This is a genomic window from Micromonospora sp. NPDC002575 (assembly GCF_042889525.1).
Taxonomy (GTDB): Bacteria; Actinomycetota; Actinomycetes; order Mycobacteriales; family Micromonosporaceae; genus Micromonospora; species Micromonospora carbonacea.
Genome location: NZ_JBIARA010000015.1, coordinates 1 through 57,671 on the forward strand (window position 1 = coordinate 1; position 57,671 = coordinate 57,671).

Sequence of the window (57,671 nt, forward strand, 5' to 3'; positions counted from 1 at the left end):
GCGGCTCGGGGGGCCGCCGCAGTAGCCAGCGCGTCATGGCGCGCGCCTCGGCGTACAGCTCGGACAGGATCGCCATCGGGTCGCCTCCCTCGCTCGCGGAATGGAGGGTGGCGACGGCAGCTCGCACAAATCGCATGGGATACGGATTGACCACCGCCGCCACCCGGCCCGGTCGCCCACCACCATGGGGAAGCGGTGAGTGACTGGAACCTAACCCCAGGTTGCTGCGGTGGGGGTCGATCCTCCAGGGGCTGGCGGGACGACGATCAAGAAACGACCCAGAAACTGGTACAGGGCGTACCAGCAGCTCTACGCACCGCAGCCCATTAGCGACGCCAGCTCGGCCAGCTCCGTCGACATCGCCCGACGCCGCTGCTCCGCGATCGACTGCACGATGTTTCGCGCGTACCGCTGGTGCCGCAGCCACGCCGGTGCCATGCCCCGCAGCTCCAGCAGCACCCCGGTCGCCTCGCTGAACTCGCGGCGTTCCGCGTGCGCCCACGCCACGTCCAGCCGATGCCGCTGCCACGACGAGCCGACCGGCGTCGGCCCCGGCGGCACCAACGCCGACAGCTCCAACACCCGCGACGGGTCACCGGCGACGGCGGCGTTCTCGGCCCGCTGCATCTGCACCTTGCCCGGGGTGAACCCCGAAACCATGATCAGGTGCCCTTCCATCGGCTGGCGTTCCCCGATCCGAACGGCTGCGGACGCCGCTGCCGCAATAAGGTCGGCAGCCTGGTCCGGCTGGTTGTCTCGGGCGTACGCGGCAGCGGCCACGGTGGTCAGCCACCCCCAGGCGGCGAGTTCGTCGGCTGTTGCCCGGGAGAACTTCGGCTCCACCTCGTCGGCCGTGGCCACCGCCAGCTCGGCCGCCTCGGCGATGCGTCCCTGCCGCAGCAGCAGCCAACACGTGCCCTTGATGACGGTCGCGCCGATGACCTGGTCACCGGAGCGGCGGGCAGCGTCGAGCGCGTCGGCGAAGGCAGTCTGCGCCAAGTCGCCGGCGCGAAGCTGGATCAGCAGATTCCCCGTCAGGTGCAGGGTCCGGGCGAGTAGCGCGCAGGCAGCCGGCTCGTCGTCGGCGAGGTCGACGGCGGCCCGCACGTTCAGCAGCAGCCCCGGCATGTCCGCGAGAGCGCGAGCGTAGTCATTGGTCTGGTACGCCCGGTCGACGGCGTGCAGGTGCCCGCGCAGCACGCCCAGGCTCGGCGGCTCGGCGGCCGGCACGGCGAGGGCACCGCCGTTCAACCCTCGCACCGGGGCGACGGCGCGGCGGATCTCCGCCAGCGACAGCGGCCGGTGGTCCGGCTCGGCACGGGCCGCCGCCTCGGACGTGTCACCCAGCAGCGCGCTGGTCGGCACACCCAAGGCGCGAGCAAGAGCGTGCAGAGTGTCCATACGGGCTGACCGGCGAGCACCCTGCTCCAGCTTCCGGATGACCTCCACGCTGATTCCGGAGCGCTCGGCGAGCTGCTCCTGCGTGAGGCTGGACTGGCGGCGTAGGCGACCGAGGTGGTCGCCGGTGGTCGGCTTCTGGCTCATCGGGTCTCCCAGGTAGAGGACCGGGCGGCGTCCCGCCGGCCTCTACCCCGGCGGGCCGCCACGTTCGACGGTACCCGGGACCAGACCTGTTCACTACGCTGCGCGCACGCATGTTGACTATGGACCCGGGGGTTTTTCAGGCCGCACCCCTCCCCCGCCGAGCCCGGCCACGCCCGGGTTGCGGGTCAGGACCTTGTCCAGGGTACGGACACCCCGCTCGACCTTGTCCACCCACGACTTCGACCTGCCCAACCGGTCGGCGAACACCTGCTGCGACATGCTCCGCTGCGACCGCCAGTAGGCGACCCGGCGGCCTATCGGCAGCTCATCCACGGGGCACGCTCACCGGGCCGCTCACCGCTCACCATCTGGGCGACGATCCGCGCCGCGTTGGCGTTCGCCCACGGCCAGCACCGTTTCGGCGTGCGGCAGATCGGGCACCGGCCGTCGCGCTGCCGGTGGGCGTCGAGGTCTTGCTGCCACGCGGGGGTGGTGTCTACGGCCTGGGCCACTGGTCGACCCCGCCGTAGGTGGTCTCGTGCCCGGGGGTCACGGTCGGGAGGATCTGGGTCGGCTGACAGTGCAGCGGGGCAGTCTCGGCCCGGGCATCGGCGAGGAGCTGCCGGCGGGCGGCGGCCTGCTCGGCAAACTGGATGCGCTGGCCGGTGCCAGGCGGCGGGGGCGGCTCGGGGGGCCGCCCGAGGATCCAGCGCGTCATGGCGCGCGCCTCGGCGTACAGCTCGGACAAGATCGCCAACGGGTCGCCTCCCTCGCTCGTCACGCTCATCTACGACAGCGGCCCGAACCTGGACTTCAACGGCGTGCAGGTCAACTGCCGTGAGGACGAGGTCGGACCGGATTCCGACTGCGGTCAGCACCCCGTCGGCGGCCCGGTGATCAGCCCGTCCACCCCACGCTGGGACAGCGGGCTGGTCTACGGCAACAAGCTGGTGGACGCGAACGACTATTTCGCGACCGTGACCGGGACCGTCATCCCGCAGGGCTACCCGACCTACACCGTCCCGGAGCTTCGCTCACTGTCCTTCTACTGCGGCACCAACAACGTGCGCTGCGTGTTCCCGTAACCTCTGACGGCCGACAGGACCACACTGGGGCTGGGGTCGCCACACCGGCGGCTCCAGCCCTCGTATCGAGAGGTAATCATGGACAGCCGCTCGGACGGCCATTGGCACGACGCGCCGCTGTCGCCCGCCCCTCCTGCGGGCGACGATTACATCGAACTGCCCGAGAGCGGCTGGGGTGCCCTGGTGGGATGGTGCGCAGGCCCAGCCCGGCTCATCCGCGTCCCCGATCGGGTTGAAGCGCACACCACGCGCGTGGTCTGCATCAGTCCGGCCGGCAAGGAGCAGTACAGTCGGCCACGCACCCGCGAGGAGCAGGACGAGATCGACGTCGACATCGACGTCTACCTGCGCGAGTGTGGCGTGCCCGGCCGGCCGGCGGGGTACCGGTGGTTCCTACGCCTGCCTAGCGGGTACAAGGGCGACCGCCTGTGGGCCGAGGTGGGCGAGGCTCAGACCTCGTCGGCGATCCACCCGGCCGACGTCGCGCCCCGGATGGCCGAGATCGTGGCTCGGGTGTACGCCGACACTGGCCGGTAGGTGCGGCCGGGTCTGCCAGGACGCGGGCAACCCCGAGCGTGGGCTGCTGCGGTGGGTGCCCCGGTGCACCCGGTCGCCCAGTCACTGGAGCAGGGGGCTCCGTTCGCGCACGCCCTGGAACGGCTGCACGGCCGGCCGTGGGCGGTCGACGCGGACGCCCTGCCGGTGGTGGCGTTCAACCGGACGCTCCGGGAGCGGGCCACCGAGGACCCGTCGCGGCTGCTCGACCCGGACAAGCTGTCCCGCGCCGGCATGACGTGGGAGGACGCGCTGTCGCTGGCCGGGTCCCGCGTCGACAAGGCCCGGCTGTGGGAGGCCCTGATCCCGTCGATGGGCATCATGGCGCTCGCCCGGAACCTGCGGAACTTCGACGAGGCCGGCGTGTCCGACCAGGTCGCCGCCGCGGTTGCGGCCCGGTTCGCCGACCCGGAGCAGGTGGCGAAGTCGCGGATGTTTCCGTTCCGCTGGCTGGCCGCGTACCGGTCCGCTCCGTCGCTGCGCTGGGGTCACGCGCTCGACCAGGCGCTGACGGCGTCGCTGGCGAACGTGCCGGCGCTGCCGGGGCGGACGCTGATCCTGGTCGACGTGTCCGGGTCGATGTCGGACCGCATGTCGGGCCGTTCGGAGCTGAACCGGGCCGACGCCCTCCACGGTGCGACTACCCGGCGTCGACTTCGGCTTCAGCCGGCCGGCGGCGGTCGATGCCGTCCGCGCAGCCCCGGTCCCCCGGGGAACTGCGCGGGGCTGACCGGCACCCACCGGCCAGCCTCACCCCCGCCGTCAGCACCGACCCCTCCCCCGCCGAGTCCGGCCACGCCCGGGGCTCCGAGGTGTTTCCGCCGTGGGGCCGGCAACCCACCCGTCGCCCCGGCCCCGCGCCGCAACGGCGGCACTTTTCGTGGTTCAAGCGAAAGTCCGCTGCGGCTGGGCAGAAGGTATGGACACCGGGATCGAAGCGGCTTAATGTCTTCGTCATCACGAAAGTGTTTCGGCGAGGTGAACCGGCGGCGCGGTGATCCATCGGCCCCCTCCCCCGCTACGGCATCCGGCGCGACGGCGCGCGCCCCGCCCTGGCATTCGAACGTCAGGAAGGGACGGACAGACAATGTCCACACACGACGGCGCTCTCGGCCAGCGAACGGCATCGGTCAGCTCCGCGCTGCTACTGGTCGCCGCTGCCGGGCTGGTTGCCCTCGGCAGCCCGGCCCCCGCCCAGGCCCACACCATCACCCCCACCGACTTCCAGCAGGTCACCCTGGCCAAGGGGGTGGCCGAGGTCGGCGAGCCCATGACCATCGCGGTGCTGCCCGACCGGTCGGTGTTGCACACCGCCCGTAACGGCACGCTGCGTCGCACCGACGCGGCCGGCACCACCACCGTGGTCGGCACGATCCCCGTCTACACCCACGACGAGGAGGGCCTCCAGGGCGTCGGGGTCGACCCGAACTTCACCACCAACCGGCACGTCTACCTGTACTACGCCCCGCCGCTGTCCACCCCCGCCGGGGACGCCCCGGCCACCGGCACGGACTTCTCCGCCTGGCAGGGCGTCAACCGGCTGTCCCGGTTCACCCTCAACGCCAACTGGACGCTGAACACGTCCAGCCAGGTCAACATCCTGGACGTCCCAGCCGACCGGGGCATGTGCTGCCACGTCGGCGGGGACATCGACTTCGACGCGGCCGGCAACCTGTACCTGTCGACCGGCGACGACACCAACCCGTTCGACTCCGCCGGGTACGCGCCGATCGACGAGCGGACCAACCGCAACCCCGCGTACGACGCGCAGCGCAGCGCGGCCAACAGCAACGACCTGCGCGGCAAGATCCTGCGGATCAAGGTGAACGCGGACGGAAGCTACTCCATCCCGGCCGGGAACATGTTCGCCCCGGGCACCGCGCGGACCCGTCCGGAGATCTACGCGATGGGGTTCCGCAACCCGTTCCGGATGAGCGTGGACAAGGCCACCGGGGTCGTCTACGTCGGCGACTACGGCCCGGACGCCGGCACCACCGGCACGCGCGGCCCCAGCGGGCAGGTCGAGTTCAACCGGGTGACCGGGCCGGGCAACTACGGCTGGCCGTACTGCACCGGCGCCAACACCGCCGCCGAGACGTACGCGGAGTGGGACTTCGCCGCCGGCACCGCCGGCGCCAAGTACAACTGCGCCGGCGGGCCGACCAACAACTCGTTCCGCAACACCGGCCTGCCCACCCTGCCCGCGGCGCAGCCGGCCTGGATCCGGTACGCCGGTGACGCCGGCAGCCCGCCGGAGTTCGGTGGCGGCTCCGAGTCGCCGATGGCCGGCCCGGTCTACCGCTACAGCGCGTCGAACCCGTCCACCACGAAGTTCCCGCAGTCCTTCGACGGCCAGTTCTTCGCCGCCGAGCTGGGCCGGGGCTGGATCAAGCCCATCCACGTGAACGCCGACGGCTCCCGGGGCGTCATCGACGCGTCGTTCCCCTGGAACGGCAGGCAGGTCATGGACTCCGCGTTCGGCCCGGACGGCGCGCTGTACGTCCTCGACTACGGCACCGGCTACTTCAACGGTGACGCCAACTCGGCGCTGTACCGGTACGACTACGTCGGCGGTGGCAACCGCGCGCCGACCGCCGTCGCCGCCGCCGACAGGACCTCCGGGGCGGCCCCGCTGACAGTGAACTTCTCGTCGGCCGGGTCGTCGGACCCGGAGGGCGCAGCGCTGACCTACTCGTGGGCGTTCGGTGACGGCACCACCTCCACGGCGGCCAACCCCAGCAAGACGTTCACCGCCAACGGCACCTACAACGTCACCCTGACCGTCCGGGACCCGCAGGGCGCGACCGGCACCGCCAGCGTGCAGGTCGGCGTCGGCAACACCGCCCCGACCGTCACCATCACCGGCCCGGCGAACGGCTCGCTGTTCTCCTACGGCGACACGGTGCCGTTCAGCATCACCGTCACCGACCCCGAGGACGGCGCCATCGACTGCGCCAAGGTCAGAATGACCTACGTGCTGGGCCACGACCAGCACGGCCACCAGATCACCTCGAAGAACGGCTGCTCCGGCACGATCACCATCCCGGTCGACGGCGAGCACGACGACGCGGCGAACATCTTCGCGATCTTCGACGCCGAGTACACCGACGCCGGCGGGCTGACCACCCACAAGCAGCACACCCTCCAGCCGCGCAAGCGCCAGGCCGAGCACCTCAAGACCTCCTCGGGGGTGACCCTCTACGACAAGGCCCCGGCCGAGGGCGGGCGGACCGTCGGCAGCATCGACAACGGCGACTGGATCGCGTTCGAGCCGTACCGGCTCGACAAGGCCACCTCGTTCAGCGCCCGGGTCTCCTCCAACGGCGTCGGCGGCACCCTCCAGGTGCGGATGGGTTCGCCCACCGGCACCGTGCTGGGCCAGGCGACCGTCCCGGTCACCGGCGGCTGGGAGACCTTCACCACCGTCACCGGCACCATCTCCGGCGCGCCGGCCAGCACCGGCACGCTCTACCTCACCTTCGCCGGGGGCACCGGGGCGCTGTTCGACCTCGACACGTTCACGTTCGTCACCGGCGGCACCACCGCCGGCACCGGGCCGATCGTCGGGCTCGGCGGCAAGTGCCTGGACGTGCGCAACGCGGCGACCGACGACGGCACCCAGATCCAGATCTACACCTGCAACGGCACCGCCGCACAGACCTGGACGGTCACCCCCAACAGCACGGTCAAGGCCCTGGGCAAATGCCTGGACGTCTCCGGCGGCGGCACCGCCGACGGCACCAAGATCCAACTCTGGACGTGCAACGGCAGCGGCGCACAGAACTGGTCCGCCCAGACCGACGGCACACTCCGCAACCCCCAGTCCGGCAAGTGCCTCGACGTGTCCGACAACAGCCCCACCGACGGCCAGGCCGTCCACCTCTGGACCTGCCTCTCCGCCGCCAACCAGAAGTGGACCCTGCCGTAACCCGCCTGCCGGGGCATCCGCAGGGTGCCCCGGCACCACCCTCCACCCCGTTCGGGAGAGTGACATGCGCAGACTCCTTCGACCCGTCCTCGGCGCGGTGACCGCCGCCGCCACGGTCCTTGCCTGTACGACGGCGGCGACTCCGGCCAGTGCGGCCGATGCCCCGTACGACGTGCTGGTGTTCTCCAAGACCGCCGGGTTCCGGCACGACTCCATCGCCGTCGGCACCCAGGCGATCCGGGAACTCGGTGCGGCGAACGGTTTCACCGTGACCGCGACCGAGGACGCGTCCCGGTTCACCACCGCGAACCTGGCCCAGTACGAGGCGGTGGTCTTCCTCAACACCACCGGAGACGTCCTGGACGCCGCACAGCAGGCCGCCTTCGAGTCGTACGTCAACGGCGGCGGAGGATACGTCGGCGTCCACTCCGCCGCCGACACCGAGTACGGCTGGTCGTACTACGGCAGCCTGGTGGGTGGCTACTTCGCCTCGCACCCGGCCATCCAGCAGGCGAACATTCGGATCGAGAACCGGGCGCACCCGGCCACCGGGCACCTGCCGCAGACCTGGACCCGCACCGACGAGTGGTACAACTACCAGGTCAACCCGCGCGCCGGCGCCCGGGTCCTCGCCACCCTGGACGAGTCGTCATACTCGGGCGGCTCGATGGGCGGCGACCATCCGATCTCCTGGTGCAAGACGGTCAGCTCCGGTCGGTCGTTCTACACGGGGTTGGGACACACCCAGGGGTCGTACTCGGAGGCGGCGTTCCGCAGCCACCTGCTCGGCGGCATCCGGTACGCGGCCGGTCGGGCGAAGGCCGACTGCCGTCCGGAGACCGGCTACACCAACCTCTACAACGGGTCCACCACCGGCTGGTCGCAGGCCGGTCCGGGCAGCTTCAGCAACTCCGACGCCACCCTCACCTCCGTCGGCGGCATGGGCCTGTACTGGTACAGCGCCAAGCAGTTCACCAACTACTCCCTGAAGCTGGACTGGCGGATGTCCGGCGACGACAACTCGGGCGTCTTCATCGGCTTCCCGCCGTCGACCGACCCCTGGTCGGCGGTGGACAACGGGTACGAGATCCAGATCGACGCCACCGACGCGGCCGACCGCACCACCGGCGCGGTCTACACCTTCAAGTCCGCCGACCTGGCCGCCCGGGACGCCGCCCTGAACCCGCCGGGAGAGTGGAACACCTACGAGCTGCTGGTAGAGGGGGAACGCCTCCAGGTCTTCCTCAACGGGCGGAAGATCAACGACTTCACCAACACCGACCCGGCCCGCTCGCTCGCCGGCCACGTCGGGCTCCAGAACCACGGTACGGGCGACGACGTGTCGTTCCGCAACGTCCGGATCAAGGAGTTGGGCGGCACCCCGCCACCGGGCGGCAACACCACCGTGCAGGCCGAGGCGTTCGGCTCGGCCAACGGGGTCACCGCGTTCGCCAAGGCCGGGGCCAACGGCGGGCAGACCCTCGGCTACGTCGACCCGGGCGACTGGGCCGCGTACCCGGGTCTCGACCTGACCGGGGTCACCTCGTTCCGGGCCCGGGTGGTCTCCGGTGGTCCGGGCGGCACCATCGGCATCCGCACCGGCTCGGCAACCGGCCCGCTGCTCGGCCAGGTGGCGGTGCCCAACACCGGAAGCTGGACCACGTACGCCGACGTCAGCACCACCCTGGCCGGGGTGCCCACCGGCACGCAGACCGTGTACCTGACCTTCACCGGCTCCGGGACCGGCCTGTTCGACGTGGACGACTTCACCCTGGTCCGGGGCGGCGGCACCCCCGGCACCCCGGGCACCGGGCCGATCGTCGGGCTCGGCGGCAAGTGCCTGGACGTGCGCAACGCGGCGACCGACGACGGCACCCAGATCCAGATCTACACCTGCAACGGCACCGCCGCACAGACCTGGACGGTGACGCCGAACAGCACGGTCAAGGCGCTGGGCAAATGCCTGGACGTCTCCGGCGGCGGCACCGCCGACGGCACCAAGATCCAACTCTGGACGTGCAACGGCAGCGCCGCACAGAACTGGTCCGCCCAGACCGACGGCACACTCCGCAACCCCCAGTCCGGCAAATGCCTCGACGTGTCCAACAACAGCCCCACCGACGGCCAGGCCGTCCACCTCTGGACCTGCCTGTCGGCCGCCAACCAGAAGTGGACCCTGCCGTGACCCGGTAGCGGACAGCCCGTGCCCCCGCCGTCGGACCGGCGGCGGGGGTCCCGCCCACCCCTGCCCGGGTCGATTGACGACCAGTTGGGAAGGGGTTGCTATTCCCGCCGGTGTGGACCCTGACCACAATGGACGGAGCACTGGCCACTCCGAAGGGACCCCCGTGAAACGCCGACTTCTGTCCGTACTGACGATCACGGCTGTCAGCCTCACCGGCGCGGCCGTGGTGGCCGCGCCGGCCCAGGCCAGCGACGCGCCCGGCTTCGTCTGCAACCTGACGCAGAACACCTGGCTGCGGGCCGCACCGCACGGCCACGTCCTGCGTACCCTGACCGCCGGTCGCGGCTTCCGCGCGCACGCGGGCTGGGGCGAGGACAACGACAACTGGGTCTACGGCCACGGCGCCGAGGACCCGTCGCTGGACGGCTGGGTCCCGCTGGGCAACACCACCTGCTGAACGGGCACGCCGGCACGGGGGTGGTCGCGGAGCACGTGCGACCACCCCCGTATCCGTCGACGGACGCCCCCGCCACCGGCTGCCGACACCCACGGGCGGACCCCGGCCGATCGCGGCGGACCGACCGAGGCCCGTCGAAGGGGTGCCGGATCAGGCGTGCCGAATCAGGCAGGCCGGATCAGGCGAGGTCGGACCGGTCCGGTTCCACGACCTTGGGGCGGCCGGTCGACGGTGCGCCTGTGACGCGGGGTCACTCGTTCTTCGCGGGGTAGGCGGCGTCCACCTCCACCTCGACCAGCCAGCCGTTGACCGGCAGGTTCTCGATCTCGAGCGCGAACCGCGACGGCCGGGCGGGGTTAACCACCATCGGCGCGGCCGGGGCGGCCGACCCGAGCGGCACGGGCACCGGCTTGCCGGTCGACAGGCTGGTGTTGGCGAAGAACTGGCGGTAGGCCCGGTTCCAGCCGTTGAAGTCCATCCGCTCCTGGCCGGCGGGGTTCTGGAGGAACACCCGCATGCTGATGACGTCCTGGTAGGTCAGGCCCGCGCGGGCGAGATTCTCCCCGATCCGGCGCAGCACGTTGATGCCCTGCGCCTCGGTGATGGTCACGCCGGGCGGCAGCACACCGCCGGGGAACACCTCGGTGTCGATGTAACGCGCCTCCGACCCGGCCGGTGCGGCCGAGTTGAGGGCGGCCGGGCCGAGCCCGCTGGTCTTGTAGAGCGCGGTGCCCTTGCCGATGGCCACGCCGTCGGCGATCGAGGGGTTGTCCTGCCCGGCGGGGAGCACGGTGACGGTGGTGCCGGGCCGGGGCGGGAACAGCCCGCCGGCGACGGCGCCGGTGGGGATGGCGAGGAGGACGACGGCGGCGGGGACGAGGATGGCGCTTCGGCGCACGCTGGGCACCTTTCTGCGGGGCGGCCGGGGGTGGCGGGCGTGCTCATGCGGCCGTGACGCGGGCGTGCAGGGACTCGACGGCGACACGGGCGGAGACCATCGCGCCGTGCTGCCAGGCGATGGCGTGGCTGAGGTGGTCGCCGGCGAAGTAGACGTTGCCGGTCGGCTCCAGGAGACTGCGGTACGCGTCACCGGTCTGCCCACCGACGGCGCTGGGCCAGCCGACCCACGCCCCCTCGGAGAACCGCGTGGAGGCCCAGTCCCGGGAGTAGGAGGCGGTGATCCCCTCGCCGTACACGTCACCGAAGATCTTCTTGCCCTGCCGCACCGCCTCGGCCAGTCGCTCCGCCGGGGTCAGGTTGCCGTAGAAGTTCGCGTTCCCGCCGGTGTTGTAGTAGCCGATCATGGTGCCCCGCTCGCCGTTGTAGCCGTACGACGGGTGCCACATGTTCCCGAGGTTGGTGTTGGCGTTCGTGATGCCGCCGTAGATGCGGAAGTCCTCCTCCCACCACCGGCGGTCGTACTCGATGCCGATCTTGCCGGCGTTGGTGACGCTCACCGACCCGAGGGCGGTGACGACCGCCGTGGGCAGGTTGGAACTGATCTTCGCGGCGATGTGCGGCGGAATGGTGTTGATCGCGAAGTCGGCGACCGCCTTCTTCGGACCGGCCGGGGTGGTGTACACGACCTCGACGCCCGAGGTCGTGTTGCGGTACTCGACGATCTCGGCGTTGTAACGCATCCGGCGGGCACCGATCGCCGCGGCGAAGGCGTAGGCGATCTTGTCCATCCCGCCGACCGGCTGGTACATCATCATCGCCTGGTCGAAGCCCATCTCGAACGAGAAGTAGTTGCCCACGGTCGAGGCGAGAAGGTCGGACATCGCGTACGGCGGGATGGTGGTGCCCGACTCCAGGCCCGCGCCCGGCTGCGTGGCGTAGCCGCGCCGCCCGCCGCCGGTGTACCGGAAGCTGGCCGCCGGGTCGCCGGCGACCCGGGCCCCGATGGCGCCGAAGCTGCGCAGGTAGGCCAGGAGGCGCTCCTTGTCCTCGGCGGTGAGGTACTGGTCGAGCGAGCCCTGGTCGGTCGCCTTCGCGAGCAGCTCGGCCGTGTACCCGTAGGCGTCCGCCTTGGCGGCCCGGTGCCGGACCGGGACGCCGTTGAGGGCGCCCGGCACGTTCTCGCGGTAGAGGAAGGCGTCGGCGTTCTGGTTGGTGAAGACCTCGATCGGGACGCCGAGTTCCCGGCAGTAGTCGAGCGTCACGTGCATCTGCGGGATGCGGCCGGGGCCGGCGTTCATGTACTGACCCTTGGAGAAGGTCGCCCGCTGGGTCTGCCCCTTGAGGTCGGTGCTGGTGTCGCCGCCCCGGACGGTCCGGTTACGGCCGCCGGGCCGGTCGCGCCCCTCCAGGACGGTGACGTCGTACCCGCCCTTGAGTAGTTCGTAGGCCGCGGTGAGGCCGGCGATGCCACCGCCCATCACGATGACCGTCTTGCGGCCGTGCCGGCCGAGGTCGCTCTTCTTCGGTGGTGTGAACGGCGGTGTCTCCGCGGCGTGGGCACTGGTCAAACCGAGCGCGCCCATGCTGTGCAGCATGACGCCGGCGCCACCGGCGATACCGACGCGACGGAGAAAGTCCCTGCGGGTCTGGCTCATCTGGCCTCCGGGTGTGGGGATGATCAACCCGGACGCTAGGAAGCCTTCGTTAAGCCGGCGGATCATCCCGAGGTCGGCCACGTCACGTACCCGCTGGTAGATCGCCTTTCCGGTTACGAAGCCTGGGACCCATCAGGACAAACCGGTTGTCCCGCGTCCGCCGCCGCTCGGCTCGGCACGCGACGGTCGTGACGAGCCCGCACGCAGGGCATCTGCGTGGACACCGGAGCGACGGTAAGGTACCGCGGTCGACGTGGGCGGACACTGTGGACGGAGTTTCGACGGTGAGAGAACAACGGCTTGCGCAGCTACGTGACCGCGTGCAGCGGCACCTCGCCACCCGCGCTCCGGAGCCGGTGCTCGCGCCGGAGGCGACCGGCGAGCTGGTCGACATGACCGTGGCGCTGGAGCTGCTCGCCCCGGTGTACCTGCGGGGGCACGGGGTGCCGGACGTGGTCCACGAGCACTTCGAGCGCCATCCGCCGGCCGAGCCGGACAGCGCCTCGACGCTGGCGTCGCTCGGCCGGCTGCTGTTCGCCCGGACGCTGTCCAGCCCTGACGAGGACACCCTGAACCAGGCCGTCGCCCTGCTGACCCGGTTCGAGCAACTGGCGAGCGAAGCCGACCTGGACGCCGCGATCGAGGCCCATCAGGCGGCGGTGACCGGCTGGCCCGACGATCCCGAGCACGCCGGGATGCGCGCCAACCTCGACCTCGCCCTGCGGACCCGGGCCGGGTTCCGCGACCAGGTCAGCGAGCTGGACCGGATGATCGAGGCGGCGCGGACCGGTGACCTTGTCGTGCAGCGTGACCACGAGGTCGTCCACCTCCGGCCCGGCGGACCGCAGCAGCTCGTCGGCGACGAAGGACTCGAACGCCGCGCCGTCGACGCTGAAGGTGTGCCGACGCGCCACCGGCCGAGCACGGCTCGGCCCACGTTGGGTACGGCTCTACTCACGACTGCCAGCCACGCAGCGGCCCCGGGCCGCCTGAGCGCCCGGCTGGAGGGGTGCTCAGGCGGCCACCCGATCCCGATCAGCCGTGCATCCGGGCCAGGTCGAGGCGGTCGTGCAGCCGGCGGAGCGGATACGGCGTCAGCACGTGCGGAGCATCTCCAGCACCTCGGCCGTGGTGGCGGTCTCACCAAGCCGCGGGAAGACCCGCTCGACGCTGTTGTCGTGCGCGTCCGGGCTGGTGTCGGTCATGGCGTCGGTGACCAACACGACGTGGTAGCCGAGTTCGTGAGCGAACCGGGCGGTCGACTCGACACCGATGCTGGTGGCGACCCCGGTGAGGAACACCTGGGTGACGCCGCGCTCGCGCAGGTGTTCGTCGAGCGACGTCCCGGTGAAGGCGCCCCACCGCTGCTTGGTGATCCGGTGGTCGCCGGCCTGGGCATCGAGTTCGTCGACGATCTCCGCGAAGTCGGCTGGTCGGGTCGTCGGCGGTGGCGTCGAGCGGACCGCCCCGGCCGAGGCGTCGGTACGCCCCGGTGCGCCGCCGGCCACCGTCACCAGGACGACGGGCAGATCATGGCGGCGGAAGGCCGCCGCCAGCGCGCCTGCGTTGTCGATGACGCCCGCGACGGGATGCGCGGTCGGTGCCCGCAGAATGCCCTTCTGCAGGTCGATCGTGAGGAGAGCGGCGGCGGGGTCGATCGTGGTGAGAGGCACCTGTGTTACTCCCTGCGGATGAGACTGCTTCGGGCGGTGCGCGTCAGTGCCCGACCGTCGCGGCGGCCTGGGACGCGGTTGGTGGAATGGTGCGGTCGAACAGGACCAGGTAGACGGATGCGACACCGATGGCGAGGACAGCCCAGGCCAGGCGGTGGAGTCCGGCGTCGCTGGTGTGCACTCCGAAGCTGACGCTGATCAGGCTGGCGGAGAAGATGGCGCCGATGTAGCCGAAGGTGCGGAACAGCCCGGCGGCGATCGCCACGGTGTCGCCCGGGGCCTGGGCGTACAGCGTCGTCTGGTTGGCGAAGTTGCTGAGCCCGTTCGTCACGCCGAACAGGGCCGACATGAGGACCAGCAGGATGACGCCGGATCCGTGGTGGATCTCCAGCATCAGCAGCCCGGCGGCGACGATCGCGAACACCCCGATGATCAGCGGCCGGCGCACCCAGCCCTTGTGGGAGGCCAGACGGGCCAGGGCGATGCTCACCGCGGACATCGGCAGCAGCATGACGCCGACCTGGTAGGCCGAGTAGCCGCCGACGTTCTCCATCCACTGGCTGCTGGCGTACAGCGATGTGTAGATCCCGAGCCCGAGGATGAGCTGGCGCAGGTAGGTGCGCTGCAGCGCGGCATTGCCGGCCAGCATGCGGACGTCGACCAGAGGGGAGCGGCTGCGGCGCTCCCACGACACGAGCGCGGCGGTGAGCGCGAGGGCCGCGCCCAGTTGCCACCAGTTGGGGTGTTCGAGGCCGCCGAGGAACAGCAGCAGGGTGATGACCGTGGCCGCAAACAGCGCGATGCCGGGCAGGTCGACCGCCGACGCGGTGCCAGCCCGGTCCCGGGCAGTGCGGGGCTCGTCCCGGTCGATGCCGAACCAGGCGGCGGCCAGCACGATGACCGCCAACGGCACGTTCACCCAGAACAGGGCGCGCCACCCGAAGGCGCCGGCCAGCACGCCGCCGATCGGCAGCCCGAACACCACCGTGACCTGAGAGGCGATGCTGAAGTCGCCGAGCACGCGGCTGGGTACGCCCACGCCGAACTGGTCGGCGCGGCGGCGGACGAGGGCCATCGCCGTCGGATAGCAGGCCGACGTGCCGACGCCGATGAGCGCGCGGGACAGCAGCAGCATCGCAAAGTCCTGGGCCGCGCCGCCGACGGCCCCGCCGACCAGCAGGATGGCCACCCCGACCAGGAGGATCCGGCGAGGACCGAACAGCGTCGACAGCTTGCCCATCGTTGGCTGCATGACGGCGCTGCACAGGTAGAGGACGGACACGAGGTTCGCCGCCGTGCCGGGACCGACGCGGAAGTCTGCGGCGACGCCCGCCAGCCCGGTGGCGATCATCGAGCTGTTGATGGGGTTGAGCGTGGTGCCGAGCATGAGCGGCACCGTGAACCGTAGCCCGAACGGCCTGGACGGCCTACCCGCTGCGGCGGGGGGCGACTCGTCGGCGGACGTGGAGGAAACCATGACCGCTCCGATCTTTGGTAATACTAACGACTTTCTTTGTGATACTAAGCAGTCATGGAAAGGGATGCAACCGAAGCCGCGACGCCGGGCGGCGAGCCACTACCCGAGCCGATGCCGGTGCCGACCCCGGAGCTGAACGCCGACCTCCGAGCAGCCGTTGCTCGCCTCTACAGCCGGTTCCGGTCGGAGCGTGCCCCCGGCGAGATCGCGGAGGCGGCGGTGTTCGTCCTCACGCTACTGCGCAAGCATGGACCGCTCACCCTGACCGAGCTCAGTGAGCGCGCTCGCGTCACGCCGGGCTCGATGAGCCAGACCGTCAACCGGCTGACCGCCGAGGGCTACGCCGTTCGGCGCCGCGACTCGAGCGACGGGCGGCGGGTGCTGTTCGTCATCACCGACTCCGGCACCGCCATCGCCGACGCCTCGCGCCAGCACCGGGAAAGCTGGCTCAGTGCCCGGCTCGACGCGCTCACCCCGGCCCAGCGGCGCGTCCTCGCCGAGGCCAGCCAGATCCTGCGGGACATCGCCGACTCGTGAACCCGCCCGGGCGTCCTGGGCCGCTGGAGCTCGGCGGCTCCGGGATGCGCTCGCCGCGAAGGTGGCGAACGCGGGCGCCGAGCGCTCCCGGCAATGCGAATGGACAGCAGCGCCAGAGCAAACGTCCGGGTTGAAAGGACCGAGCCCGTCCAGCGTCTGATCGTTGACAGCATCACTCGCGATCCAATACGCTTAACATGCTCATTAAACGAGCGGCACCCGATGACTGCACCGATCAGCCAGCAGGGTGTTCCTGGCCGACCCGTCCCGGCGCGACGGCAGGCTCTACGGCGGCAGCTCTGTCGCCTTCTCCTACCCGCCTACTCGGCTAGCCCTCAGTTACCGACACCGGCCACACCCTCGCCATGGGCACCGGACCGACCGCGACCGTCTCCCTCTGAAGGATCATGCCACCTACCACCAGCCATTTTGGCCGAATGCGTTGCCGCAGAAGGCGGCGGCAGGCCCCTGCCGGGCGTCAACTATGGAGGACCAAACACACATGTTCCACAGCACAGGCACCCTGCTGACGGCCGCGCTGCTCGGCCTGACCGCGACGGTCGGCTGGGCCGGACCGGCTGCCGCCGCACCGATCCGCTCGGCCGGCGCTCCTACTGTCTCGGTAAGCCGGCTGGTGCTCGAGCCGACCGAACGCGGCTACCGCGGCAGCCTTCGCGTGACCGTCACCAACAAGAGCGACAGCATGGATCACTTCACGTTCCGGATCCGTGAGGCGGTCGCGGGCTCCTTCTCCGGCGGGCCCGAGTCACTCTGCGATCCAGACGGCGTATCGGAGGGGTTGCTGGTCCGTTCATGCGCCTTCCCGGGCAACGCTGAGCTGGCCCCGGGTGAGCGCCGTCAGGCCACCGTCGAGTTCCAAGTGCTGACCAATCCCCGCACCTACCCGATGATCGCGGACGGTGGGCTGGTCACCGTGCAGTCGACGAACGTCGGACCGCTGGAGACCATTCCGTTCAGCGCGCGGTTCCGCTCCCTCGACGGCACGCCGACCAGCCCCCAGGCGTACGTGCAGGACACCCGGACAAACGCGTCCGTCGAGCTGGTCGGTCCGGTGACCGACGGCCCCGAGAACACCCGGCGGGTGCCGTTCCGGGTCCGGTACTCGGGTGACGCCCGGCAGCTCGGCAACTCACTCACCGCGACGCAGTTGCCCGCCGGGTCGACGATCCTCTTCACCGAGCCCTTCGACGGCCCGGTGTACGGCTCACAGGCATTCGTGCCGGGCGGGCTGCTGATGCAGGGCGAGGAGCGCGACGTGGCGCTGTACATCACTCGGCCGACCAACCCGGCGGACGAGTCGACCCCGATCACCCTGGAGCTGGCGACCCACTACTGGATGGAGACGGTGCCCGACGTCGACCCGAGCGACAACACCGTCACGTTCACCCTGGCCCTGCCGACCAGCTAACCTGACCTGCCATCGGCCGGCCGCCGCCCGGATTAGTTCCAGGTGGCGGCCCACCGCCGTCAGCCCGCCGCGGTCGGAGTGGTGGACTTGGCGATCATCGCCCAGTCCAGGATGCCTGCGGTGACATCCACCGCTGCCGGCATGCAATGCTTGCGGCCTGCAAGGACCGAGCGGCGCATCACGACGTCGAAGTCCGGGCCAGGCGACAGGGCACCGAGGGCGACAACGCCGCCGGAGGTTAGCACCTGCGCGATTGTCACCACCGTTCCTGCCTCCGCTGCGCGGCGACGCGCGGCACCGCCGAGCCGTCACTGTGCTGCCGGCTCACGCAGCACCTTCCTCAGATAGACCGCCGACTCCTCGTACCCCAAGGCGACGTAGAACGGGGCCGCCCGGCGGGTGGCAAGCGTGACCAGGCGGCAATTGCGGCTCACCGCCCACCGTTCGAACGCACTCATCAAGATGCGGCCGATACCGCGCCCACGGAACTCGGGCTGCACCAGGATTTCCTCCACGACGGCGACCGGCCCGTTCGCGTAGAAGGTGAGGTGGTCCATGCCGATGAGGTAGCCGAGTACGGCATCGCCATCGACGGCAAGCAGCAGACGAGCCTGATCTGTGTTCACCAGGTTGGCATAGCTGGCGTCGAACCGTGTCCGGGAGAACGGAAACGATTGTGCGAGCTGACTTGCGAGATTGGCTACCGCCGCGGCGTCGCTGCTGGTGGCACGCCTCACCGAGACCGACAGATCATCCACCGTCGAATGGCCCGGCGATGGGACTGGGCTCTCGTTCACTGCCCGAGTACCCGGTAACGCAGGTGCACGACGCCGTTTCGAAAGCGGCGCTCCTCGAGAAGCTCAAGATCCGCGCGCGAACCGGTCGGCAGCCCCGGCTTGCCTCCGCCGACGATGATGGGCAGGACGAACATCTGGCACTCATCGACCAGCCCGGCCTGGAATGCCTGCGCCGCGAGGTTGGCGCCTCCCACGGTGAGATCGCTGCTGGCCGTGGCCTTCAATTTCCGTACCGCGGCGGGGTCGAAACGCCGCTCAATTCGGGTGTCGGCAGTTGACGCCGCGGCGAGGGTCGTGGAGTAGACCACCTTGTTCGCCGCCTTCCACGTGTTCGAGAAATCGGCCAGGAGGTCGGACTGCGCGGCCAGAGAGGCATCGGTCTCCCAGACGGCCATCGACTCGTAGAGGCGTCGGCCGTAGAGGAACGTGCCCACGGACCGTAAGAGGTCGGTCTGGACCGCGAATACCTCGTCGTCGATGGGAAACCAGGCGAATGCGCCGCGCTCGTCCTCGATGTAGCCGTCGAGTGACATGTTGTTGACGTAGATCAGCTTCGCCACAGCGCTACCTTTCGAAGATCATTTCACTGGCTGAACATTGCTCAGCATGGTGGCGAGCTTGGCGAACGCTTGGCGCCAACCCTCCTCGGCCGGGTGCGCCAGATGCTCAGGGAGCCACTGGCGGATCTCCAGCCGCGTCCGTGCGTCAGCCTCGTCGTGGAACTCGACCCGCAGTCTCGTCTCGAACGGCCCGAAGCCCTCCGGCAGCCGGCCACTGACGCGCATAACACCTTCGAGCAGTTCGCTGTCGGCGACCTCGGTGAGGTCGATGTGGACGTGCACGCGCAGCCCGGGGTGGGTTGGATTGACCTCCACCCACCGCAGGTAGCCGCCCGGTCGTACGTCGAAGTCGATATCGTCGCGCGGCAGCAAGTTACCGGTCGGACCCCACCACGACGCAAGGTGGTCGGGATCGGTGAATGCCTGATAGACGAGCGTGCGGGGCGCGTTGAACACCCGCGAGATGGCGAGCTGCGGCGCTTGCGTTCTCATTTGACGTCCCCGGGGTTGGCGGTCGTCTGGTCCGTCGCCTGTTCAGCGGCCTGCATTGCGGCGAGGTGAGCATCGAGGCGCGTGAGGGACGACTCCCAGAAGCGTCGGTATCGCTCGATCCAGTCGGCCGCCTCACGCAACGGGGCAGCTTCGAGGCGACTCGCGCGCCACTTGCCCGATTGTGACCGTGAGATGAGCGCGGCGCCCTCGAGCACCTTCAGGTGCCGTGACACCGCGGGCATCGAGATCGACAACGGGGCGGTGAGCTCGGTGACCGTGGCGTCGCCTTCGGCCAACTTAGCGATGATCGCCCGCCGAGTTGGATCGGCCAGCGCCGCGAACACCGTGCTGAGCTGGTCGGTTCCCGCCATCGGAAGCTCCTGTCACTTAACTATGACGTTAAGCGTATAGGCCGCGAGGGACGTCGTCAACGATCAGACGCTGGACCGGAGCGGCCCTGCCAGCCGCCCAAGCGCCTCGGAAGCGGGTCAAGGCCATTCCGCGGCAAGCGATGGGTCCACTCTTGCCGCCGTCCGTGGCGACGCTCGTACCCGAGCCTGATCGCCGATCTGACCGTGGCGCCCGCGCCCTGACCGGCTGACCCGGCACCCGAGGCGGACGGTCGTGCAGTGCCTAGCCGACGCCGACGCGCCCAGCCTCCGGCTGGGCGCGTCAACTGACGATGTCAGACGATGCTGTTGAAGCCGCTCCAGCCGCTGCCGATCTGCTTGCTGGCCGAGTATGGAACGCCGTTGTCGCGGACGATGTTGTTGGCGTACAGCAGCAGGGTGCCGTCGGTGGTGCGGGCGACCAGGTCGGTGAAGCCGTCACCGGTCACGTCGGCGCCGACCAGGGTGTCGAAGCCGCTCCAGCCGCTGCCGATCTGCTTGCTGGCCGAGTAGGGGACGCCGTTGTCGCGGACGATGTTGTTGGCGTACAGCCAGAGGGTGCCGTCGGGCTTGCGGGCGACCAGGTCGGTGAAGCCGTCACCGGTCACGTCGGCGCCGACGAGCGTGTCGAAGCCGCTCCAGCCGCTGCCGATCTGCCGGGCCGAGGCGCTGCTGTACGGCACGCCGTTGTCGCGGACAATGTTGTTCGGGTACAGCCAGAGGGTGCCATCCGTCCTGCGGGCGACCAGGTCGGTGAAGCCGTCACCGGTCACGTCCGCACCGACGATGCGGTCGACGTTGTCCCAGCCGCTGCCGATCTGCCGCGCCGAGGCACTGCTGTACGGCACGCCGTCGTCGCGGACGATGTTGTTCGGGTAGAGGAACATGGTGCCGTCCGGCTTCACGAGGATCAGGTCGGTGAAGCCGTCACCGGTGGCGTCGGCGTTGACGATCCGCTCGGAGGTGCCCCAGCCGCTGCCGATCTGCCGCGCCGAGGCGCTGCTGTACGGCACGCCGTTGTCGCGCTCGATGTTGTTCGCGTACAGCCACAGGGTGCCGTCGGTCTTGCGGGCCACCAGATCGTGGTAACTGTCGCCGGTCACGTCGGCCACTCCGGGGTCCTTCACGGGTGGCTGGTTGGCCGTGGTGATGTTGTTGTACCGCCGTGCGACGTAGTTGCTCGCCGGGTGGGAGTCGATGAGACCGTCCCCACCCCCCGTCAGCGTCTCCGTGGCCATCTTCACCGGCGTGGAGCCGAAGGCGTAGTACTCGAAGGCGCCCGCCGACTGGTCGGTCCAACGCTTGAAGAGGATGACGTGCTCGTTCGCGGAGTTCAGGATGTCACCCGGCTGGAGGTCACTCTTACTGATCTGCGTCGACACCGTGTACATGTTGTAGGTCGTCTTCGACATCGAGAGGTGCCAGGCCATCGAGACGAACCCCGAGCAGTCCCTGCGGTAGTCCTTGCCGTTCTCGTCGGGGTAGTAGCCACTTTGGCTGTAGTTGATACTGCTGCGATTGTCGTACCAGTACTTCGCACGACTGAGCACCTCGGTCGGCGTGATCGCCCCACCCACGCTGGAGGCGGCGAAGGCCGTCTCGGGTGTGCTCGCCAGCACAGTGGCGACGCCCCCAGAGAGGCCGGCCCCGACGGCGAGTGCCACGCCGAGCGCCATCATGGACAGGCGACGAATCGCGTTCTTCCGCATAGTGTCCTTTCGGATCAGTTCCGTTTCCACAGGAGGATCGTCCGGCCGCCAATCCGTGAAGGTGGCGGTCGGCGAGCTGCAGAAAGTCGAGTGGGTGAGGCGCGGGTCAGAGGATCTGCCACGAGCCGAGACGATGGATTCCCGCTACGAGAAGCACCGTCACTTAACCGGTCCGTTAAGTGTATTGGCGTTCAGGCAGTGTTGTCAATGACCAGACGTCGGAACCGGATCACGCCTGCCAGCAGCAGCCAAGCGCTGCCGAACAACCTGCGACAAGACGATGCCCGTCACGCGCGCCGAGGAACGGGCACCGCACGAACACATCTCTCCGTCGCCGCGGTTGCCTCGTGGCACTTCGAGCCGCCACCGTCACCAGCACCGACCTCAGCGCAGTACCGGCGTCCACCTTGATGACGCGGATGAGGTGGCGACCACCGCCACGGCGGAACCGGGCGGCGCGGCCAGAGGCGGGATCGAGGTGGGCATCGTCCTACCCCTCTGGCTGACCGACCAGGAAGGGTAGAAACTGCGGCAGATCGTCCACCGCGGCAGTACGAGTTCGGTGCGCTACCGGCGCGCGATGATGCTGCTGGCCTCGGCCGGCGGGAACCCGGTGCCAGTGATCGCCCAACTGGTGCAGGCCGACGAGGACACCGTCCGCGACGTCATCCACCGGTTCAACGAGATCGGCCTGGCCTGCCTGGACCCTCGGTGGGCGGGAGGCCGTCCCGGCCTGCTCAACCGTGACGACTGTCCGGCCGCATCACTAGGGTTTCGGCCATGAGTGACGACGTTCATATGACCGCTTCGGCATCGGATCCGTCGGGGCGGAAGGGGTGGTGGACGGACCTGCGATGGCTGGTGAACGCTGATCCGGAGCGGGTTCTGGGGTTGCTGGCTTCCGATGCGGATTCCGATGCGGATTCCGATGCGGATTCCGATGCGCGACTGATGGCTGCGGTTTACCGGGCGTCGGTGGACGTACACCGGGACGTGCCACCGTGGGTGCGGAGGCAGCTGCTGGCCCTGGACGCGGCTCGGTACGGGGACCGGGAGTTGTCGGCACAGATTGCCGCCGTGTCGGTGGAGGAGGTCGACGCCGAGCCATGGCGGGTGCTGTGGTCCACCGGCGCGCAGAGTGACAAGCACTTCCAGATGAGCCCGTCCGGTCACACCGGCGGTGTCGACGCGGTGGTGACAACCTTCTCGGACGGCCGCCACGTCGTGGTCACCGGCAGCAAGGACCAGACGGTCCGGGTGCGGGACCTTGAGACCGGCCAACCGGTCGGCGGGCCCATGAGCGACCTCAACGGCAGAGTGTGGGCGGTGGCGACAAAGGTCGTGGACGGTCGGCCGTACGTCGTCACGGCCAGCGACTGGGCGGTACTCGCGTGGGACCTGGCCACCCGACAGCAGACGGGCGAGCTGCCGGGGATCAACGGCGAGGTGTGGTGTCTGGGCACGGCTGTCGTCCAGGGGCGACCGTGTGCGCTCGCCAGCGACGACGACGTGTCCGTGCGGGTCTGGGATCTGGCCAGTGGGGAACAGGTCGGCGAACTCACCGGACACGACGACTTCCTGATGGCCATCGACACGCTGGTGATCGATGACAGGCCCCATGCGGTGGGCTGTATGAGCGGCGGCAAGGTCTGGCAGTGGGACCTGACCACCGGACAACCGGTCGCCGAGCCCCTGCCGGGCCACGACGGCGAGGTGTGGGCAGTCGCGACAGCGGCCGTCGACGGCAGAGCCCACGCGATCACGGCAGGTTACGACGCCACCGTGCGCGTGTGGGACCTGGTCATGGGACGGGAAGTCGGCAGGCTGGTCGGCCACGAAGGCACCGTGTCCGCGGTGGTGACCGCGGTGATCGGTGGAGAACTCCGGGTCGTCACCGGTGGCTCGGATGGAGCGGTGTGGCTGTGGGAGCTGGCCGCCGGGCGGCAGATCGGCCGGGAGCTGGTGTTTCCCGCACCAGTTCATGCGCTGACCGTGACCCCGGAAGGCTCGCTCGTGGTGGGCTTCGGCGGCGACGTCGCGGTCCTGTCCCTGAATGCCGACCCTGACTCTACGGGACCGTGAGCCGTTGGTGCTGTGACCGGATGGTTGCCGGTTCCGCCCCGGCGATGAGGACAGAACGCAGCCAGCGGCTGCGCAACCCGGCGAACCTACGCGGTCAGAGCACTAGCTAGTCAGGCATGCCGTAGTCACGGCTGCCGTCCTCGTTCCGTCGAGAATCGCGCGTCCGACGCCGCACAGCCAGGGCAGCAGCAAGACCGACGCTGGCAGCGATCAGCTGCACCAAGCTGTTGGCCAAGTTGACGAGCTCAGCCAGTGTGTGAGGGATACCCACCGCAGCCTCCGAGGTCGGTTCCTCCCGCGCGCTGTGCGGCGCGCGGACCCCCGCAAGGCCCGATGGAAGTCTCGCTCCACGGGCAACTGTGCCTAGTGTGCCAGACCCTGGCAAGGTTTCGGGCCATCGGGCTCATGGCCAGAGCGCCTGCTCGGTGCGCCGGGCACGCTGGGCGAGGTCGGTGGTGCCGGCGAGGACGTCGTGGTGGTGGACCATGGCGTGCGCCACCGAGCGGCGGTGGCTGAGCGGTCTGCGCCAACGGTGCGCGTGGTCGAACAACGTCCGGTACGGTTCGCGGACGTCACAAGTCGGGCACGGTAGCCAGCAGGCCGGCATTCGATGGGTGGACGGTCCTGGAGAACATCGACGGGCGTCGGCCGGTGGAGTTCACGGCCAGGCGGGGTGATCGTCGTCGCCGAAGCCACGCCGGTAACGGTCCGGGCTGGTATGCAGGGCGCGTTGGAAGTGGGCGCGCAGGGCGGTCGCCGAGCCGTGACCGCTGCGCTCGGCGACGGCCGGCACGGGCAGATCGGTGGTTTCCAGGAGCCGGCGGGCCAGGTGCAGGCGGCGGCTCTGGAGCCAGGCCAGGGGCGTGGTGCCGGTCTGTTCACGGAAGCGGCGGGTGAGCGTGCGTGTGCCCAGCCGGGCGTGGCGGGCGATGTCGGCGACCGTCAGCGGTTCGGCGGCGTGCTCGTCCAGCCAGGCCAACGTAGGTGCCAGTGTCCCGGTGGTGCCTGCCGGGACATGGTCGACGAACTGGGCCTGGTCGCCGTCGCGGCTCGGCGCCATGACAACGAAACCGGCTGTACGGGCGGCGACGGCTGCGCCATGGTCGCGGCGTACCAGGTGCAGGCACAGGTCCAGGCCAGCCGCGACCCCGGCCGAGGTGAAGACCCGGCCGTCACCGGTGAACAGCGACGCCGCGTCCACCTCGACCGTCGGGTGCCGGCGGCGCAGATCGGCCGCGGCCCACCAGTGGGTGGTGGCGCGGCGTCCGTCGAGGAGCCCGGCTTGGGCGAGGACGAACGCCCCGGTGCAAATCGAGACGGTACGCGCGCCACGTGCGGCCGCTGCCCGCAGCACGTCGAGCACCGCCTTCGGCGCCTGCCAGGGCATGGCCACGCCGGGCACGACGATGGTGTCGGCGTCGCGGGCCGCGTCCAGGTCGTACGGTGCCTCGATCCGGTAGTGGCTGATCCCGGACACGCTGGTCCGCACGGCCCGGCGCTGGCCGCAGACCCGGATCTCATACGGGTAGCCGCCGTCGGCCAGCCGCGTGCTGCCGAAGACCTGGCACGGGACGGCGAGATCGAACCCGACCACGCCGTCGAGCGCCAGCACCGCGACGACGTGAGAATCAGCGGCCACGGACCGTCCATACGGTGCCCCGCGGCTCGAACTCGAGGACACCGGCGATCATCACGGCGAAGTCCGGCCCGAACTCGCGGGCCAGCACGTGCAACGCAAGGTCGATGCCGGAGGTGCTGCCGGCCGAGGTGATCAGGTCGCCGTCGTCGACTACCCGGGCGTCCTTGAGCACCGCGCCGCTGTCGGCGAGCTGGTCGCGCACCGTGTGGTGGGTGTTGCACGGCCGTCCGCGGGTGAGGCCGGCGGCGGCCAGCAGCAGTGCTCCTGTGCAGACTGAGCTGATCACCAGGCCGCGGCGGGCGGCCGCCGCGATGCTGCGCGGCAGCTGGCCCTTCTTGATCTCGTGGGCCACGCCGGGCTCGTCGGGGCCGGTGGGTCCGCCGCCGGGTACGAGCAGCAGATCGGTGTCGTTGGTCGACCATCCCTGGCTGACGACAACCTTGGTGCCGCCGAGGGCGTTGACCGTCCGGGGAACCGTGCCGGTGACGTAGTCGACGGTGACGGCTCCGCCGCTGGCGAAACCGGCGATCGTGAATGCCTCGTTCGGCCCGATGAAGTCCTGCTCGGCCACACCATCGAAGAGCACCATCCGCACCCGGAAGGGCCGGCTCGGCGACCACCGGCCCTTCGCGGTCGCCGCTGCAGCAAGGACAGTCGTGGTGAGGGTGCCAGCGGCGGCGGCACTGAGAATGGTTCTGCGTTGCATGCGAGAACTCCTGAGGTCGGTGGTGTGACCAGTTCACCCGCCGGACCGCCGCCGGGAAAGTGGCCTGAGCTCACGCCGGCTACGAAGTTCCCCACCCGGACCGTCCGATCAAACGACGCTGACAACCGAGGGTCGATCAAGCTTCCCGCCGGTCTTGCCGGGCGCCAGCCGTGCCCGTCGATCGCTGGCCGATCTACCAGTGGTGACGCAATTCACTCATGTGACACCATCCGTCGCATGACGAGGCCCTTGACGCCGTCGCACCGCTCCCGAGGCCAGGTCTGGGCAAGTATGCTCGCCTTCCTGAGCGCGGCCATGGGCATCGCTGCGGCGGTAGTCGCCGCCATTGTGATCGGATCAATCAACGAGCGGTTCGATCGCATCACCGGCAGTCCTCCCACGGGGCCGATGACGTTCGCTGCGGTCATCACCGTCATCGTGAGTCTGCTCATGATCACCTTTGGGATGTGGTGCTACCTCGCAGGCTCGCGCACCGAGTCAACGGTCGTGACCGCCGGCTGGGCGCTGTTCTCGATCGTGCTGTGCACCGCCTGCATCACGCCGGGGTGGTTCACCGGCGCCTTCCTCTACGCGGATCCTGGCGGCTCCGGCCGCTACAGATACATGGCCTTCGTCGAGCTAATCCCGAGCTGGCTTTCCACCACCTCACTCGCGTTGGCCATCGGCAAGGTGGTGACGTTCTTCGCCGCGGCGATACTGCTGTCGGCGACGCACTCACGAGCCGGCCGGCCGCCCCGGCTGCACCGCCCGCTCCGGCTGTCCCGCCGCCCGCTCGGGGGTAAAGCTACGGACCTTTGACAGCAGCCATCAAGAGGACGTCATCCCGTGTCGCGCTGACACAGCACACGGCCGGGCGTAAGGATGTGGGCATGAGTCCGTCGCAGCCCGTCGTTGATCCCGTGCCCGAGCCGGACACGACCGTGGGCGGGCCGGTGAATACCGCTGGCGCTCGGTCCAGGCCCCCATCGCCGGACGCCCCCGCGTCCTCCCCGGATCACCGCTACCTGCTCGACAACGCCCGGGTGGAGGCGGGCGAGCGGTTCACCTGGCTGGCCGAACTGTTCGACGGCGCCACGCGTGGACACTTCGACCGGCTCGGAATCAGGGCGGGCTGGCGCTGCTGGGAAGTCGGTGCCGGAGGCCCCAGCATTCCCGAGGCACTCGCCACGGCCGTCGGACCAACCGGTTACGTGCTGGCCACGGACATCAATCCGGCCTGGTTGGACCCGCGCGGCGGGTACGAGGTGCTCCGGCACGACGTCGTCGGGGACCCGCCGCCGCAGCCAGGCACGTTCGACCTGGTACACGCGCGGCTCGTGCTCGTTCACGTGCCCGACCGCGCCCGGGCGTTGGCGACGATGGTGGCGGCGCTGCGGCCCGGCGGTTGGCTGTTGGTGGAGGATGCCGACACCGAGCTGCAGCCGCTGGCCTGCCTCGATGAGGTCGGCCCGGCGCAGCGGCGCGCCAACCGGCTGCGGCGCGCCGTCCGGGAGTTGATGACCCGCCGCGGCGCCGATCTACGCTACGGCCGTACGCTCCCACGGGCGTTGCGCGCGGCGGGCCTGGTCGATGTCACGGCGGCCGGCTGCTTCCCGGTCGGCGGGGTAGCCTGCGACCGGCTGGAGTCCGCGACGGTGCGCATGGTCCGCGCCGAGTTGCTCGCCGCAGGGCTGGCCAACGACGTCGAGATCGACACGCACTTGGCCGCCGTCGACGCCGGCGAGCTCGACCTCACCCTCGCGCCGCTGATCTCGGCATGGGGACGCCGCCCGGGCTAAGCAGGCTGCCTGAAGTCCCGCAGGTAACTGGGTGGCAGCACGGAGCGGCCGACCTGCCGGCCACCACACCGCCGCGTTCGCCCAGCGAGACGGACGCCACCGCGGCACGAGTACCCGCTGGACTGGAAGGAACCGGATCGTCACCGGGCCCTTCCAGTCCAGAAGCTCACGTAGTCGCGTGACGGCGCGGCCATCCAGGTCGCGAACTGTGGCGGCGGCTGACGCACCGGGCCTTCGTCCACCGCGCCGATCAGTAGCTGACCGCGACCTTCATCTGCCGCCAGGTCTGCGGGCCGACCACCCCGTCGACCGTGATCCCGCGCATGCCCTGGTACCACCGCACGCCGCTCTCCGTCCGCGCGTCGAAGTCGCCGGTCGCGCGGCCACACCGGTGCTCCCCCACGAACCGCTGGACGAAGGCCACGTCGTCGCCGCTCATCCCCCGGCGCAGGGTACGCGAGCCCGGCTTCCGGCTCGGCGGCGTCGGCGCGGGTGGTGTGGTCGCCGCGCGCAGGGCGGCCACCGTGAGCAACCCCACGACGCCGTCCACCGCCAGCTTCCGAGCCTGCTGGAAGGTGCGCACCCACGACTCGGTGGCGGCCCCGAAGTCACCGTCGACCGCCAGCCTGGCGCCCAGCCGGTTGGCGGTGGCCTGCAGCTCCCGAACGTCGCCGCCCCGGTCACCGCGCCGCAGCACCCGATCACCGAGCTTCGGCACCGGTGCCGCCACGATCCCCCAGCTCCGGTCACTTCGCTCCAGGGCCGGCTGGTGGCTGACGCTGACGTGCAGGTGCTTGTCGTGCGGGTTGCTGCCGGTGTATCGCGCCGGGGCGAACCCCCGGCTCCGGCTCCAGATCGTCCGATCGAAGATCACGTACTGGGTGGACGGGTGGGCGATGCACTTGCGGATCACCAGCGCCGGGTCGATGCCGTCGCGGTCGATGTCGAGCGCGTTGACCGAGCGGTTGTCCGTGTCCGGGTTGTGGTCGGAGGTGCCGGCCCGGTGGGCGGCATCACCGATCCAGCCGTCCGAGGCACGGTCCCGGTGCGGCCAGCGCCGGTCGACCTCGTCGCGCAGCAGCCGCAGCGTCGGCGCCAGGTGGTACGCCGCGAGCGCGGGCGGTTCCGGTGGCGGCTCCTCCTCGGCGGCGAAGAGGTCGTACTCGACCGCCTCCCCGATTCGGCTCTCCGGATCGTCGTCCTCCGGGATCGGGCCCCCGTCGACCTGATCGATCACCGTGTCCATCTCGTACTCCTCTCGTGCTGGCCGCCGGTGCGGCGTCATGCGGCGGTGGGGGTGCCCGGCGCGGCGGCGGGCGTCGGGTCGGTGTCGGTTGGGGCTGCCGGGCGGGCGTGCTGCGTCGCGGGCACCTCGACCGCCAACGGTTCGAGGTCGGCGCGGATCGCCGAGACCTGCCAGTAGAAGGCGTGCGACGCCTTCGAACCGTCGACGGTGCGGACCCGGAACTCGCCAGCGACGACCCGCGACGCCGCCAGCGGCGACACCGGCTCGTCGTCCTCGAAGACCGGGGTGAGCTGGACGGTCCGGCCCTCCAGCCGGGTCAGCGCCTCGAAGTACCGGGGCAGGTCGACGGTGGCGACGCCATCGACGAGCCGCCCCTCGCCCCGGTAGTAGACGCCGTTCTCGGGGCCCTCCAGCGCGGCGTGCACCAGCAGCCGGCGGTCCGGATCGGCCGGGTCGTCGAGCGGGTGGTCGATGACGAACTGCTTCGTCCGGCCCACGATCTTGCCGGTGCCGGCCTCCAGCGAGATCGGGTACGGGCCGCCGGCCGGCCCGGCGTAGATCGCCCCGGAGACGAACAGGTCGAAGGTGCTGATGCCCCCGCCGCTCCAGTCGGGAATCGAGTTCGGGCTCGACTTCACCCCGAGCCGGCCGTTGACCTGGAGGTCACCACCGACATGGCCCCGCTTCTCCACCCACAGGCAGCCCGTATCCGGCGCGGAGCCGCCGCCGTACCCGATGTACACGCCCGCGTTGTTGAGCAGGTACAGCCGCTCGGGGCCGCTCAGGTGCAGCCGTCCGGCACCGGCGAGATAGCCCTTGTCGGGAAGGTTGACGGTCCCGGCCACCCCGAGCGTGCCCTGCACGGTCAGGTCCCCGCTGGCACCGGACTCCTTGACCACGACCAGTCCGGCACCGGCCCTGAGCGCCACCTGGCCGTCGCTGACCAGGCTCAGCCCGCCGCGCCCGCGGACCCGGGCGGCGCGCAGCTCCTGCAGCTCCAGGTCCGCGTACGGCTGGCTGTGCAGCGGGTAGCCCAACCCGGGGGCGGTGCTGCTGCGGTCGACCAGCTCGAAGCCCCGGCCGGCCCGGAAGGAGAGCTGCGCGTGCTGGACGTTCGGCCCCCAGAAACCGAGGCCGGTGACCACCTGGTCGGCCTTGACGTAGGTGCCGTCCAGGCTGCCCAGGTGCAGCATGCCCTGGCTGATCCGCAGCCGGTCCGCGCCGGCCTGGTGAAAGGCGATCGCGTCGTCGGGATCGTTGTTGTTGCCGATCTGCAGGATGGTGTTCTCGCCTGCCGCCGCCCAGTAGCGGATGAACGCCTCGTCGCCCACCCCGCCGCCCGGGTTCGCCGGGAACTGGATGCCGGCCGACGGCGAGTTGCCGAGGGCCGGCACGATCGCCCCGACCGGCATCCGCAGCCCGGCGACCAGCCGGCCGGTGCTCTGCACGGTCACCACGCCCTGGTTGCTGACCACCTGGCCGAGCACGATGGTGCGCCCCGGGTCGGCCGGCGGGGTGCTGGCCAGCTCCACCCGGCCCTCCTCGGTCCACCGGGTCTCGCCGGCCACCCCGCCCTCGTTGCGCCGGTCGGTCAGCGTCTCCAGGTAGCGCAGGGTGACCTGAAAGGTGCCGTCGCCGGGCGGGCTCACCCGCCGGCTGGCGGGCACCACGATGAGCAGCCCGTCGGCGTCGACGGCCACGCCCTCGGCGACCGTGACGTCGCTGCCGGTCGCGCTCAGCTCCAGGCCGCTGACCACACCTACCGGTTGCCGCAGCCGGGCGGTGAGGTGCTGCCGGGACAGCAGGTAGTCCACCGCCTGAGCCAGGTCGGCGGCCCGCAGGTACTGGTGGTCGTAGTAGCGGGGCCGGGCCATCGGCAGCGGCAGGTTGTTCTTCCAGTTGATCGTCATCGGTTTCTCCGCGGGAGTTCGAGGTCGGTTGATACGGTCGGGGCTTCCGCCGCGACGGCGAGGCTCATCGGGGCTCCACGGCGTCGTAGCGCAGGCCGCTGGAGACGGCGCCGCCGGTGGCGTGCCGGGAGCGACCGAGCCACAGGTGCACCGAGCCGTCCACGCCCCGGGCCAACTGCCAACGGCGAAGCACCCGGATCCCGGACCGGCCGATCTCCTCCTCGGGGACGGCCAGTTCGACCACCCCGGTGCCGCCCGGATCGGGCCGCCAGTCGAGCACCTTGCTGTGCCCGAGCACCGGCACCGGCGGCCCGTCGCGGGTCGGCTGCTGGATCGGCACCCGCCGCAGACGCACCGCGGTCGGGTCCCCGGGCATCGGGGTGGGTACGAGCGGTACCCAGTTCTCCGGCACCGTGGTGGCGAATGCGTAGGACAGCTCGGGCACGGTCACCGGGCGTCCGGTCACCGGGTCGACCGGCGGCGGATCGGGCACCGGCGGTCGGGGCGGGACGGCCGACCGGGCGACCTGCGCGCTGCGGTCGATCGCCCGGCCGGTCGCGCCGGTCACCGTACGCTCGATCGCCCAGGCCAGGTTCGCCATCTCGTCCCGGCCGAACCGGACCTCCTCGACGGGCTCGGAATCCACCGTGGTGGCTGCCGTCGCGGGCAGGACCAGCACGTCGGCGGGCCCGTCGGTGACCGCGCCGGACGGCCGGAACAACGCCCAGCCGCGCCCACCGGGGGCGGCCGGCACCAGCGTCCGGGTGCCGAACGTGTCGGTGACGATCAGCGACCGGATTCGGGTGGCCGAGCCGACCGGCAGTTCCAGCGGAACGATGAAGTGGTCGTTGGCGTAGACCAGGCCGTACTCGAGCAGGAACATCCGGGCCAGGTCGGCGGCGCCCGCCCCGATCTGGGCCAGGTTGATCCGGGAGTCCTCCATCTCCCAGAACCGGGTGGCCGGCATCCCGGCATAACCGACCGGAGTGGGCAGGGTGATCCGGACCAGTTCCTGGCTGTCCGGCTGCGCCTGCAACGTGTCACCGGGCGCGTGGTCGAAGTGGTACCAGTCCAGCCGGTCACCGTCGTACTCCCGGGCGGCGAGCACCAGCTCACCGGCCGACCCGGCGGCGGCGACGGCGAACTCGTACTCCATCCGCTCCCGCTGCCAGGCGGTGTCCTCCTGCCCGGCGGTGCTGATCAGCGGGTGGAAGTCGGCCGGCGGCCACGGTGGGCTCGCCGGGCGGGGGTCGACCCCGGGCGAGATGACCGCCGGTAGCTGCAGCAGGTATCCCCCGGGTGGGCCGGGCGGGCGGGGCGGGACCCCCAGCCAGGTCAGCCAGTTGGCGATCGCGGTGTGCACCGCGTCCGCCAGGGCCGGCGGCACCGGCACGTCGGTGTCGACGGTCCCGGCCGCGCAGGCCCGCAGCAGCAGGTCGCCGTGCGGCACCCGACCGGCGACCACCCGCAGGTAGCCGACGGTGGCCGGGTCGGCCGCCGACGGGGCGTCCGGCGGCACCGCGGGGATCCGGTAGCGGCCGGCGACCACCGACGCCAGCTCGCCGGCGCCGGCCTCGGCCAGCAGCCGCAGGAACTGCTGGCCGGTCTCCGCCGCCAGGCGCAGGTCGCCGGCGGTGGCCGCGCCCTCCCGCTCGGCCAGCGCTTCAAGCGGGATGTGGGCCGGCAGCCCGATGGTGCTGCCCGAGGCGGCACCCGGGCGATACCGGGTGAACGGGGTCACCTCGGCGTGCACCCGGGCGGCAACCGGCGAACCGGCGTCCTCTCCGGTGAACTCGCCGAGCTGCCACTGCCGGGCGAGCAGCCACAGCGGGTCGGCGGTACGCGCCTCCAGAGCCGGGCTCAGGTCGCCCCGTCGGGTACGCGGTTCCAGCCGGGTCCAGGTCGTCACCGAGGCCGACGCATCCGGCGTGACGTCCCGGGGCGCGGCCGACGCCGACTGGTGGTCCTGCCCGAGGTGGCTCATCGGTCCTCCTGCTCACCCGGAGCCGCGGGGGCCGCGTCCGGCACGAAGTCGGTGGTGGTCGCCGCCTCGGCGACGTTGGTCGGCAGGTAGAACGCGGGCAGGAACTGCCCGCCGGCACCAAGCGAGTCGAGGTCGGTGACCCGGGCGATGGCCAGGTCGAGGGCCTCCTCGACGGCCTGGGCGAGGCCCGCCGGCTGCCAGCTCGGGGTCCCGTCTGCGCTGACCGCCAGCAGCACCGCCTGGGGAGCGGCGGCGGCCGGCGCGTCGTACTCGAAGGTCAGGCCGGTCCGCGTCTGGGCGGCCGGCACCACCTCGGTCCACTCGTCGACGAGCAGACCGTGCACCGGCTGGGTGAGGTCGAGGTCGCCGAGGCTGACCAGGACCAGCGACGTCGGCTGGCTGTCGGGCTGCGGCGGGGCCTCACCCACCCACCGGTCGTCGGCCCGGTAGGGCAGTTGGGCGACCCGGACCCGCGCCGGCACCCGTACCGCCCCGCCCGCGTCGAGGGCATCGGCGTAGGTCAGCGCCTCCTGCAACCGGCCCACGCCCGGGCGGACCCGACCGTAACGGGCCAGCCAGCGTCGTACCGGGTGGGGCGAGCCGCCCTGGAGGGCGTCGCTGGCGGCCAGTGCGGTGGCCAGCGCGGCCGGGTCGGGGGCCCGGCTGGCCGACAGCACCGGCATGTCGGCGCCGAGCAGGGCCTGTACCCGCGCGACGTGCAGCTCGCGGCGGGCCTGCGGTGGCGCGCTCGGGTCGTCGAAGTCGGTCTCCGGGTCGCAGTCGCAGCCGTCCAACGGGCACGCGACGGTGCCGCGGGCCTCGGCGATCAGCCGGCAGTGCGCGGCGATCCGCCGGGCCAGCTCGTCGCCCGCGGACCGGCCGGCCTCCGCCACGGCGGCACCGCTGTCCGGTGGCGGGAACACCCCGACGACGCCGAAACCGGCGGCCGTACGCAGCGCGCTGCGGACGGCGGCCCCGCCCCCGGCCGGGTCTGCCGGGCCGCCGGTGCGACGCAGGTCGTCGGCGGTGGCGCGGGCGAGCTGCCACAGCTCGGTGGCCTCGTGCCGGGTGGTGTGGTCGACCTGCACCGGCGCGTCGGGCTCGGTGCCCAGGTCGGCGTCGAGCAGTTGCCGGCTCCGCCCGAAAAGGTCACGCAGCGCAGCGACCGCGGACAGGAACTCGGCCAGGCTGACCCGGGAGGCCGGCCAGTCGGGGTCCCGGTCGTAGTCCAGCTCCAACCGCCAGGCGGGGGTCACCCGGGACGGTGCGAAGCTGCTCCAGGCGACCAGTTCGATCCGCCGGTCCAGGTCGGTGCCGGAGGGCACGCCCGGATGCGGCGGTGCGGCGAGGTGGTCCACCGCCGCCGCCCCGAGAAAGTCCAGGGTGCCCTCGACCGGGTCGGTGACGTCGCCGCCGTCCGGTGCGTACCAGCGCATCCGCCAACACACCCGGTTGGCGGGCGGCAGCAGCGCGGCGGTCAACGCGTCGACCGCCGCGCCGATGATCCGGGGCTGCGCGGACCGGCCGGCCGGCCAGTCCACCCGCCGTTCGGCGAACCGGGCGTCGAGGTTGAACAGCAGCGCGACCCGGTGGGTGACGGTCACCCCGCTGGCCGGCGTCCGGGTGAAGTGCAGTTCCGGCGGGCTGCCGGCCGCGCCGGAGGCGACGTCCACCGCCGCGGCGGCGCGGTCCATGTCGCCCACGGCGAGCTGGTGCACGCCTTCGGCGAGCAGGGCGTCGGCGACCGCGTCGGCGTGGTCGGCCAACTCGTCCAGCACCTCGCGGACGGCGATCCGGGCGGGACCGGGCAGCTTCGCCAGCTCGCTGGCGAGCGCGCCGGCCCGGTGCAGCCGGTGCAGCTCCAGCCCGTCCGCGACGGCGGCGGACGCGACGGTGTCCACGATGTTCGGCGGTCCGCCGTCCTCGGCCGGGTCGACCCGGTGAGCGCGTACCGGGGCCAGCCGCCGGAACAGCGGGAGGTACTGGTCGAGCGGGCCGTCCGGATGGTCGTGCAGGCCGCGCTCGAATCGGTAGCCGAGCAGCTCGCCCAGGGCCTGCCCGTCGCGCATGCCGGCGAGGAGCTGCCCGGCCAGCCGGACCCGGCGCGAGGAGAGGTCGACCGCGACCGGATTGTCGTCGCCGCCGCCGTGCGAGCGCCACGCGCTGCGCAGCACGGCGGCGGTGGCCGCCTGCGCCGGGGACGGGGCGTGCACGTGACCCGCGCCGGCCGGGGCCGCCACCAGTTTCGCCGGCACCGTGGCGTCCAGCACGTGCCCGGGCCGGTCGACCAGGGTGGGCGGCGGCGCCGGGTGCAGGTCGGTGAGCCAGCCGTACGCGCCGATGTGCAGCCCGTCGGGCGTCCCGGCCGGACGGGTGGCGGGCAGCCGGTCCAGCCGGGTGGTGGCCAGGGAGGTCACCCAGGCGTCCAGCCGGTGAGCGGCGAGCCCGAGCGTGCCGGCGACGTACCGGTCCAGGTCGTCCGGCGCGAGGGTGGCCGCGTTCAGCCCGGTCGCCAGCCCCTCCAGTGCGCCGCGCAGCTCGCGTAGGTCGGCGGTGGCCGCCCGGTGCCGGTCGTCGTTGTTCCCGGCCGCGGCGGCCAGGTACTCGCCCACGCTCCGGCCGCCGGTGCCGGGCACGGTGACCGCCAGCCGCCGGCGCAGCGTCGGCGTGACCTCGCCCGGTCGGACGTCGACCAGTTCCGGTTCGGGGATCTCGGCGGCGGCCGGCAGCCCGGCGTCCTGCGCGAGCAGGTCGGCGGCGGCCGAATGTTCGGCGATCAGCGCTGCCCGCAGCAGCCGGTAGAACAGCGGCACCGGCCCGTCGGTGGCGGGCGCGACGGGAATCTGGTCGCCGCGCAGGCCCACTGCGGTGAGCGCGTCGAGGTAGGCCCTGATCCGGTCGGCCCGGGCCGGGCCGGGTGCGGCCACCAGCGGGGTGCCCAGCGCGAAGGCCCCCTCGGCGAAAACCGCCAGCGACAGCCGGGGATCGACCGGGCCACCCAGGCCGAGCGCGGCCAGCAGCGCCCGGCCGGGTTCGACGACCTGCTGCCGCCAGTGCGGGCCGAGTTCGAGCCGGGCGAACCGCCACAGCCAGCTCACGTAGTCGTTGCCGAGCATGCTGCGGGCCCGGACCTCCAGCACCCGGGCGTCGGTGGCCAGGATCTCCACCATGGTCTGCTCGGGATCGGGCAGCCCGGGCCGGATCCGGGGGGCCGGGGCGGCCAGCCAGACCCGCTGCCAGAGCTCGCGCAGCACGGGGACCGCCCGCGCTTCGGCGGGCCCGGCCGGCTGCCAGCGGCGCAGCGCCGCGACTGGCAGCAGCCCGTAGGGCTGCGCGCCGATGCGCAGGGTGGGCAGCGGCCCCTCCGGGTGCAGGTGCTCGACGAAGTGGTCGCGTAGCCGCCGCTGCTCGTCCGGGGTGGCCACCGGCAGCAGGTGCCGCAGCATGCTGCCGGGTCCGGCCGGCCAGAGGGCCCGCCGGACCAGGCGGGCCATCCGCCGTTCGTCCCGGTCGGCCGCGGCGGCACGGGCCAGCGCGGTCGGCGCGTCGGCCCGCACCGGCCGACGGCGGACGGCCGTCAGATCGTCGGCCGGCGGCGCGGTCGAGGACGACCCGGCCGGTGCGGCGCGCAGCGGTACGGCCAGGGCCCGGCTGGCCAGGGCGGCGGCGTTCTCGTCCGGCGCGCCGGTGCCGGGTGCCGCGTCGGTGCCGGTGACCCGGGCGACCGGGGCACGCTCGGTCACGGTGACCGTCTCGGTGTTGTTGGTCGGGGTGCCCGGCGGCAGGAAGGCCAGCCCGTCGGTGGCGGCGTGGGCCTCCAGCAGCCGGCCGAGCTGCGCGGCGGAGACGTCCGGCGCGGTGTCGGTGTCGACGCCGAAGACCAGCAGGCGGTCCACCGGTTGGGGCCGGCCGGCGCTGTCGGTGGGCACGTCGACGGCGAAGGCCATTCCGGCGGCCACCGCGGCCGGGTAGTCGACCATCCAGCGCATGCCCTCGTCGACCGGGGGCGCCCCGGGGCTACCCGCCCCGACCGGGCTCACCGGGTCGGCGGGCAGCACCGGGGTCGGTCCGGCGGCCAGGTCGCGGGTCACCGGTGAGGAGATGCCGGTGAACAGCGTGTTGCTGGTGGTCCGGCCCACCGCGTACCAGCGGGTGGGCAGCAGTCGGACCCGGGCCGGTTCGCACCACGGCGCCGGGCGACGCAGCGGGTCGGGCAGGTCGCCGGTCGCCGGGTCGGGCTCCATCACCCGGGCGATCCAGCCGGCCCGCGTCTCCCCGAACCGCCGGACCAGCTCGGTCCATGCCTCCGTACCCGGTCCGGCCGGCAGCGGGTCGCCGGCCGGTGCGGCGCCGTCGGCCAGGGTGGTGCCGTCGGCGGTCGGGCCCTGCCAGTACGCCTCGCCGGCCGCCACCTCGTCGTCGGTGAGCCGGGGCTCGTGGCTGTCGATGTGGATCTGGTCGGGATAGACCCGGATCCGCAGGGAGGCACCGTCGAACCGGGTCTCCAGCCGGACCGGCAGCAGCGCCAGCGGGTACCCGGTGGACAGCGTCCACGGGGTGCCGCTGAGCGCGTCGGACAGCGGCGTCGGGGTGGCCGGCGGCGTCGCCGGCGACGGCCGGGTGGCCCGCGGGACGGAGGTGGCACCGGCGGGGCGGGGGGTGACGGTCATGGTTGGGTCTCCGGCGTGAGCAGCAGGTCGCTGGCGTGGCGGGCGAGCATGACGGGCCGTTGCAGCGCCACCCGGGCCATGTCGGCGGCGTTGCGGCCGAACACCGCGCCGTCCACCGGCGTGGCCGGGAAGCCCGGCGCGTACGGGGAGAGGAATCGGGCCCCGGCGGGCAGGTCTCCCCAGTGCAGGTCGTCCCAGTGCTGGCCAGCCCAGACCGGGGTGTCCTGCGGTGCCGACGCCGGCCGGGCGTCCGGCTCGGTGTCCAGACCGAACCGGGGCGCGGTGGGCTGCTCCCGCAGGACGAAGAAGTAGCCGGGATCGCCGTGCGCCTGGTCGGTCGCGCCACGGGCCTGTTCGGCGGTGAACGGGAAACCGAACAGCAGCAGGTCCGGGGAGAGCCAGGCGTTGAAGATCGGTGGCAGGTCCACCCCGGTCGGCTCCCGCCGCTGCGGCCCGGTCCAGCGGGCCCGCCGCATGGTGACCACGGTGGACGGGAACCGGCGCAGCACCTCACCCCGGATGACCAGGACCAGGGACTGCTCCTCGGCGGCGCCGACCGCGGTCAGGTGGCTGCCGAGCGGGCCGGTGCGCCAGGCATCGTCGGTCAGCGGTGGAATGTCGGTCAGCGGCCCGCCGGCCGACACCGCGCCGCGGACGTCCCAGAACTGCCGGAACCAGGTCTGCCGGGGATCGGCGGGGAAACCCCGCCACAGCATCTCCCGGCTCATCTCGTGATTGAGCCCGACCAGGAACGCCTCGATGAACCGGGGATTGGCGGCCAGCGCGGTCATCGTCTCCGGGGCCACCGCCGGCAGGTTCGGCACCACGTACTCCTGGGACAGCCCGCGCAGCAGCTCGTAGCTGGGCGTGTCGAACGTGATCCCGGCCAGCAGTCGGCGCAGCGGGTCACCGGTCCGGGGCAGCACGTCGACCAGGAGGTCACCGGCGACGGTCAGCCCGCCCAGCACCTCACCGGCGACCGCGGTCTCCGGGCGTACCGTGGCGCGCACCGCGCCCGCCGCCGGGCCGAGCTGCACCAGCGACGGCTTCGGGTCCCTGGCCCAACTCTGGGCCGGGGCCAGCCGGTCCTGGTGGTTCGCGGCGGCGGCCATGAACCGGTCGCCCATCGTGCTCCGGGCCGCCACCAGGTCGGCGCGCAGGTCGCCCACGAACAGGCTGCAACCGCGTCCGGACGTCGCATCCGCCGCGCCGGGGATGTCCTGCGGCGGGCTCCAGATCACCGGCACGCCGTCGGGATCCAGGTCGAAGCCGACCCGGGTGGTGAGCACCCCGGCCCGGGAGCGGTGGGCCACCACCAGGTCGGGACGCCGGGTGCCACTGACGTCGACGACCGCCACCCCCGCCGCGCCGGCGGCGGCCACCGCCGCCTCGCCGTCGACCGGCAGCGGGCCGGTCCACCCGGGGTCGGCGATCCGGCCGCGCCGGTTGATGCCCCGGCCGGTGAAGTACCGGGCCGCCGGCAGCCCGGTGGCGTCCGTGCCGGCCACGAAGACCAACAGGTCCGGCACCTGGTCGCCGGTCATGTCGACCACGTCGACGCTGACCGAGCGGATCGCCGCGAAGGTGTACGGGGTGGGCAGCGAGTCGGTCCAGCCCCGGGTGACCCGGCCGGCGGCATCCAGCCCCCAACCGACCCGGTAGTACACCCGGCTGGTGGCCCGTGCCGGGTCGGTGCCGTTGACGGCGTACCCGATGACGAGCTCGGGTGACCCGTCTCCGTCCAGGTCGGCGACGGTGACGTCGACCGCGTCGGCGCGCCCGCCGACCGGGTCGGGCAGTTCGTACGGGCCGGCCCAGCCGCCGGCGGCGCTGCCGTTGGCGTCGATCCCGCTGCCCACCCAGTAGGCCAGCCGCCGGGCGCCGGGCGCGTTGCCGGCCAGCACCGCCACTGCGATCAGGTGCGACGCTTCGCTGCCGGGCAGCGTGGCGGCGGTGATCGAGGTGGCCGATGCGGTCACGCCGGTGAACGGTCCGGCCACGGGCGCGGTGAGCGTGTCGTCCCGCAGCAGGCCCGCCTCGTCCAGGTGGTGGACGGCCTGCGAACGGATCCGGCTGCCGGGCCCCTCGTCGACCGTGTACGACACCAGCAGGGAGGAGAGCAGGCCGAGCCGGGGCGCGAACCGGACGTGCGCCGGAGCCGGGGCGGTGTCCGGGCCGGCGCCCCGCGGATCGGCCGGAGTGCCGTGGTCGACCCACCCGACGGTCCGGTCGTTCCAGGTGTACGCGGCCAGCCGCCCGTCGGCGGTCCGGACGAAGATCTCGCCGTCGCGTTCGTCGCCGACGACCGGACCGGGTCGGTGCGCGGCGATCCCGTTGGCCGGTCGGCCGATCTCCTCCCAGTTCCAGGAGTAGACCCCGGTCTCGTCGTTGCGCCACTGGTAGCGGCCGTACAGCCGCAGGTCGGCCGGGTCGCTGTCGGGGTGGGCCAGGACGAGCAGCTCCGGCTCCTCGTCATGGCCGCTGGTCACGGTCTGCTGGCCGAGCGAGACGATCCGCAGGTTCTGCGCCAGCGGAGGGCGGAAGGACACCCGGCCGTGGTTGACGATCCCGCCCCAGCCAGGAACCCGGGTGACCAGCTCACCGCTCGGGGTGAGGTAGCCGAAACCGTCGGCCCGGGGGTGGCTGAAGGTGTGGTAGGCCGCCGGGGAACCCCAGATCGGCGGTGGCTGGCCGGGACCGTCGGCGACCAGGCTCCACTGGCCGTCGTGAACGAAGAGCCGCTGGGCGGAGGTGGCCACGAACACGCCGGCCGGGGTCGGGCGCGGCGAACCCCACAACCGCTCGCCGGTGGCGAGCTGCGGGCGGCCGAGCGACACCCAGGTGCGGGCCGCGGTGGCGAAGCGGTACAGGTCGCCGCCCGGGGCGAGCATGAAGATGTCGGTGCCGCGGGCGGTGGGCCGGCTGGCGGTTCCGCCGGGTGGGCTGCCGCAGTCCGTCCACACCCACCGGTCGCCGTCGTAGCGTCGCTCGTAGAGCCGGCTGTTGCGGGTCCGCACGTACACCCGGTCGGGGGCGACGGTGGCGCCGGAGGTCACGACCTGGGTGCCGGCCGGGGCGCCGTGGTCCCGCCAGGTCCAGGCCCCGTCGAGGCGGCGTCGTTCGAACAGCCGGCCGTCGGCGGCGGCCACGAAGAACCGGTCCGGGCCGAGCAGGTCGCCACCGTTGCTGGCCAGCGTGGTGACCGGATCGTCCGCGGCAGCTCGCGCCACGGACGCCGGGGCCAGGGTGGCGGCTGGATGCCACCACGGGTCGGCCGCTTCGAGGACCTCCCGGGTCAGCCGGGCTATGCCCTGCTCCTGCGGGACCAGGTCGTCGAAGACGACGCCGCCGGCCGGGATCTGGGCCGGCGGCACCGGGCTCACGCCGCCGGCCAGCCGCAGCAGCGCCGCCGGTGCCGGCGCGGCGGGGCGCAGCCGGCGGGCGAGGGGGCCGCGCGGACGGGCCAACCGGCGGAACGGTGCGCTGGTCGCCGCCCGGGCGCCGGCGTTGCCGTCGAGCAGTTCGTCCAGCGACTCGGCAGGGGCGACGCCGGCGCTGGCCAGCCCGGACGGGGCCGGGGCGGGGACCAGGTCGTGCACCGGACGGGCCAGCGCGACGAGTTGGTCGTCGCCGAGGGCGGTACCCGGTGCGGCGGGGTCGACCCGCTTGGCGAACAGGGCGGTGGCGCTGTCCCGGGCGGCCTGCCCACGGCGCAACTGCTCGTTGACCTCGACCAGTTCGGCGGCCCGCTGCCAGGCGGCGGCGGCCAGGTCCTCCTGGTGTTTCTGGATGACCTGGGTGCCCAGCGCCGCCGCTGCCCGGTAGCGCGGGTCGAGGTTCAGCCCGGCCAGCCAGCGCGGCTCGCTGCCGGGTGGTGGCACCTGCCCCTGCTGGCGGTGGATCTCGCCGTACAGCGGCGGGGTGAGCCAGTCCTCGACGTGGGCGAGCAGCTCGGCCATCCGGGCCTGCCAGGGGCCGGCGGCGGCCGGCTGCCAGACGGTGGGGGTCATGCTGGGCGAGGCGAGCGCACCCTCGAAGGCCAGCACGGAGCGGCCCTCGATGCCTGCGGGTTCGATGTCGGGCAGCCCGCCGCCGGCGGCGGCGATGTCCACCGGCTGCCGGCCGACGTCCGCCGGCAGGGCCCGGCCGCGCAGCCGCCGGGTCAGCGACTCGAAGTCGCCGTCCGGGCCCGTGCGGAAGGTCCAGTGGTGGTAGACCGGCAGCACGATCGGGGCCTGCGGGTCGGCCGCCGGGGAGCCGGCGCCCCAGGCCGGCGCCAGCGGACCGGCGTCGGCCGGCAGGCTCAGCCCGGCACGCACGCCGGCGTCGAAGGCCGGCACGACGGCGGCCAGGTAGTCGGTGTCCGGGGCCAGCCGCCGGGGGCAGATCAGCCGGGACAGGGTGCGCTGCGGCGCGTCGGCGATGGTGTCCGCGACGTTCTCGTCCTCGGCGAGGACCAGCACCTGGGCGTGCGCCCAGGCCCAGGACTCGGCAAGGTCGGGAAGCTGCCCGACGGTGGTGCCGAGTCGGGCCAGCGGCTGCCCCGCCGGGGTGTCCAGCCGGCCCTGCGGGCCCGCCGGGACGACGACGAGCACCAGCCAGGGACGCAGCCGGCCCTGCGGGTCGGGCTTCGCCGGGGTGTACAGCCAGGGCAGGTCGGGCCGGTCGAACTCGACCGCCGCGAACAGGGTCACGTCGACGTTGTCCGCGCCCGCCGCCGGGTGGCTGCGAATGATCTGCTGACCGTCCAGGCCGATCACGTCACCCGGGCCGTGCAGCAACGCGGTGGTGGTGCCGACGACGTCCACCGGCTCGACCCCGGCGGGGCCCGTGCCGTGCGCGGTCACCGAGAGCGCCACCTCGGAGCGGGCGTGCGGCAGCGCCCCGCCGAGCGGGTCGGGTTCGGAGACGAGTCGGGCGACGCCGTCGCGTACCCAGGGCAGGAAGCGGAGGCCACCCATGTCAGGACACCTTCTCGGGTTCGGCTGGGACGATGGTCGGGTTGGGCACGCGGACGCTGGCCCGGCGGAACAGCCGGCCGCGGTCTCCCCCGGGCGCCACCTCGGCGGCCTGCGTCGCGGTCGGCAGGGCGGTCACCGGCGGGCTCACCCGGGCCGGTCGGGCCCGCCGGCTGGTGGGGTACGGCGTCCCCCGGCCGGGCAGCCAGGACGGCCCGGCGTCGCGCAGGCCGAGGCCGGCACCGGTGAACCGGGCCGCTCCGGTGGTCCGGCTGCGGGCGTTGGCAGCCGGGCCGGTGGCGGCGAACTGGGCGAGCAGCCCGCCCGGTCCCGCGCCGGTCACCGAGCGGGTGGCCGACGCCGCCGGCATCTCCCGGCCGCCGTCCTCCGGGTCGTCGATGATCACCCGGTCGTAGGCGTCGTCGGCGTCGAGCCCGACGAAGACGGTGACGCCCCCCGCCGGCAGGGCGGTGCCGTCCGGCAGGGCCACCTCCCGGCCGGCCTCCAGCCGCTCGAAGCCCGGGGTGAGCACCCGCTGCTCGGGGGTCAGGTCGCGGAACTGGCCGGGGGCGAAGTCGTCGAGGATCGGCGCGCCGAGGCTGCCGCGTACCGTGTCGTCGCCGGTGCCGGCACTGACGTCGGTCAGGGTGAACCGGTGCGGACCGCGAATGCGGGAGGTGCCGATCCGGTCCAGCTCGACGCCGAGGGGCAGGACGTTCTGGCGTACGCCGAGGGTGGCCCCCGGAGAGAGCAGCAGCGCTCCCCCGGCCTCCTCGACCGCCCGCAGAGCCACCGGTTCCGTGCCGGCGCCGGCGCTGCGGATCTCCCAGGCGTTCGGGCCGGACAGTGCCGCGCCCAGCAGCGCCGCGGCGTCCACGTAGCTGGGTTCCAGCGCGTCGGCCCGCTTGCCGTCGGTCCAGTCGAGTTTGGCCGACACCTCCCACCACAGGAACTTGATGCGCGCCTCGCCCCAGGCCCGCCACGGGCCCGGGCCGCTCACCCCGAGGACGAGTCGGACCACCAGCAGCTCGGAACCGTCGTAGGTCACGGCGACGTACGCGCCGATCTCGGCGGTGAACCAGAACGGCGTGAACTGGAACAGCACGTCCAGCCAGGCCCGGCCGTCGACGGCCAGGGCGCCCGCCTCGAAGCGCAGCACCAGTTCGGCCCCGAACTGGGCGGTGTTGCTGGTGATCGCCAGGTAGGCGTTGAGCTTCAGACCCTTGCCGGACTTCTGGAGCGCGATCTCGAACCGCTTGACCGGCGGGAAGCCGGCCGGCGGGCAGAACCTCGGGTGGAACCCGCCGATCGACATGGCGAACGACGACGACCGGCCCCACCCGGCCCGGACCATGAACTCGCCGGCGACCGGCCGGCCGAACAGGTGGGAGCCGATCAGGGCCCCGTCGAGGCTGATCTCCTTGCGGGCGACGTCGATGATGCCGGCCGAGTCCAGCCGGAGCCGGCCGGCCGACTTGAAGTCGATGACCAGCTTGCCGAGCAGCAGCACCCGGACCGGGTCGGGGAACTCGACCAGCACGGCGAGGTCCGCGACGACCTGGCCGGCGAGGAAGTTCAGCCGGACCATCGCGCCGAGCACGGTGCCGGTGGGGTCGACCGGGAAGATCCGGCTGAGGGTGGCGATCACCGCCGGCGCCCGGCCCACGACGTCCTCGGGGAACAGCAGCGAGTCCAGGGTCCCGGCGCGGGCGGCGTTGCGGACCTCCTCGGGGTCGCTGCGCCGGTTGTGTCCGACCACCAGCCCCAGACCGGTGATCGAGATGCCCCAGAACAGCATCAGCCCCGGGTACCACTGGAAGGTGCCGACGACCAGCATCGAAAACGTGTGGTCGCCGTCGGCCTCGACCAGTCGGCTGCCGTCGGGGTTGCGGGTGTTGAGGATCGCGGTGGCCTGGAGCAGGAAGCCCCGCATCGGCGACACGCCGTCCTTGGTGGCGATGCCCAACTGGAGGGCGCCGGCGTACATGCCGCGGGGCTCGTCGACGAACAGGTAGCCGCCGCCGTTGACGATGCCGTTGTCGATCCGCAGCCCCACCCCGTCCGGGGCCTTGAACCGGGGCACCAGGTCGGCTCGGCCGAGGTTGCCGGTGCCGGCCGGCAACGCGGGCGGGAAGGTCAGGTCGGCGCGGATCCCGATGTTCTCCACCACCGCGTGCAACGGACCGAGCTCGGCCCGCACCGTGGTGGTGACGGTCAGGCCGACGCTGGCGGTGGACGTGCTGGCGGCGAGCGCGATCCGCAGCCCCTCCAGATGGATGCCGCGCAGCGAGAGGTGCATCGGATAGTCGGCGGTCAGCGCGGCGGCCCCGGACAGGTGCAGGCCGGTCCGCAGCGACCAGCCCAGGCCGAGGTCGAAACCGAACCGCAGACCGTCGGACGGCAGCAGCCGGGCCAGCAGCCCGTCACCGTCGCCGGCCTTGACGACAAGTTCGGCACGGCCGGCGGCGAGCATCAGCTCGATGTCGTCGCGGCCGGCGCCCAGCGTCGCCCGGCCGCGCAGCACGAGCTGCCCGACGGACAGGTGGGTGCCGTCGGGTGCGCCGATCACCCAGCCGGGCTCGTCCTTCGGCGTGATCCGGGCGATCTCGGCGGCGAACCGCACCGCCGGGCCGCCCCCGGCGACGGTCACCCCGGCCGAGTTGATCGCGATGGCCGGTCCCGCGCCGGCCAGGTCGGTGGCGATGTTCCAGCGGCCGAGCGCGCCTTCGAGGTGCACCTCGCCGGTGGGGGCGACGATCCCGGTGAGCAGGCCGTCCCAGCAGGCCAGAGCGAGGGTGACGCCGAGGTGGAGCTGGGCGTCCGGGTCGGCGGCGGCCAGTGACCCCGGTCCCGGCGGGCCGAGCGGCGCGACCGGCTCCCCGCTGGGCGACGCGGCCGGTTCTCCACCGTGCAGCGCCACCGGCTCCCCGCTGGGCGACGCGGCCGGTTCTCCACCGTGCAGCGCCACCGGCTCCCCGCCGGGCGGCCCGGCGACGGCGAACCGGAGCCGGAGCAGGCCGTCGGCCAGCCGCTGCCCGACCTCGCCCTGGTCCGGGCCGATGCCCGGCCGGACCCCGTGCGCGGCGTCCATCCCGAACGCGCGCAGCGTCGCCGCGAGTCGGGGCAGCAGCCGCGCGGCCAGCGCCTCGACGGCCTCGGGCGTGCCCCAGCCGGCCGGCGCGTACAACCCTTTGAGGTAACCGCCGGGATCGGAGACCAACTCGACGAGCCGCTCCAGGTGCAGTTCGTCGCGGTGGCGAGGCAACCGGATCGGCGCGTCGCCGGCCGGCATCGGCGGGCTCGGCGGCAGCTCGACGCCGGGGGTGACCAGGCCGAGCAGGGTCAGCAGCGGCACCGTCCAGGGTGCCCGGCGCAGCAGGTAGGTGAGGATGAGGTGGTCGACGAGGTCGTCGGCCAGCGCCTCGGGCAGGCCGGCCAACGGTGGTAGCTTCCCGCGCACCGCCGGGGGCAGCGTGCCGACCTGCCCGAACGCGGTGCCCGCCGCCGTGCCGATCTTCTTGAGCTCGGCCAGCGAGTCCGGCAGGCCATCGGTGATCGCGGCGTCCAGCGTGTCGATCGCCACCGCGACGGTGCCGACCCACTGCTCGAACGCGCGCGCGTCGACCCCGCTGATCGCCTCCAGGTCCCAGCCCAGCGCCCGCATCAGCCGGGCCCGCCGCCACGGGTCGGCCGAGCCGAGCACCGGTTCGGCAAGCATGCGGAGTTCGCCCCAGAGCAGGGCGAGGACGTTCCGGTTCCGCTCCACGTCGTCGCTCATGCGGCCGGGTCTCCTTCACTGCGGTGGTGGTCGTCGCGTCGGGTGGGGCGGGGGCTCATCCGGTCACCCGGAACAGGTCGCCGGTGTCCAGCCGCAGCGAGCCGCGCTGCGGCGACAGCGTCCGGTCCGCCGTTGGGAGCACGGCCACCGGAAGCTGGTAGCCGGTGCCGCCCGGCCAGGTCGGCCAGGCACGCACCGCGGCCAGCGCGGCGGGCAGTTCGGCGTCGGCGGTGGCCCCGGCGACCTGGCCGATCGCGGTGATCAGGGCGGTCTCGTGGGTGTCGGTCCAGCCGGTGGGCGGGCCGGTGAAGTCCGGTCCGAGGGTCCGCGCCACGGTCAGCACGGTCCGCAGTTCGGTGCCGGCGCGGGGCACGGTCCGCTGCTCGGGCGGCTCGCCGGCCACCGGCGGTCCGAGGGCGACCAGGTCGTGGGCGCGGTACGTCTGCCAGCAGCCGAGCAGGGCCACCGCCCGTTCCGAGGTGAACAGGTCACCGATGCGGACCCGGCGGGGCTTGCCGTCCGGGCCGGGCACGTCCGGCACCGTCACCGGGTCCGCGCCGGGCGGGTCCCACGAGGTGCTGAGCAGGTCGTGCAGGCCCTGGCGGGCGAAGCGCCAGATGCCGTGCCGGACGCCGGGTCGGGTGCGCAGGCCGATGGTGAAGCGGTGCACCCAGTGCCAGCCGCGCAGGTCGAGCAGTTCGAGGACGTACTCGATCGGCGCGCCCGCGCCACCGGTGTGGTCGCTCAACGCCGGCCGGGCCCGGCTGACCCGCAGCTCGGGGTAGAGCAGGGCACCCCCGTCGACTCCCCAGCCGGGCGTCCCGGACAGCCCGGCCAGCCCGCCCATCGCCTCGTACGCGTCGCGGTCGGTGGCGCGCAGCGCGGCCAGCCAGGCCCAGAGCTGGCCGGGTTGGGTACGCCAGTCCGCCCGGGGCGGCAGGGTCACCGGTGCGCTGCGGGGCCCGTCGGCGGGCCAGCCGAACGGGCCGATCCGCAGCACCCCCGCGTCGGTGCCGTCCAGCACGTCGAACCAGCCGCCGGTGGAGCCGGGTCGGGTGTTCTCGGCGACCGCCCGCAGCACCTTGAAGGTGGACAGCCGGCGGCGGGCCGGGTCGGCCACCGCGGGGTCGCCGCTGCCGGCGGCGGCGGCCAGCGCGGCCAGCGACGGTGCGCCGGCCTCCCCGTCCCTCGGCGGGATCAGCGCCTCGGGGAGCAGTTCGAGCGTCGGTTCGACCAGCGGGCCGGCCCACTGCGGCTCGGCGGGGCGGCTGCTCCAGCGACCCAGCGGGATCAGCTCGGGGTGGTTGGCCGGCGCCGGGCCGGCGTCGGGCGGACGGCCGGTCACCACCCGTGAGTAGAGCCGCTGGTCGGCCGGGTGGGGGGTGTCGGCGTACCAGACGTTGCCGGTGGCGAGCTGTTGCGGGCTGCCGCCGGCGACCTGCCACGCCTCCACCACCACCGGGCAGCGCCAGCGCTTGTCCAGCCAGTGCCGGATGGCGAGCTGGGTGGCCAGGTCGGCGATGCCGCTGACCGGTCCGAGGTAGCGCTCGGCCTCCGGCACGTCGACCGCCGCCAACCGGTCGGAGTACCGGGTGGCGGTCGCCTCGGCGGGTTCGTGGGCGACCCGCTCCGCGCGGGCGTACGTCTGGAACTCGCGCACCGCCCAGTAGGTCGTCGAGTCGAACTCGCCCGGAACGCGCGCCGGCCCGAACCCCAGCGTGGCCAGGTCGGCCTGGAGCCGGGTCACCCAGCGGTCGGTGACCAGGGTCGCCGGCCGGTCGACGCCGTCGTAGTGCGCCTTGCCGCCGGAGCGGGCGTCGTGGTCGTCGGGGCGCAGCACGTAGCCGTACGGTGGGTCGGCCAGCAGCGAGCAGCCGTACGACAGGTCGATGGTGTAGCTGGTCAGCGGAGCGGCCTCGGTCTCGGACGGCAGGTGCCACCAGAGGCGCTGGGTGGCCCGCTTGCACTCGCCGGCCGGCCAGTCGAAGGTGATCTCGCCGAGGTTGTTGTGCCCGACGATCTCCTTGCCGCCGCTCCAGATGTCGAGATGCCCGTCGAGGTTGCGGGCGGCGACCGGGTACTGCGCCAGCGCCTGCTCGCGGGACAGCCCGGCCGGGTCGAGCACGGTCTCCGGGGTGCCGCCCCGGCGGCCCGTCAGGTCGGCCTCGTCGTGGTGGGCGAACTGCACCTGGATGCTCCACTCCGGCGGCCGGCTGAGCAGCTTGAGCCGGTCGTAGTCGCTGACCGCGGGCCGGCCGGAGACCCACCACCCGGACACGGCGTCGGCGGCCACGCTGACCTGGACCCCGGCCTGGAAGCGGCGGCCCTCCTGCCGCTCGTCCTCGTTGGCCCAGCCGACCAGGTCGATGCGGCCGAGGCTGTCCAGCAGCGGCGCGTACCCGACGTGGTGCAGCAGCCGGGTCAGGGCCACCTCGTTGCGCAGGGCGCTGGAGACGAACCCGGCGATCACCCCCTCGGTGCGGTTGACCCCCTGGAAGGGGTGGGCCCGGTCGGGGCCGCTGGCGTACGGCAGCGTCGCGGAGTAGCGGATCCGCTCGGCCGAGCCGAAGTGGATGTCGCCGCCGAGCATGACGATCCGGCGGCGGCGGACGCCGTCCGGGCCGGGTGGCGCGGCGGAGAGCAGCCGGCCGAGGAACTTGTGGGTGGCCGCGTCGCTGGTGATCCAGGCGTCCTCGGCGTCGGCCTCGTACCGGCCGGCGATGGCCCGCATGGCCGGCTGGGCGAACTGTTCGAGCAGGGGCATGCCGAACACGGCGACCGGCTGCGCCAGCACGGTGACCGCCTCGTCGTCCAGCACGCCGCCGCCGCTGATCATCTCGTCGAGCGGGTGGTCGGCGAGCAGCAGCCCGCCGGGGCGCCCGGCACCGGCCGGGTACTCCCGCCAGGTGCGGGTGTCCAGGGCGACGAGCTGGTAGCGCGGCCAGGTGACGGTGAAGTGGTAGCTGAGGGCGCCGGCGGGGCGGACCGGCCGGCCGTCGGCGCCGATCGCGGTGGGCAGGCCGAGGCGGTCGCGCAGCAGCTGGTCGTCCGCCGCCGTCGGGACGGCCAGCCAGCGGCTCAGCACGGTCAGCAGGTCCCGGCCCGGCTCGCCGGCCGCGCCCTCTCCGCCGAACCGGTCGGGGGTGTTGCCCCAGGCCTGGAAGACCGCGTACGCCGCCATCGCGTTGCGCACGACGCGCCGGCCCAGCTCGGAGCCGATCACCGCATCGGTGACGAACTCCCGGGTCATGTTCCAGTCGTCGGTGACCTCGTGGTCGTCGGCGATCATGTAGGTGGCGACGTTGGCCAGCGACCGACGTACGGCGACCAGCCCGCGCTGGAAGTTCTTCAACCGGATCGCCTGCTCCTGCCACCGCCGGAAGCGATGGATGATCTCCTGCTGCTGGCTGCTGGCGTCGTAGGCGCGACCGGTCAGCAGCCGGTCGTAGACGGTGTCGCCGGGCTGACGGCCCTGCGGGTCACGCAGGATCCGGGTGTCCTCCGGGAAGACGTGCTCGAATCGCGGGTAGGTCGCCGGCCAGAGCTGGTCCGACCACACGAGCAGGTACATGCAGGCGTACTCGCGCAGCGACATCAGATGGCTGGCGGCCTCGCCCGAGGTGAACTTGGCGTCCCGGGACAGGGTGACGGACCGCTTGCCCGGTTTGAACCGCCAGTCGGCGGGCGGATCGGCCGAGCCGTCGGGGAGCAGTTCCGGCGGCAGGTCCAGGGTGGCCCCGATGCCGGGCAGCGCCGGGACGGCCGGCTGTCCGTCCCCGGCGGGCACCGCGGCGTGCCCGTGCACCATCGCCAGCAGCACGTCGGCGACGTCGTCGGCGTAGATCTGGTCACCGCCGAGCACGAGCTGGTGCGGGCGTACCGTCGGGTCGCCGCCGGCCGCCGCGATGATCGGGTCCAGGACGGCCAGCGCGTCGTGGCCCTCGCCGTGCGGCTTGCGGCACGACCCGTGGAGGATCCGGAGCTTCCCCGGGTCCGCCGGTGGCGTGACGAAGCTGGGGAATCCGGGTGCGCCGCCCGTCGCCCGGGGGTCACCGGCGTAGCTGAGCAGCGACCGGGCGGTGGTCTCGTCGGCGGCCACCGCCCCGGCGGCCAGCAGGCTCGACCAGTTGCCGATGGACTCCGGGAAGGCCAGGTCGTAGCCGTAGAGCCGGCCCTGCTGCAGGCCGCCGACGGCCCGGACGGTGGCCACGTACAGGTTGCCGCCGAGCCGGATCGCTTCCCGGCTGCCCGTGGCCACCGTGGCGCCCCGGGCATAGGTCGGGCCGGGCCCCACCTCGAACACGGTGAGGTCGACGGTGCAGGCGGATCGGACCGCGACGAAGACCGCCACGCTGCCCGGATCGACCCGGCGCACGATCGGCCCACAGACAACGTGGGGTGGTCCGCCCGGAGCGTCCATCGTCGAGGTTCCTTTCGCAAATCCACGAGCCGGATTCAGCCGCAGGTCGGCGCGCCACCGTGCCCGGCAGGCGGGAACTCGGCTGCTGCCGCTGGATCACGGCACGGGAACGCCGCCACGGTGAGGCGGCCGCTGCGGTAGCGGCGAACGGCAGTCTGTCTGGTGGTCAAACCCGTCCACCAGGGACCGGTGTCCCGGGTGGACGGGACACCCGCCGGTCGGCCGTACGGGCAGCCGGCCCCGGCCCGTTCGGGCGGCGACGGTTTGGGGGCAGAATGAGTGGCTGCCATGACCTTCCGCTCCGGCGACGAGCCGCCCCGCTGACCGGCGCCCACCAGTGGGCCTGGCTGCCCGGCCGGTACGGCCTGGTGGTGCTGATGCCGTGGCTGCTGCCCGACCGGCCGATGCGGTGGGACGCCCGGACCGCCATCGCCGCAGGGGTGGTCTACCTCGCCTGCGCCCAGGTCGCGGCGTTGCGGCCTCGGCCACGCGGCCGGCCACGCTGAGGCGACCCGACTGTGGGTGACCTCGACGGACACTTGAAGCAGCGGCCCACGCCGCCCACCGGTGCCCGTGGCCGTGGGCGTCGCCACCGGCCCGGGCCCGGGGCGACGCGCTGATCGACGCCCGGATCCTGGCCGACTACGCCTACGGCGACGCGCTGCGAGAGTTCGAGCAGACCGTGGCCGGGTACCAGGGCCAGCGGTACCGCCGCCTATCCCTTGCCGAACGAATGCGGCGTGCGGCGTGGCAGGAGCGGTGCGCGACCTGTCCGATCCGGGCGACCTGGCGGAGCACGTAGAGGCGTAGAACGTCGTCCGCGTCCATGATCAGCGAGTCGACGGGGCTTTCGGCGCTGAGCCGGTAGCCGCCTTCGCGGCCGGCGACGGACTCGATGGGCAGCCCGGCGGTGTTGAGCTCTTCGATGTCGCGGTAGATGGTGCGGACGCTGGCGTCGAAGCGGGTGGCGAGTGCGGTGGCCGAGATCCAGTTCTTGGATCGTAGTTGCTGCACGATGCCGATGTGTCGGGCATAGCGCTGGTTGACCACATTGCTCCTGACCTGGTGACTGTCGCCATTGTTAGGGTTGCTCGGCGTGGTGGCTGAATCATCGATCGACTACACGGCGGTGGGTGTCGAGAAGGCGGTGCCGGCGGTCGCGGCGGTGTAGTGGGCGAGGTGGTCGGCGACGGTCTGTGCCGTGGGCAGGGTTGCTGCCCCACGCCCTGCGCGAGCCCGTCGGCCTTCCGCCGCACACTGCGCGCGCTCCTCGTACTGGGCGGGAGGCCGTCGATCACGCGGCCAGGACGGCCTCGCACCGGTGCGTGCAGCGCATCGTCGATGTCCAGGTCGATCTCGATCCCTACCGCGGCGAGCCGGAGGTCCGCGAGTTCGGCGACTACGTACGGCATCAGCTGCCAGCGGCAGCGGTGTAGCGCCCCGGACTCCCGCCGGCCTCGCCCATCCACGACCGGTAGTGGGCCAGCTCGGCCTCCAGTGCCGCCCCAGCATGTCCGGAGGTGGCCACGTAGTGACCGACGCCGTCGAGCAACAGCAGCTCGTGTGGCAGGCCGAGGCGGGCCAACTGCGCGGCGAGATCCCGCACGTCGTCGACGGTGGCAACGGCGTCGGCGGTGCCGTGGACGAGCAGCACCGGCCGGCGGATCGCAGCGGCGTGCACCCGGCCCGCGCCGCCCCGCAGGCGCAGGGCATGGGCGCGCTGGAATCTGGGCACGGTGGACGCCCACCGGTCGGGATCCACGATCGCCGAGATGGCCGTGGCGGCGGCGAACGGCCCGTCCTGCGTCGCCGCGTGGAGGGCCGTGTACCCGCCGGCGCTCGCACCGCGGATGAAGACCCCACCCGGCACCGCTCGCCCCGTTACCAGCAGGTGCTCGGCCACTGCCCGGCAGTCGTCGACGTCATCGACACCCCACCGGCCGTACAGCGACTCGCGGAACGCCCGCCCGTACCCGGTGCTGCCGAGATAGTCGACATCCACGACGGCGAACCCACGACTGGTGAAGAACTGCGCCTGCCAGTCCAGGCGCAGCAGGCAGGAGGCGGTCGGGCCAGGGTGCGCACGGACGATCACGGGCGCCCGCCACCCCGGCCCCGCGCCTATCGGCGGATACACCAGGGCCAGCACCTCGCGGTCGCCAGCGACCCGCACCCGCAGCTCCGTCGGCGTCGAGACCGCGAGTCCGGCAAGGCAGGCGTCTTCCGACCGGGCCAGCACCTCCAGGCGGGGACCGTCAGCAGCCAGGTGGGCCAACGCGACCTGCGGCGCCGCCGTCGGTGACGAGGCGATCAACGCGACTGCCACCCCGTGCGCCGCCACGTAGGGCTTAATCGACGTGTACGGAAGATCGGCCGACGTCGCAGTGCCGGACGGGTCGACGAGGACTAGGTGGTGTCGCGGCCCCTGCTGCACCGCCATCACGATCCGTCCGTCGTCGAGGAAGTCGTACGACGCATAGCCCAGTTCCCAGGGCTCCGCCACGCACTCACCCGCGACGGGGACGACGGCCTGGACCTCCTGTCCGTTCCACCGGAAGAGGTTCCACCAGCCACTGCGATCCGACATGAAATAGAGCGCGCCGTCAGGGCCCCACCGTGGCTCCACCGCCGACTCGTCTGCCCCGCCCGCGACCCGCACGGGATCCCCGATGCCTCCGCCCGGCTCGTAGGGCGCCACCCACAGCTCGCAGGCATCCCACGGCATGTCCCGCTCGCTCCACCACGACCACGCCAGGAAGGCTGGTCCCGGTCGGGGCGCGCCGTAGAAGCCCGCCGACTCGGCGAGAACCCTCAGCTGCGGCGGCCCCGTGAGCGTCACCGCCACCAGCTCATCGCCCCGCACGGCCAGCAGCTCGCCCGCACCGACGGACAGGTCTCCCATCGCCCCTGGACTGATCAGTTCCAGTTCGTCACCTCCGCGGCGACGCCGGTACAGGCCGCCCTCGCCGACACACCACAGGTCGCCGTCGACGACGGCGAAGGAGCCACCGCCGTACGCGTGCACCGCGCTGCCGATGTGGAAGTTCGCGGGACCGACGTCCCGCATTTCTTCGCCGGGCTGCCACCGCGCCAGGGTTGCGGCTCCGCCGGCATCGGGGCGCGTCTCCAACCAATAGAGCGAACCATCGAAGATTCGAAGCTGGTCATAACTGACGGATGCCCGCACCGCGTCCACCGCCGAAATGGGAGCATCGGCGGCCTCCACCCTCACGCGCACCTCCTCGCGCAGCCCGGCGTCAAGCAGGCAGCACGGCAGAAGGTGAACGCACTCGGATGCCACATCCGGCGCGCCGGCAGCCGGGGCGTGGGCGGACCAGGCCTCGGGGAACACGGGGAGCAGGCGGCCACAGAACCAACCTCTCAAGCCCTCACGCTCACCCTGCAGAAATGAACACCGGGGCGGATCGCACGGCGGAGTACTCCTTAGCAGTCTGGAAGTCCGGAAGCTCAAGTTGATCGAGCCCGTGGCTCCTACCAGTCGATCGGCAGGCGATCGGCGAACAGACCGCCGGTCGGGCCGTCTGATGGCAGGGTTGCGAGCCAGATCGGCGTGTCTGCGCCTTCCTCCGGGCTTCGGTCGGTCTCGCCGTACGCCATCCGGGTGTTCATGCGTCCCGGTGAGCATGCGTTGACCAGGATGCCGGTGTCGGCCAGTTCGGCCGCGAGCACCCGGGTCAGCGCGTTCAGAGCCGCCTTGGACACCCGGTAGGAGACGTTCGTGTCGCCCATGGTGGCGAGCGAAGCGAGGTGGCTGCTGATGTTGACGATGCGGCCGTAGCCGTTCTTTCTCATCTCTGGCACGGCGGCAGCGCAGCAGCGCCAGGCACCCAGCAGGTTGGTGTCCAGGGCGCTGCGGACCCGCTCGAAGTCGGGGCTCGCCGCAAACTGGCCACGATCGATCGCGATACCGGCGTTATTCACCAGCACGTCCAGCCGACCGTATCGCTTGGCGGTGTCGGCGAAGGCGCGGGCCACGCTGGCCGGGTCGTTGATGTCGAGTTGGTGGCCGCTTGCGGACAGTCCGTCCTTCGTCAGGTCGGACACCACGCGGTCGACGGAGTACTCGTTACGTCCGGCCAGCACCACGTGCAAGCCTTGCTCGGCCAGCCCGCGGGCGATGGCGGCGCCAAGCCCACGGTTGGCGCCGGTCACCACGGCTACCTTGGTGTCATCAACCATGATCAGGCCCCCAGGGTGGCGAGTTGGGCGTCGAGTGCGCGAGCGCGCGGGTCGATCTTGGTGAACGGGAGCCGTTGTCGTGCTCGAACGACGCGACGCAGGTTCCGTTCCGAGGGCGCCTCACGGATCAGCGGAATCGCCTCCGCGAGGAGCGACGCGGCGTGGTCGGCGTCCCCGAGCTGCGCCTGCGCCGACGCGCGGCGGATCACATACGTGGCACGGTCCCTCACCTTGGTGGTTGGGACCAGCCGCAGCGTACGACTGAGGTACACGTCAGCTTCTCGCGGCCGGCCCAGATCCAGGTAGCAGGTTCCGACCTGGGCGTTGAACTCGGATTCGTCGAAGTACCCGAGGAACGCGGGTTCCGCATCGGTCGACGCGACGCGATCGAATTCGGCGTCGGCCTCTTTGAGGAGGCGTTCGCAGGCCGTCGCGTCGCCAATCGCTGCGTGAGCCCTCGCCTCCCGCAGCGCCAGCATCGCGGCGGCCCGTGGGGTGGCCCCTCGGGCACCCTCGTGGGCGCTACGGGCCAACTCCAACGCCTCTCGGGGGCGGTCGAAGTCGTAGCACTGCAGGCTCATCGATTTGAGGATGTTAGCCCCCAGCAGGCGGTCGTCGGCGGCGTGTGCGGCGTGTAGCGCGGAGAGCCAGTAGCGCTGCGCCGCAGCGTGCAGGCCAGCATCGAACGACGCCCAACCGGCCATCCGGCCGAGTTCGGCCGCCAGAGCGTACAGTCGCCGACCCACTGCGGTCGTGTAGGCGGATCGGTCGAGGACGTCCACCACCATGCCGAGTTCGGCGTGGATGAGGGTCCGGGCTCGGTCACCGCCTCGGGTTGCTTCCAGGTACCGCAGCCGCGGAAGGCCCTCCTCCATTCGTTCGACCAAGTCGGTGGTGACCTGTCCACCGCGCAGGACGGCGACGAGCTCCTGGGGTTCGATGGTCAGCCACGCTTCGGCGATGCCGGCCAGGGGGATGCCCGTGATCTTCATGAAGGCACGTCGGTCCACGTGCGCGTACTCCAATGCGTTGACGAGTGACTGCAGTCCACCCGGCTGAGTCCATCCGAACGAGGTCGGGATGGGGTCACCGTCGGGGAGCCACTGGGGCCATGGCGCCTGCCGTACGCGATCTTGCGGAACGCCGAGTTCGGCGGCAAGAGCGAGCTGGCTTCCCATGTCGGGGACCACACCCCAGTGCTCCCACCGCCACGCCTTCTCCCGTCGGGCGGCCATGTTCCGGCTGCGCTTGGCGATGGCGTCGACCACGTCCTGGTACGTCCAGCCCCTCGCAGCGCGCACGACGCTGAGCGGGTGGATGAGCGGGTCCCGGTCAGATGCCGGTAGCTGCGACGCCATCGCTGACCTCCTCGATTGCGTAAGCACTGTAGTGCGCGCCCGCGTACTCGCTGAAGATCAAGGACGGAGGTCCGGCGAGAGACAACAGCGGGACTACGCCCCGGTCCTGTTCAACCGCGTCATGGCGCGGTTGGCTGTGGTTACCGGATCGAGTGACGGACAAGTCACCAAAAGCGCGGAGGCTTACGGCGCTCCACGGGGCCAGGGGCATCCTTCCCACCTCGATCGGTGGCACGAACGCCGTACGCGCGGCGTCGACAAGCCGTTCCGGCCGAATGCACCAGGGAGGATATCTGTGGCCTCGGCGACTGCCGGATACCCGATGGATGAGTGTGCCTCCGCGCCGCCGACGATGCGGTCGAGCAGGCGCGTGACACGGGCTCCAGTCGTACGTGGGTTCGGCCGAGGGTCGAAACTTTCTGTGAAACAGCATCTCGGATACGCGAAAGGATCATCGTGGTAACTGCCACTTCCGCTGATTCGGCACGGGCCGACGCCCTACGTCAGGCGCTGGTCGAGGAACTCCTGACTGCAGGGTCGATCATCTCGCCGGGAGTCGCTGCTGCATTCCGCGCCGTGCCCCGGCACCTGTTCGCCCCCGAGGCGTCGCTGGAGCAGGCGTACGCGAATGACATTGTCCGGACGAAGCGTGACGAGCGCGGAGTCACGATCAGTTCGGTCTCCGCGCCGTGGCTGCAGGCGGTCATGCTGGAGCAGGCGCAGATCGAGCCGGGAATGCGATGCCTGGAGATCGGTTCCGGTGGCTTCAACGCCGCTCTGATGGCGGAGCTGGTCGGGCCGGACGGCGAGGTCACCACGGTGGACATCGACGGCGACGTGACCGATCGGGCCCGCCGGTTCCTGGACGCCGCCGGCTACGAACGGGTCAACGTGGTTCTCGCCGACGCCGAGGGCGGTGTACCGCAGCACGCACCGTACGACCGGATCATCGTCACGGTCGGCGTCTGGGACGTACCGCCAGCTTGGCTCGACCAACTCTCGGACGATGGCCGGGTCGTCGTGCCGTTGCGGATGCGGGGGCTGAGCCGCTCGCTGGCCCTGGTCCGCGATGGCGACCACCTCGTCAGTGTCGGGCACGAGATGGCCGGCTTCGTCGCGGTGCAAGGTGCCGGGGCGCACGCCGAGCGACTGGTGACGTTGCACGGCGAGGACGTCGGCCTCCGGTTCGACGATGACCAGCGGGTTGACGCCGAGGCGTTGTGCACGGCACTGCGCCAACCGCGAGTGGAGAAGTGGTCAGGAGTCATGTTCGGCGGTATGGAGCCGTTCGACGGGCTTTTCCTGTGGCTCGCGACCAGCCTGGACCGGTTCTGCCTGCTCAGCCGGGCACGCACCGATACGGCCCGTGAACTGGTCGATCCAGCCTCGCCGATCGCCACTCCCACGCTGCTGAGCGACAGGGGGTTCGCGTACGTCGCCTTCCGTGAAGTCGACCCGCAGGAGCAGACCTACGAGTTCGGCGTCTACGGCCACGGTCCGGACGCGGTCAGCCTCGCCGACGCGCTGGTCGAGCAGATTCGGGCGTGG

At 72.2% G+C, this 57,671-nt stretch carries 38 protein-coding genes and 3 pseudogenes (1 of these 41 running past the window's edge); 14 read left to right on the plus strand and 27 right to left on the minus strand.

Features of this window, described 5'->3' with window-relative positions; all coding sequences use genetic code 11:
• Positions 1 to 309: 309 nt before the first annotated feature.
• The 3 genes and pseudogenes from ACFYWL_RS21595 to ACFYWL_RS21605 all read right to left on the minus strand — a co-directional run bounded on the left by ACFYWL_RS21595 (position 310) and on the right by ACFYWL_RS21605 (position 2,263).
• Complete coding sequence (locus ACFYWL_RS21595; protein WP_386975360.1) at positions 310 to 1,545, minus strand: helix-turn-helix domain-containing protein; 1,236 nt, start codon at positions 1,543 to 1,545, stop codon at positions 310 to 312.
• Positions 1,546 to 1,737: 192 nt separating this feature from the next.
• A pseudogene (locus ACFYWL_RS21600) lies at positions 1,738 to 1,878 on the minus strand (helix-turn-helix domain-containing protein); the annotation flags it as partial.
• A 163-nt stretch (positions 1,879 to 2,041) separates the two neighbouring features.
• On the minus strand, positions 2,042 to 2,263 hold the full coding sequence (locus ACFYWL_RS21605; protein WP_386975362.1) for a hypothetical protein: 222 nt from the start codon (positions 2,261 to 2,263) through the stop codon (positions 2,042 to 2,044).
• Between ACFYWL_RS21605 and ACFYWL_RS21610 the strand changes: the two genes are divergently transcribed.
• The 6 genes and pseudogenes from ACFYWL_RS21610 to ACFYWL_RS21635 all read left to right on the plus strand — a co-directional run bounded on the left by ACFYWL_RS21610 (position 2,262) and on the right by ACFYWL_RS21635 (position 9,755).
• Complete coding sequence (locus tag ACFYWL_RS21610) at positions 2,262 to 2,630, plus strand: hypothetical protein (RefSeq protein WP_386975364.1); 369 nt, start codon at positions 2,262 to 2,264, stop codon at positions 2,628 to 2,630. The two genes, ACFYWL_RS21605 and ACFYWL_RS21610, sit on opposite strands and share 2 nt — an antisense overlap.
• A 78-nt stretch (positions 2,631 to 2,708) precedes the next feature.
• On the plus strand, positions 2,709 to 3,167 hold the full coding sequence (locus tag ACFYWL_RS21615) for a DUF5956 family protein (protein ID WP_386975366.1): 459 nt from the start codon (positions 2,709 to 2,711) through the stop codon (positions 3,165 to 3,167).
• 168 nt (positions 3,168 to 3,335) lie between these two features.
• A pseudogene (locus ACFYWL_RS21620) lies at positions 3,336 to 3,641 on the plus strand (TROVE domain-containing protein); the annotation flags it as partial.
• Positions 3,642 to 4,272: 631 nt separating this feature from the next.
• On the plus strand, positions 4,273 to 7,113 hold the full coding sequence (locus ACFYWL_RS21625) for a PQQ-dependent sugar dehydrogenase (protein WP_386975368.1): 2,841 nt from the start codon (positions 4,273 to 4,275) through the stop codon (positions 7,111 to 7,113).
• 64 nt (positions 7,114 to 7,177) lie between these two features.
• Positions 7,178 to 9,298, plus strand: coding sequence for a ThuA domain-containing protein (locus tag ACFYWL_RS21630; RefSeq protein ID WP_386975370.1), 2,121 nt, complete (start codon positions 7,178 to 7,180; stop codon positions 9,296 to 9,298).
• Between the two features lie 163 nt (positions 9,299 to 9,461).
• Positions 9,462 to 9,755, plus strand: a complete 294-nt coding sequence (locus ACFYWL_RS21635) for a hypothetical protein (protein WP_386975372.1) — start codon at positions 9,462 to 9,464, stop codon at positions 9,753 to 9,755.
• Positions 9,756 to 10,005: 250 nt separating this feature from the next.
• Here ACFYWL_RS21635 and ACFYWL_RS21640 read toward each other — a convergent pair whose 3' ends face one another.
• From ACFYWL_RS21640 to ACFYWL_RS21660, 5 genes are all read right to left on the minus strand, one after another.
• A complete protein-coding gene (locus tag ACFYWL_RS21640) occupies positions 10,006 to 10,653 on the minus strand; it encodes a Rid family hydrolase (protein WP_386975374.1) in 648 nt (215 codons plus the stop codon).
• 43 nt (positions 10,654 to 10,696) lie between these two features.
• Positions 10,697 to 12,310, minus strand: coding sequence for a flavin monoamine oxidase family protein (locus tag ACFYWL_RS21645; RefSeq protein WP_386975376.1), 1,614 nt, complete (start codon positions 12,308 to 12,310; stop codon positions 10,697 to 10,699).
• A gap of 308 nt (positions 12,311 to 12,618) precedes the next feature.
• Positions 12,619 to 13,224, minus strand: coding sequence for a hypothetical protein (locus ACFYWL_RS21650; RefSeq protein WP_386975378.1), 606 nt, complete (start codon positions 13,222 to 13,224; stop codon positions 12,619 to 12,621).
• A 180-nt stretch (positions 13,225 to 13,404) separates the two neighbouring features.
• On the minus strand, positions 13,405 to 13,983 hold the full coding sequence (locus ACFYWL_RS21655; protein WP_386975380.1) for an isochorismatase family cysteine hydrolase: 579 nt from the start codon (positions 13,981 to 13,983) through the stop codon (positions 13,405 to 13,407).
• 43 nt (positions 13,984 to 14,026) lie between these two features.
• Positions 14,027 to 15,370, minus strand: coding sequence for an MFS transporter (locus tag ACFYWL_RS21660; RefSeq protein WP_386975382.1), 1,344 nt, complete (start codon positions 15,368 to 15,370; stop codon positions 14,027 to 14,029).
• Positions 15,371 to 15,514: 144 nt separating this feature from the next.
• Between ACFYWL_RS21660 and ACFYWL_RS21665 the strand changes: the two genes are divergently transcribed.
• Entirely contained in the window at positions 15,515 to 15,997 is a 483-nt protein-coding gene (locus tag ACFYWL_RS21665; protein WP_386975384.1) for a MarR family winged helix-turn-helix transcriptional regulator, read from the plus strand.
• A gap of 502 nt (positions 15,998 to 16,499) precedes the next feature.
• Positions 16,500 to 17,426, plus strand: a complete 927-nt coding sequence (locus ACFYWL_RS21670) for a hypothetical protein (protein WP_386975386.1) — start codon at positions 16,500 to 16,502, stop codon at positions 17,424 to 17,426.
• Positions 17,427 to 17,485: 59 nt separating this feature from the next.
• Here ACFYWL_RS21670 and ACFYWL_RS21675 read toward each other — a convergent pair whose 3' ends face one another.
• The 6 genes from ACFYWL_RS21675 to ACFYWL_RS21700 all read right to left on the minus strand — a co-directional run bounded on the left by ACFYWL_RS21675 (position 17,486) and on the right by ACFYWL_RS21700 (position 21,373).
• Positions 17,486 to 17,686: a hypothetical protein gene (locus ACFYWL_RS21675; protein ID WP_386975387.1), complete on the minus strand. Its 201-nt coding sequence runs from the start codon at positions 17,684 to 17,686 to the stop codon at positions 17,486 to 17,488.
• Positions 17,687 to 17,734: 48 nt separating this feature from the next.
• Positions 17,735 to 18,184: a GNAT family N-acetyltransferase gene (locus tag ACFYWL_RS21680; RefSeq protein WP_386975389.1), complete on the minus strand. Its 450-nt coding sequence runs from the start codon at positions 18,182 to 18,184 to the stop codon at positions 17,735 to 17,737.
• Positions 18,185 to 18,219: 35 nt separating this feature from the next.
• Positions 18,220 to 18,783: a dihydrofolate reductase family protein gene (locus ACFYWL_RS21685; protein ID WP_386975391.1), complete on the minus strand. Its 564-nt coding sequence runs from the start codon at positions 18,781 to 18,783 to the stop codon at positions 18,220 to 18,222.
• Between the two features lie 18 nt (positions 18,784 to 18,801).
• Positions 18,802 to 19,275: an SRPBCC domain-containing protein gene (locus tag ACFYWL_RS21690; protein ID WP_386975393.1), complete on the minus strand. Its 474-nt coding sequence runs from the start codon at positions 19,273 to 19,275 to the stop codon at positions 18,802 to 18,804.
• A complete protein-coding gene (locus ACFYWL_RS21695; protein WP_386975395.1) occupies positions 19,272 to 19,646 on the minus strand; it encodes an ArsR/SmtB family transcription factor in 375 nt (124 codons plus the stop codon). The genes ACFYWL_RS21690 and ACFYWL_RS21695 overlap by 4 nt, the downstream gene beginning before the upstream one ends.
• Positions 19,647 to 19,960: 314 nt before the next feature.
• Positions 19,961 to 21,373, minus strand: coding sequence for an FG-GAP-like repeat-containing protein (locus ACFYWL_RS21700; RefSeq protein ID WP_386975397.1), 1,413 nt, complete (start codon positions 21,371 to 21,373; stop codon positions 19,961 to 19,963).
• Between the two features lie 526 nt (positions 21,374 to 21,899).
• On the opposite strand from ACFYWL_RS21700, the pseudogene ACFYWL_RS21705 reads away from it, so the two are divergent.
• A pseudogene (locus ACFYWL_RS21705) lies at positions 21,900 to 22,124 on the plus strand (helix-turn-helix domain-containing protein); the annotation flags it as partial.
• Between the two features lie 29 nt (positions 22,125 to 22,153).
• The gene (locus tag ACFYWL_RS21710; protein ID WP_386975399.1) at positions 22,154 to 23,455 is read left to right on the plus strand and encodes a WD40 repeat domain-containing protein; all 1,302 of its coding nucleotides are present in this window, start codon (positions 22,154 to 22,156) and stop codon (positions 23,453 to 23,455) included.
• A 658-nt stretch (positions 23,456 to 24,113) separates the two neighbouring features.
• On the opposite strand, the gene ACFYWL_RS21715 is transcribed toward ACFYWL_RS21710, so the two are convergent.
• Both ACFYWL_RS21715 and ACFYWL_RS21720 read right to left on the minus strand, forming a co-directional pair.
• On the minus strand, positions 24,114 to 25,094 hold the full coding sequence (locus ACFYWL_RS21715; protein WP_386975401.1) for a GlxA family transcriptional regulator: 981 nt from the start codon (positions 25,092 to 25,094) through the stop codon (positions 24,114 to 24,116).
• Positions 25,084 to 25,800 carry a DJ-1/PfpI family protein gene (locus ACFYWL_RS21720; protein ID WP_386975403.1) on the minus strand — a complete coding sequence of 239 codons (717 nt, stop codon included), beginning with the start codon at positions 25,798 to 25,800 and terminating at the stop codon, positions 25,084 to 25,086. The genes ACFYWL_RS21715 and ACFYWL_RS21720 overlap by 11 nt, the downstream gene beginning before the upstream one ends.
• 291 nt (positions 25,801 to 26,091) lie before the next feature.
• Here ACFYWL_RS21720 and ACFYWL_RS21725 point away from each other — a divergent pair, with 291 nt between their 5' ends.
• Together ACFYWL_RS21725 and ACFYWL_RS21730 are read left to right on the plus strand one after the other, a co-directional pair.
• A complete protein-coding gene (locus ACFYWL_RS21725; protein WP_386975405.1) occupies positions 26,092 to 26,619 on the plus strand; it encodes a hypothetical protein in 528 nt (175 codons plus the stop codon).
• A 71-nt stretch (positions 26,620 to 26,690) separates the two neighbouring features.
• Positions 26,691 to 27,599 (plus strand): methyltransferase domain-containing protein, encoded by a 909-nt coding sequence (locus tag ACFYWL_RS21730; protein WP_386975407.1) that lies wholly within the window; start codon positions 26,691 to 26,693, stop codon positions 27,597 to 27,599.
• 250 nt (positions 27,600 to 27,849) lie between these two features.
• On the opposite strand, the gene ACFYWL_RS21735 is transcribed toward ACFYWL_RS21730, so the two are convergent.
• The 7 genes from ACFYWL_RS21735 to ACFYWL_RS21765 form a co-directional block, all read right to left on the minus strand.
• The gene (locus tag ACFYWL_RS21735) at positions 27,850 to 28,845 is read right to left on the minus strand and encodes a peptidoglycan-binding protein (protein WP_386975409.1); all 996 of its coding nucleotides are present in this window, start codon (positions 28,843 to 28,845) and stop codon (positions 27,850 to 27,852) included.
• Between the two features lie 35 nt (positions 28,846 to 28,880).
• Positions 28,881 to 30,755 carry a hypothetical protein gene (locus ACFYWL_RS21740; protein ID WP_386975411.1) on the minus strand — a complete coding sequence of 625 codons (1,875 nt, stop codon included), beginning with the start codon at positions 30,753 to 30,755 and terminating at the stop codon, positions 28,881 to 28,883.
• 64 nt (positions 30,756 to 30,819) lie between these two features.
• Positions 30,820 to 32,739: a hypothetical protein gene (locus tag ACFYWL_RS21745; RefSeq protein WP_386975413.1), complete on the minus strand. Its 1,920-nt coding sequence runs from the start codon at positions 32,737 to 32,739 to the stop codon at positions 30,820 to 30,822.
• Entirely contained in the window at positions 32,736 to 37,409 is a 4,674-nt protein-coding gene (locus ACFYWL_RS21750; protein ID WP_386975415.1) for a hypothetical protein, read from the minus strand. Before ACFYWL_RS21750 ends, ACFYWL_RS21745 begins: the two co-directional genes overlap by 4 nt.
• Positions 37,406 to 42,370, minus strand: coding sequence for a hypothetical protein (locus ACFYWL_RS21755; protein ID WP_386975417.1), 4,965 nt, complete (start codon positions 42,368 to 42,370; stop codon positions 37,406 to 37,408). Before ACFYWL_RS21755 ends, ACFYWL_RS21750 begins: the two co-directional genes overlap by 4 nt.
• Before the next feature lies 1 nt (position 42,371).
• The gene (locus ACFYWL_RS21760; RefSeq protein ID WP_386975419.1) at positions 42,372 to 46,145 is read right to left on the minus strand and encodes a DUF6603 domain-containing protein; all 3,774 of its coding nucleotides are present in this window, start codon (positions 46,143 to 46,145) and stop codon (positions 42,372 to 42,374) included.
• Between the two features lie 55 nt (positions 46,146 to 46,200).
• Entirely contained in the window at positions 46,201 to 50,565 is a 4,365-nt protein-coding gene (locus ACFYWL_RS21765) for a peptidoglycan-binding protein (RefSeq protein WP_386975421.1), read from the minus strand.
• A gap of 275 nt (positions 50,566 to 50,840) precedes the next feature.
• On the opposite strand from ACFYWL_RS21765, the gene ACFYWL_RS21770 reads away from it, so the two are divergent.
• Positions 50,841 to 51,071 carry a hypothetical protein gene (locus ACFYWL_RS21770; protein ID WP_386975422.1) on the plus strand — a complete coding sequence of 77 codons (231 nt, stop codon included), beginning with the start codon at positions 50,841 to 50,843 and terminating at the stop codon, positions 51,069 to 51,071.
• A 142-nt stretch (positions 51,072 to 51,213) separates the two neighbouring features.
• Here ACFYWL_RS21770 and ACFYWL_RS21775 read toward each other — a convergent pair whose 3' ends face one another.
• From ACFYWL_RS21775 to ACFYWL_RS21790, 4 genes are all read right to left on the minus strand, one after another.
• Complete coding sequence (locus ACFYWL_RS21775; RefSeq protein ID WP_386975424.1) at positions 51,214 to 51,615, minus strand: helix-turn-helix transcriptional regulator; 402 nt, start codon at positions 51,613 to 51,615, stop codon at positions 51,214 to 51,216.
• Between the two features lie 361 nt (positions 51,616 to 51,976).
• Entirely contained in the window at positions 51,977 to 53,917 is a 1,941-nt protein-coding gene (locus ACFYWL_RS21780) for a S9 family peptidase (protein ID WP_386975426.1), read from the minus strand.
• A 140-nt stretch (positions 53,918 to 54,057) separates the two neighbouring features.
• A complete protein-coding gene (locus ACFYWL_RS21785) occupies positions 54,058 to 54,765 on the minus strand; it encodes an SDR family oxidoreductase (protein ID WP_386975428.1) in 708 nt (235 codons plus the stop codon).
• Positions 54,766 to 54,767: 2 nt separating this feature from the next.
• A complete protein-coding gene (locus ACFYWL_RS21790; RefSeq protein ID WP_386975430.1) occupies positions 54,768 to 56,123 on the minus strand; it encodes a transcriptional regulator in 1,356 nt (451 codons plus the stop codon).
• Between the two features lie 456 nt (positions 56,124 to 56,579).
• Between ACFYWL_RS21790 and fxlM the strand changes: the two genes are divergently transcribed.
• On the plus strand, positions 56,580 to 57,671 hold the 5' portion of the coding sequence (fxlM, locus tag ACFYWL_RS21795) for a methyltransferase, FxLD system (protein WP_386975432.1). The gene runs 129 nt beyond the window's last position; only the first 1,092 of its 1,221 coding nucleotides appear in the window; the start codon lies at positions 56,580 to 56,582; the stop codon falls past the right edge of the window.

Coding starts and splice junctions, on each gene's coding strand:
- ACFYWL_RS21700 (WP_386975397.1), bottom strand. CDS start 21,373: ATGCGGAAGAACGCGATTCGTCGCCTGTCCATGATGGCGCTCGGCGTG.
- ACFYWL_RS21630 (WP_386975370.1), top strand. CDS start 7,178: ATGCGCAGACTCCTTCGACCCGTCCTCGGCGCGGTGACCGCCGCCGCC.
- ACFYWL_RS21615 (WP_386975366.1), top strand. CDS start 2,709: ATGGACAGCCGCTCGGACGGCCATTGGCACGACGCGCCGCTGTCGCCC.
- ACFYWL_RS21725 (WP_386975405.1), top strand. CDS start 26,092: ATGCTCGCCTTCCTGAGCGCGGCCATGGGCATCGCTGCGGCGGTAGTC.
- ACFYWL_RS21660 (WP_386975382.1), bottom strand. CDS start 15,370: ATGCTCGGCACCACGCTCAACCCCATCAACAGCTCGATGATCGCCACC.
- ACFYWL_RS21730 (WP_386975407.1), top strand. CDS start 26,691: ATGAGTCCGTCGCAGCCCGTCGTTGATCCCGTGCCCGAGCCGGACACG.
- ACFYWL_RS21665 (WP_386975384.1), top strand. CDS start 15,515: ATGGAAAGGGATGCAACCGAAGCCGCGACGCCGGGCGGCGAGCCACTA.
- ACFYWL_RS21695 (WP_386975395.1), bottom strand. CDS start 19,646: ATGGCGGGAACCGACCAGCTCAGCACGGTGTTCGCGGCGCTGGCCGAT.
- ACFYWL_RS21595 (WP_386975360.1), bottom strand. CDS start 1,545: ATGAGCCAGAAGCCGACCACCGGCGACCACCTCGGTCGCCTACGCCGC.
- ACFYWL_RS21710 (WP_386975399.1), top strand. CDS start 22,154: ATGAGTGACGACGTTCATATGACCGCTTCGGCATCGGATCCGTCGGGG.
- ACFYWL_RS21745 (WP_386975413.1), bottom strand. CDS start 32,739: ATGAGCCACCTCGGGCAGGACCACCAGTCGGCGTCGGCCGCGCCCCGG.
- ACFYWL_RS21625 (WP_386975368.1), top strand. CDS start 4,273: ATGTCCACACACGACGGCGCTCTCGGCCAGCGAACGGCATCGGTCAGC.
- ACFYWL_RS21790 (WP_386975430.1), bottom strand. CDS start 56,123: ATGGCGTCGCAGCTACCGGCATCTGACCGGGACCCGCTCATCCACCCG.
- ACFYWL_RS21670 (WP_386975386.1), top strand. CDS start 16,500: ATGTTCCACAGCACAGGCACCCTGCTGACGGCCGCGCTGCTCGGCCTG.
- ACFYWL_RS21785 (WP_386975428.1), bottom strand. CDS start 54,765: ATGGTTGATGACACCAAGGTAGCCGTGGTGACCGGCGCCAACCGTGGG.
- ACFYWL_RS21720 (WP_386975403.1), bottom strand. CDS start 25,800: ATGCAACGCAGAACCATTCTCAGTGCCGCCGCCGCTGGCACCCTCACC.
- ACFYWL_RS21750 (WP_386975415.1), bottom strand. CDS start 37,409: ATGACCGTCACCCCCCGCCCCGCCGGTGCCACCTCCGTCCCGCGGGCC.
- ACFYWL_RS21770 (WP_386975422.1), top strand. CDS start 50,841: ATGAGTGGCTGCCATGACCTTCCGCTCCGGCGACGAGCCGCCCCGCTG.
- ACFYWL_RS21735 (WP_386975409.1), bottom strand. CDS start 28,845: ATGGACACGGTGATCGATCAGGTCGACGGGGGCCCGATCCCGGAGGAC.
- ACFYWL_RS21690 (WP_386975393.1), bottom strand. CDS start 19,275: ATGAGAACGCAAGCGCCGCAGCTCGCCATCTCGCGGGTGTTCAACGCG.
- ACFYWL_RS21610 (WP_386975364.1), top strand. CDS start 2,262: ATGGCGCGCGCCTCGGCGTACAGCTCGGACAAGATCGCCAACGGGTCG.
- ACFYWL_RS21605 (WP_386975362.1), bottom strand. CDS start 2,263: ATGACGCGCTGGATCCTCGGGCGGCCCCCCGAGCCGCCCCCGCCGCCT.
- ACFYWL_RS21765 (WP_386975421.1), bottom strand. CDS start 50,565: ATGGACGCTCCGGGCGGACCACCCCACGTTGTCTGTGGGCCGATCGTG.
- ACFYWL_RS21760 (WP_386975419.1), bottom strand. CDS start 46,145: ATGAGCGACGACGTGGAGCGGAACCGGAACGTCCTCGCCCTGCTCTGG.
- ACFYWL_RS21740 (WP_386975411.1), bottom strand. CDS start 30,755: ATGACGATCAACTGGAAGAACAACCTGCCGCTGCCGATGGCCCGGCCC.
- ACFYWL_RS21645 (WP_386975376.1), bottom strand. CDS start 12,310: ATGAGCCAGACCCGCAGGGACTTTCTCCGTCGCGTCGGTATCGCCGGT.
- ACFYWL_RS21755 (WP_386975417.1), bottom strand. CDS start 42,370: ATGGGTGGCCTCCGCTTCCTGCCCTGGGTACGCGACGGCGTCGCCCGA.